This window comes from Granulicella sp. L56 (assembly GCF_009765835.1).
Classification (GTDB): domain Bacteria; phylum Acidobacteriota; class Terriglobia; order Terriglobales; family Acidobacteriaceae; genus Edaphobacter.
The window spans coordinates 461,372-519,042 of sequence record NZ_LMUS01000006.1; the positions used below are offsets into that span (position 1 = coordinate 461,372).

Consider the following 57,671-nt stretch of genomic DNA (forward strand, 5'->3'; position numbering starts at 1 on the left):
TGGCTCCAGCTCATGCCGCCATCATCATCGCCAAGTCTGAGCGCATCGCAGGCAACTTCAAGGCGGGCATCGCCTACCAGCGAGGCAGCTTCGCGCAGCCTAATTTGTAATTGTTCGTTGCACATATCGGAGAACCTGCATCTCACTCTTCAGCGAGCGAACCTTCGCCGCCACGGAGATACGAAATGCTTATTCTTCTCATTATTCTGATTCTGGTGTTCGGTTTTGGAGGCTATCGCCTGGGTCCGGGACTCGGTTACTACGGCGGTGGCGGCCTCAGTCTCATCCTCCTCATCGTCCTCATTCTGCTTTTGCTCAGGGTTATTTAGCCCTTCTGGCCCATTTCTTCAACTGCTTCCGAACTCCGAAGAATGGGCTTGCATCTTCCAGTAGAGAACCGCTCGCTTCCCAATCCGTGTGAGCCAACTCCTGATATCGGCATTCCCTTGAACTCATCACCGTTCAATAAACTTGCTCGAATTAGACAACTGCAGCCTTGTCGAGCCATCGCATGCAGGGATACACTCCCTCCATGCGACGCACGGCCCTTAGACTTCTTGCACTCTGCTTGCTTCTTCCTCTCGCCGCTCAAGCCCAGGACTGGGCGAAGGCGCGCCTCGATAAATCTCCACGCCACCATGAATATATCTCGCTCAAGCATGGTGACCACACGGTGCAGGCCTTTGTTGTCTACCCTGAGGTCAGCCACAAGGCTCCTGTAGTCATCCTTATCCACGAGATATTCGGCCTGACAAACTGGGCCAAGGAGATGGCCGATGAGATTGCAGCCGAGGGCTACATCGTTATCGCGCCCGACCTGCTTTCGGGACATGGACCGCATGGCGGCGGCTTCAGCGAGTTCGCAAGCCAGGACGATGCCGTCAAAGCGGTCTCCAGCCTGAACCCTGATGATGTCAACGCAGACCTCGACGCCGCAGCGGACTATGCGAAGAAGATTCCCTCGGCCAATGGCAAGCTGGCCGTGACAGGCTTCTGCTGGGGCGGCGGAAAGTCCTTTGCCTTCGCCACGCATCGCCATGATTTGTCGGCAGCGTTTGTTTTCTACGGCGCGCCACCATCCGATTTCACCACGATCACCGCGCCTGTCTATGGCTTCTATGCCGGCAACGATGCTCGCATCAGCTCCACGGTTCCAGCTACCACCGAAGCGATGAAGACAGCTAACAAAAAGTACGAGCCGGTGATCTACGATGGCGCGGGCCATGGATTTATGCGGGCAGGCGAAGCTCCTGATCCGACTCCAGCGAATAAAAAGGCCCGGGAAGATGGGTTCGATCGCTTGATCAAGCTGCTCGGTACGATGTGACGCAGCAGCTTGGCGGCTGCGATAATGACGTGTGGCCGCCTCTCTTCAAGACCAACTCGATCGCATCACGCAAAACACTCGCAAGCTCGTGCAGGCCGACCGTCTCGCTATTTCTGAACAGGCCACCGCTGAGCTGCTGAATACAGGGATTGAGCGACGCATTCTTCCCGTGGGAAGCGTTGCCCCGAGCTTCTCTCTACAGGACACACGCAGCGGAAAGCCGATACAGTCTGCCGACCTGTTGGCCCTTGGGCCGTTGGTCGTCAAGTTTTTTCGTGGACGGTGGTGTCCTTATTGCGTCACCGAACTGGAGACCTGGCGTGAGCTTTATCCACAGCTCCGCGAACGCGGCGCACTCTTCGTCGCCATCTCGCCACAGACTCCGCGGCAGAATGACTTCATGATTCAGCAGCACGCTCTGCCCTTCCCGCTGCTTGCCGATCCCGGCGCAGAGGTAGCAGAAAAATTTGGTATCGCCTACGCCATCCCTGAGCAGCATCGGCGCTACTACCAGAGCATCCTTATCAATATTCCTTTCAACAATGCAGGTTTGAGTTATCACAACGCTACGGAAGCGAGCTGGCGGCTTCCGTTGCCTGCGCTCTTCGTGATCCGGCAGGATGGAACCATCGCCTTCAGCGAAGCCCATGCCGACTTTCGCGTTCGTCCTGAGCCTGCGGATGTGCTGGCCGCGCTTTAGTCTTCGCTCAAACAATGATGCCCGCCCCGAAGGACGAGCATCACTCTACGATTTAACAGACGAAGCTACTTATTCTTGCGGTATCGCCGGATCAGGCTTGTGGTCGAAGTATCGTGCGCCAGTTTCGGCTCGGTCTCGCTCTCCAATTCGCCGATGATCTTCTGCGCCAGTACCTTGCCCAGTTCGACTCCCCATTGATCGAAGGAGTCGATGTTCCAGATGGCGCCTTGCGTGAAGACAGCGTGCTCGTAGAGTGCTACCAGTTTGCCCAGCACCTCGGGTGTCAGATGGTCGGCGAGGATCGTGTTGGAGGGACGGTTGCCCTCGAAGACGCGGTGCGGCACCAGCCAGTCGGGTGTGCCCTCTGCCTTGACCTGCTCGGCGGTCTTGCCAAAGGCGAGCGCCTCGGCCTGCGCGAAGACGTTGGCCATGAGTATGTCATGGTGCTGGCCCAGCGGGTTCAGCGTCTTGTAGAAGCCGATGAAGTCGCAGGGGATGAGCCGCGTGCCCTGATGGATAAGCTGGTAGAACGAGTGCTGTCCGTTGGTGCCGGGCTCTCCCCAGTAGATCGGGCCGGTCAGGGTGTCGACCTGCTTTCCTTCGAGTGTGACGTGCTTGCCGTTCGACTCCATTGTCAACTGCTGGAGATAGGCCGGGAAACGCTTCAGATATTGCTCGTAAGGAAGAATCGCCACGGTCTGCGCGTCGAAGAAGTCGGTGTACCAGACGGTCAGCAAACCCAGCAGAACGGGAAGATTTTTCTCGAACGGCGTGGTGCGGAAGTGCACGTCCATCTCGTGAAATCCAGCGAGCATGGCGCGAAAGTTGTCCGGCCCGATGGCGAGCATCGTTGACAACCCGATGGCCGAGTCCATCGAGTAGCGCCCTCCGACCCAGTCCCAGAAACCGAACATGTTCGCGGTATCGATGCCAAACTTCGCTACCTCTTTGGCGTTGGTCGAGATAGCTACGAAGTGTTTGGCCACAGCCTTCTCGTCGCCGAGCTTTGCCAGCGCCCAATCGCGCGCGGTGTGGGCGTTGGTCATAGTTTCGAGCGTGGTGAAGGTCTTGGAGGCAACCAGGAACAGCGTCTCTTCCGCGTCGAGGTCTTCGACGGCTTCGGCAAAATCGGTGCCATCGACGTTGGAGACAAAGCGGAAGGTGAGATCGCGCTGGCTGTAGTACTTCAGCGCCTCGTATGCCATGACCGGGCCGAGGTCCGAACCGCCGATGCCGATGTTGACGACATTGCGAATCTTTTTGCCGGTGTGCCCCTTCCACTCGCCACTGCGGACGCGATCGGCGAAGGCAGACATTTTGTCCAGCACGTCGTGCACGGCGGGAACGACATCTTCGCCGTCGAGAACGATGGACTCACCCTTCGGCGCGCGCAGGGCGACATGCAGAACGGCGCGGTTCTCCGTGATGTTAATCTTGTCGCCGCGGAACATCGCCTCGATCTTCTCGCGCAGCCCCGACTCCTCAGCCAGTTGGAGCAACAGCTTCAGGGTCTCGTCGGTGATGCGGTTCTTCGAGTAGTCAAGAAATATGCCACCTGTCTCCGCGGTAAACCGCTCTCCGCGCGCGGGGTCCTCGGCAAACAACTCACGCAGATGCTTGCCGCCAATCTGCTGAAAATGGGTTTGAAGAGCCTTCCATGCCTTCCGTTCGCCGAGAGGTGCGAGTTGTGTTGCCATACGCTTTGCTTCTCCTTTGTTGGTGCTCATCCGTAGTGACTGCCTATAGTTTAGAGCCGAAGGTTGAATGCGTGTTGAAAGGGCGCCCCGGCGGGAGGGAGACAGTTGTATCTTGCAACAATCTCTACGTGCGTTTATCGTATATCTAGTCCGGCTATCGCCCTTGGATTTTTCCCGCGATCGTCCGGCATGGAAGGATTGCAATGAGTCTCGCTCCCAGCCGCCCTGTCCCATCCATCGCATCGCCTGCGACCGCTCCTCTACCTGACACGCCGAAAGCTACACCCGCCGCATCCCTTGACATCTATACCGGTGACCCCAATTTCATGACGTCGCTGGCGCGTGGGCTGATCGTGATCCAGGCATTCACGCAGCAGTCGCCGCAGATGACGATCTCTCAGCTCAGCATTAAGACCGGCCTCTCGCGTGCCGCGGTACGGAGGTGCCTCTATACGCTGACCAAGCTGGGTTTCGCGGGTGCCGAAGATGGATCGCGCTACTCGCTGCGCCCACGGATGCTGACGCTCTCGCACACCTATACGGCCTCCAATACGCTATCGAGCGCAGCGCAGCCTATTCTTGAGCGGATGTCGGCTGCGTTGCGCGAATCTTTCTCGGTGGCAACGCTCGATGGGGAAGACATTGTTTACATTGCGAGGACGAGCGTTAGTCGGGTAATGTCGGTGGACCTGCATATAGGCAGCCGCTTGCCAGCGTATTGCACCAGCATGGGGCGAATACTGCTGGCCTATCTGCCTTCAGAGCAGCTTGAGAGCTACTTGGCCAAGGTGGAGCTGATTCCGTATACGACGCGAACGGTAAACACAATCGAAAAGCTGCGGCTACACCTGCGTAACATTCGGCGGAATGGCTATTCCATTTGCGATCAGGAGTATGAGGTTGGGCTGCGATCGCTGGCGGTGCCAGTGTTCTCTCCTTCGGGGCGAGCAGTGGCGACGATCAACCTGAGCGGGAATGCGCAACGGATGTCGGTTATGGATATGCAGACGCGATACCTGCCTCATCTGCGAAATGCGGCCAGTGAGCTGAGCGTTTTCCTGCGTTGATGTTGCGCGAATCAGTCTTGGATCAGATTGCCGGGGCCATGCAGCGGACAAAAGAGAGTGCCGCCGGCGCGTCGATGACGATATCTCCCGTCCCCTGTGGAAGCACGACCGCCTGACCGGGCTTAAGGCCGGTTGAGCCCTGGGCGCTCTTCACCGTGCCCCAGCCAGACAGACTCACCAGGCAGGCAGGACCCGTGGCTGGGATTTTGATCTCTCCAAAGGGAACATCGAAGCGGTCTACCGTGAAGTACTCCTGTTCAATCAGGCGAACGAAGCCGTCCATCAGGCGCGGCTCGACTTTGCCTGCTCTGCTCTTTGCCTTGATCACGGCGATTCCCTGCTTCAGATGCAGTTCGCGCGAGCGTCCGTAGTCGTAGAGGCGATAGGTGATATCGCTGGTCTGCTGGGTTTCGAGCAAGACGACGCCAGGCCCGATGGCGTGGACGGTTCCGGCATCGACGAAGATCATATCTCCCACTGAAACAGGAACCTGTTGCAACAGGTCTTCCATAGTTCCATTGGCTATGGAAGCAGCTACCTCTGGCGCGCCCGCTCCTGGCTTGAGACCGAGAGAGACGGCGGCGCCGGGAGCGGCTTCAAGGACGTACCAGCACTCGGTCTTGCCGCGGGTCTCCCCTGCGGCCTGGGCCTGGGCGTCGTCGGGATGCACCTGGACGGAGAGCTTGTCGTTGGGGAAGAGAATTTTAACCAGTAGGGGAAACTCGCCGCCAATCTTGCCGGACATCCCCGCGAAGGTCTTTCCGGCAAAAGAGCCGGTCTCGACGATACATGCCGGGCCGGTGAGCCATGCCTCTCCGACGAGTTCGTTCGTACCGGTCGATTCATACCATGGACGGAGGTCGCTCTTGCCCCATACACGCTCACTGAACCATGGCTTCAGACGGAAGGGAGCGGGTGAGTTTGCACTGTGCGAGTTGGGCATTGAGAGGAATTTCTCCTGAGGGTATGTTCTCGGGTCAGTTTACTCGCGTGGGTGCATTCTTTTCTGCGGCCTTCGCTTTGGCGCCTGACAGGGAAACAATAGCGCAAAGGAGGAGCTGGGCAGAAGTTGGATTCATCGTCGTCATCATCCTATTTCGAGCGGCATTACAAAAGTCTTACAAAGTACACCGGTGGAATGCGGGGGCATTACAAAAGTCTTACACCCACATTCTTCCAGGACTGATAGCGTTGAAATCAGCAGTAAAAAGGACAGTTCACATATGAGCCCAACGCTTACTACTCCCGAAGAAACGACGACGACCAAGGCCGCCGCCTCTACCCGCGCTATTCCTGTTGTCGCCGAAGTCCGGCAGAAGGTGAAGCAAGACCTTCGCATGGGCCGCGAGTATCAGCAGGGCCGCATCAACTGGATCACCACCATCGCCATGGGGCTGTTCCATGTGGGCGCTATCGCCGCACTTTTCTTCTTTAGCTGGAAGAACCTTGCAGCGTTCGTCATCATGTACTTCTTCGCCATCAACGTCGGCATCGGCATGGCCTATCATCGTCTGCTGACGCACCGCGGCTACAAGACGCCAAGATGGGTTGAATATTTCCTGACCATGTGCGGAACACTCGCGCTCGAGGGAGGACCGATCTTCTGGGTAGCGACACACCGTGTTCATCATCAATACTCCGACGACGAGGGCGATCCGCACACGCCGCACGACGGCACTTGGTGGGCACACGCTGGCTGGATTCTCTCCGGCCGCGCCATGCACTCCGAAACTGCTCTGCTTGGCCGCTACGTCCCTGACCTTACCCGCGACCCCGTGCATGTCTGGCTGAGCAAATATCATTGGGTTCCGCTGACTCTCTCCGGTCTGCTTCAAGTTGCTATCGGCGCCGCGCTTGCCGGTCCTGACCACCGCGTCGTCGGCGCGGTCGGTATGGTTCTGTGGGGAACTTTCCTCCGCGTCACCGTTGGCCTTCATGCGACGTGGCTGGTGAACTCGGCTACGCACCTGTGGGGCAAGCGGCGCTTCGAGACCAAGGATGACTCGCGCAACAACTGGTGGGTCGCGATTCTTACCGGCGGCGAAGGCTGGCACAACAACCATCACGCCCACCCAGTCAGCGCCCGTCACGGCCTTGCATGGTATGAGTTCGACATCAACTACTACGGCATCTGGCTGCTTTCGAAGATCGGCTTGGCACAGAAGGTACAGATCGCCAAGTTCGATCCGGAGAACCCAAAGCCTGCGGGTGTCTAAAATCCGACAGCACATTTGAAGTGAAGGTGCGGAACTTCGGTTCTGCGCCTTTGCTTTTTAATGCCTGCCGCTATACTTTCAGCAACGCTCATGAATATTTCCCGACGCCGCGGAGCTATCGCCTTCTTCATTACGCTGGGCGTTCTGCTTGTGGGCCTTGCGATTGCGCTGAATATCGGGTGGATCATCCTGAATGACCGTGCTGTCGCGTTCGCTGTGCTCGGCGTTATCCTCTTCAGCCTGCTGATCGCGGGGGTTGTGCTCAACACGGTTTTCCTGGTGCGGGAGATCCGCCGCAACGAGCGCCAGGATTCCTTTCTGAATGCCGTCAGTCACGAACTGAAAACTCCGATTGCTTCGATCCGGCTTTATCTGGAGACACTGCAGCGCCGTCCCGTCGAGGAAGAGCAGCGACAGCAGTTCTACAAGATCATGCTGTCGGACTCGGACCGGCTTCTCGCCACCGTTGAACAAGTGCTGAAGGCTGGGCAGCTAGGCCAGCGGCATCGTCAACAAAATCGCACCCTCATCGACATCGAAGCGCTGCTCATCGAGTGCATCAACGTCACGCTGCAGCGACATCATCTTGCCGCCGACAACATTGTTCTTGAACCGGTACCGGGCGCTGTGCGGCTACAGGTGATCGGCATTCTGGAAGACCTTCGCACCGCGATCATCAACGTGCTTGACAATGCAGTCAAATATTCGCCTGAGGGTGTGCATGTTCGCTGCTCATTGGCCATCACGCGCTATACGTGGGTCATGCTGCGCATCACCGATACGGGGATGGGGCTACCGACGAATGAGTACAAACGCATCTTCAAGAGGTTCTATCGCGTGCCGGGGCGCTCCATGGTCAAGATCAAGGGCACCGGACTAGGGTTGTTCCTTGTGCGCAACATCGCGCGCCAGCACGGTGGGAACGTCACTGCAACGAGCGCCGGTGCGGGTCTTGGCACAACGATCACCTTTACATTGCCGCTCGCAGCCCCTGAGAGCAACCCGGATAAACCATGACAGAACCGACCGCTCCACTGATTGCCGTCATCGAAGACGAAGAGCATCTTGCGCAAGGGCTGCTGTTCAATCTACGGGCCGAAGGCTATGCGACCCACCATGAGGCTGATGGCGATGCCGCGCTGAACTATCTGTTGACCACGCAGGACAAAATTGCAGCCATCGTGCTGGACTGCATGTTGCCGGGCACGGACGGCTTCGCCATCGTTCATGCCCTGCGCGAGGCACAGCGATATACGCCGGTGCTGATGCTGACAGCGCGCACGCGGCCTGAAGACATTCTTGAAGGACTGGGAGCGGGTGCCGACGACTATCTTCCCAAGCCATTCGAGTTGAACATTCTGCTCATGCGGCTGAAGTCTCTTCTGCGCCGCGCTGCCTGGCAGAATACTGCCGCTCCGCCTGAAACGCCGCCTGACGAATATATCTTCGCTCACCGCACGATTCGTTTCGACGCGCTTGAACTGGTCGCCCCCAATCGCACAACGCATCTCACGCTGATGGAGGCCGACCTGTTGCGTTATCTGACCGACCGCGAAGGCCAGATTGTGCCCCGCAAGGACATCCTCGAACAGGTGTGGCGGGTGCACGAGGATACCGACACCCGCGCCATCGACAACTTCATCGTGCGCCTTCGCCGTTACATCGAAGACGATCCAGGAAATCCGCAGCATCTGCTCACCGTGCGCGGCATCGGTTATCGATTCATCGCTAATCCCTAACTTGCCTGAGCATGACTGGAATATAAAGTTTTTTTGCGCTTGACATATTCCCATATAAGAATATTATTCGACTCATGCCACGCGCTGCTACTACTGCCGACGTCTTCAATGCCATCGCCGAGCCTCGACGACGCGAGATCATCGCTGTTCTTATCGACGGCAAAGAACATGCTGTAGGCGAAGTGGTTTCGACGCTTCGGCTGCCGCAACCAGCCGTGTCCAAGCACCTTGGCGTGCTGCGCAAGGTTGGCATCGTGACGGTGAGCAAACGCGGCCAGCTTCGCATGTACCGCCTGAACGCAAAGGAACTGAAGCCCGTGCACGATTGGGTGAAGACGTATGAGCGCTTCTGGACCCACCAGCTCGACAAGGTCAAGCAGCGGGCAGAGCAGAAGATGATGCAACGAATCGCACGCGAAAATCAATTCACCGAAAAAGAGGAGATATAGCTATGCCGATTAAGCCTTCCGAACAAGGGATTCGCACACTCGAGATAGTCAAAACTGAGGAGATTGCGGCCTCGATCGACATCGTCTTCGAGACGCTGCTGGAACAGATAGGCCCCTATAACGAGACGCCGGATGGATCACCGCTGGTCATGCATCTGGAGGCGTGGCCCGGTGGCCGCTGGTTCCGCGATCTCGGCAACAATACCGGCCACTTCTGGGGGACGGTGCAGGCCATCAAGCCGCCTGCGTTGCTTGAAATATGCGGCCCGCTGTTCATGTCCTTCCCTGCGATGTCGAATGTGCAGTATCGGCTGAGTGAGGCGGAGGGCCTTACTCGCGTTCAGTTTGTTCACCGGGCGCTCGGCCAGATTCCCGAGGATCTTCTCGATGGCGTCGCCATCAACAAGGGCTGGGGCAGCATACTGGCAAAAGTTCGCGAGAATGCAGAACGCAAGAGCGACGCGCTGCGTGGAAGCCGCTAATTTATTCAACCTGACAGACAAGGAGAGGAAGAGATGAATACTAGCCCTATCGATTACAGCCACAAAATAGTATCGAATGCGGAATGGCTTGAGGCGCGCAAGGCGTTTCTGGTGAAAGAAAAAGCGTTCACCCATCAACGGGATGAACTTAGCCGTCAACGCCAGGAGTTGCCCTGGGTCAAAGTCGAGAAAAACTATGTCTTCGACGGCCCAAACGGTAAAGAGACGCTTGCCGATCTCTTTGGTGGCCACAGCCAGCTTATCGTCTATCACTTCATGTTCGGCCCGGAGTGGGCAGAGGGCTGTCCAAGTTGTTCGCTGCTGGCCGATAGCATCGACGGCTCGGTCATTCATCTCGGCGATCGCGACGTAACCCTGCTGGCAGTATCCAGAGCGCCTTTGTCCAAGATCGAAGCCTTCAAAAAGCGCATGGGCTGGCACTTCAAGTGGGTGTCTTCCAACGCCACAGATTTCAACTACGACTACAACGTGTCATTTACGAAGGAAAAAGTCGAGAAGGGCGATGTGTATTACAACTTCGCTCGCGGCTTTTTTCCGAGCGAAGAAGGCCCGGGAGTGAGCGTATTTTACAAGGACGCAGCCGGCGATATCTTCCATACCTACTCCGCCTATGCACGCGGCGGCGACATCCTGATCAATACCTATAACTATCTCGATCTCGCGCCCAAAGGCCGGGACGAAGACTCTTTCGCCTTTACGATGTCATGGGTTCGCCACCATGATCGATACGAGAATAGCCCGACTGCCAAACTGTCGTCCGCAGGCTGTGGATGCGTTGCGGAGGAGGCTTTCTCGTGAGCGCTCCTCGTTGCTGTGGTGTCGCCGCGACCGATGCAGGTCGCGAGACACCCGCAGCAAAATACGCGGGCAACCACGTCAGGTCGTCCCTCTTCGTTCGGCGGTGCCGAAGCACCGTCGAATGGATAATTCCGGCCGCCATTCTTGCCCTGCTGCCGAAATGCCCGCTCTGTCTGGCGGCTTATCTGGTACTTGCAACCGGCGTGGGCCTTTCGATGTCGGCCGCGATTTATCTGCGAACCACGATCGTGACCCTGTGCGTCGCATCGCTTCTGTATATGACTGCCCGCTCCATACAACGCGCTCGTCAACTAAAACTGGCCACTGGAAAATAATTCTTGCTGCAATGCTGATTTCGGATGGGCAGCCTCTATTTTTGATAGATCATGGGACATGCCATCCGAGCCAGCAAACCTGAGACGAAGCTGGACACGACTGGACGGAGTGGACTTACTTCGCGGCCTTGCAATCTTCTTCGTGCTGATGAACCACGTCAACATGCGATTGCTTGGAGTAAAGGTACCGTACACCAAGGGGCTTCCCCATCAACTCGTCTTTTCGCTGGTGTGGAACGGTCAATTCGGCGTTCAGATATTTTTTGTGGTCTCCGGCTTTCTCATTACCGCGACGACGCTCCGCCGATGGGGATCGCTGTCGGCGATCAGCGTGCCGGACTTCTACCGCCTGCGCTTCGCTCGCATTGCGCCGCTGCTGTTCTTGCTGCTGGCTGTATTGAGTGGCCTACACCTCGCGCATCTCAAAGACTTTGTCGTCCCGGCAAAGACTGGAGGGCTGGGCCGAGCACTGTTTGCGGCGCTTACCTTCCACATCAATCTACTGGAAGCTCGACGCGGATATCTTCCGGGCGGTTGGGATATCCTCTGGTCGCTCTCCGTTGAGGAGATGTTCTATCTGTTCTTCCCGCTGGTATGTCGATTCTTTAGCCGCGGCAAGCTGCTCGTCACGCTGCTGCTGGCATTTGTCGTCCTCGGCCCTTTTGGTAGAACGGTTCTTGCCCACGGCAACGGCGTGTGGAAGGAGTACTCCTATCTCGGAGGCATGGACGCGATCGCCCTTGGCTGCCTTACGGCGCTGGTGGTTTCGCGAATACGCTTCTCCCGACTACAGCTATGGATGCTAGGCGGCTCAGGCGCAATATTACTTATCTTCAGCCTCTGCTTTTCCATCCGAGCCTATATCTGGGGTCTCGGCCGAAACGGGCTCAACATGACGATTCTCGCTCTGGGCACCTGTATGCTGGTCGCGTTGGCGGCACAGACACAGTGGAAGAGCCCGCGCGTGCTTAGTCCACTCCTTAAGCTGGGTCAACGCAGCTATGAGGTTTATCTGACTCATATGTTCGTGGTCTTAGCCCTGTTTGGCCTGTTTGTCGAGGCAGGCAAGCCTATGCGCGGGGTGCCGGCGCTGTTCATTGCCGTCATTGTGATTGTGGGACTACTAGGGGAGGCTATCGCGCGCTTCTTTTCCGACCCAATGAATCGCCTCCTCCGCAGACGTTTTGGCGATGGCTCCGACAAGCTCGGATCCGTCCTTGAGGCCGATAGCCGCGCTCAACACCAGAAAGGCGTTGCCGTGTAGCAGCGAGTTCCGCGTTTTGCCAATCTTCTCCTCACATACATACCAGCGCACGCGATAAACTCAATCTAGGCAACTATCTGTCCATGCGCATCTTCACCCGCTACATTCTCCGCGAGGTCACCTCTTACGCTCTGCTGGGCGGGACGCTCTTCACCTTTGTGCTCTTCATGCGCGACCTCGGCAAGATCCTTGAGCTGGTGGTCCGCGAGTCGGCCTCTTTCGGCCAGGTCTTTCTCGTCTTTGCCTATACCCTTCCGAGCGCCATCACCTACACCATTCCGATGGCGGTGCTGGTCGGCATCCTCCTTGGCCTCAGCCGCCTTGCCTCCGACAGCGAGATTACGGCGATGCGCGCCAGCGGCATGGGAGCAATGACCTTTGTGCGCATCGTCTCCATCGTGGCCGTCGTCGCTCTGGGACTGGGACTATTAAACTCCCTCTACCTTGGGCCTCGAGCATCTGCCGGACTGCTGCAACTCGGTGACACGCTGAAGTCTTCGCAGGCCTCCTTCGAGGTGCAGCCACGAGTCTTCTACGAGGATTTCCACAACTATGTTCTCTACATCCAGAATGTGAAACCCGCTGCCGGGGCCGCGCTTTGGGATCATGTGTTTCTTGCCGATCTCACACAGCCCGCCACACCGCACATCACGACAGCCGAACGCGCTATTGTCGTAGGCGGAACTCCCGGGACCGCTGACGCGCAGACGATCCGTCTGCACATGATCGATGGCGGCCAGCATGAGACCACGGCTGGAAATCCAAACCAGTACAACATCATCACCTTTGCCTCTACGGATATTCCTATCGAAACAGAGGCGCCGCCCGACCCCCATCTGGGTCGCGTCGATACGCCGATCCTTGCGCTTCCCCTACGTGAGCTTTGGCATCGCAGCAGCCAGGTCGGAGTGCCGGAAACCTTGGCGCGCAGCTATCGCATCGAGTTCCACAAGCGGTTTTCTTATCCCTTCGCGTGTCTGGTATTGATGCTGGTCGGCGTGCCTCTTGGCCTCTCTTCCAAGCGCGGCGGAAAATCGACCGGCTTCGTGCTCACAATTCTTCTGGTCTTTATCTATTACTTCCTTTCATCGGTGGGCGTGGCTTTTGCCAAGAATGGTAAGCTCTCGCCCTTTCTTGGAGTGTGGGGAGCAAATTTCATCTTCACTGGTGCCGGTATCATCCTGCTCTACCAGATGTCCCGGGGAAGCCTTGCGCTCGGTATCTTCTCAAGCGCCGGGGGTTCGATCAACAAGCTCTATAAGCGACTGGTCTCACGGGGCGCAAGCGAGAGTATCGGCAGCAATCTCACTCCCGATATCGCAACCGTGCTGCGCCGGTTTCGCGGTACCTTCCGCATTCAGTTTCCGCTGCTGCTCGACGACTACGTCATGCGCGAGTACGCTGCCAACTTCGCGCTGATCCTCTCCAGCTTTTCTGCGCTTTCCATCATCTTCACCTTCTTTGAGCTGCTCGGCGACATCTTCCGCAATCGCACACCGCTGTTTACCGTGGGCGAGTATCTCCTGAATCTCATTCCCTTCATCCTCTATAACGTCACACCGCTCTGTGCGCTCGTAGCAGTGCTGGTCACCTTCGGAGCGCTGAGCCGAAGCTCCGAGATCACAGCGATGAAGGCCACTGGCATCAGCTTGTACCGCATCATTACCCCGGTGCTCATCGTGACGTTGATGATCTCCGCGGGACTCTTCGCCTTTGACGAACTCTATCTGCCTGCCGCCAACCGCCGCCAGGAGGCGCTGCTCTCGGTCATCAAGGACAAGCCCGCGCAGACGTTCCTGCGGCCAGACCGCAAATGGATCTCCGGGCAGACGACGGACTCTGGCCAACCCTCGCGCATCTTCTACTATCAGTTCTTCGACGCGGACAAGAACGTCTTTGCAAACCTAAGCGTCTTCGAATTCGAACCGCATACCTTCGCGTTGCAGCGGCGCATCTTCGCCTCCAGCGCGCGATGGGACTCTCGCGTGAACCGCTGGGTTTTCGATGACGGCTGGCAGCGCACCTTTGCCGGAGAAACCGTCGCAACCTACCAACCCTTTACCGTGTCCACCTTCCCCGAGATCCGCGAACAGCCTGGCTACTTCAAGAAAGAAAATATTCCCTCGCAGGAGATGTCCTACGGTGAACTCTCACGCTACATCTCCGATCTGAAGCAGAGCGGCTTCGATACGACGCGGCTCAGCGTACAACTGAACCGCAAAGTTGCCTACCCGCTGATTACATTGGTGATGGCGATTCTTGCCATTCCCTTCTCGCTCTCCATGGGCAAGAAAGGTAGTCTCACGGGCATTGCCACGGCGATTGGGCTGGCCATCGCCTATTGGGTGGTGGCCGGTGTGTTTGAAGCAATGGGTAATGTCAGCACGCTGCCGCCCCTGCTGGCGGCGTGGTCGCCGGACCTCCTCTTTGGCATCGCGGGCACTTATCTCCTGCTCCGCAGCTCTACTTAACCGGGCCGTCACGACAAATAGCCCAATCTGCGATAGGATTAGCCACATCAGCCCAGCAGAACGAACTTTGCTCAATTTAAAAAGGACGAAGCGCCATACCCGTGCGACGCCATGTCTCAAACTCTGTCCGTAGCCATCATCACGCTCAATGAAGAGGCCAACCTCGGCCGAACCCTCGCCAGTGTTCAGTTTACCGACGAAGTCATCGTTCTGGACTCCGGCTCAACCGACCGAACTCTTGAGATTGCCCGATCGTTTAAGAATACGAAGGTCTTCTCCGAAGAGTGGAAGGGATTCGCCTCGCAGAAGAATTCTGCGATCGAGAAGTGCGCAGGAACCTGGGTGCTCTCGCTCGACGCCGACGAAGAGCTCTCTTCTGAGCTGCAGACCGAGATCCGCATTCTGCTGATCGGGGAGCCTCGCGCCGACGCCTACATGCTTCGCCGACGCAATCTATTCCTTAATCGCTGGATGCACCATGGCGGCTACTACCCCGACGCCAAGCTTCGCCTCTTTCGCCACCATGCCGCGAACTTTGCGCCAGGCACGCGATTCACGGAACGTCCGGTCCACGAAACCATCGCCTTCGACGGTGAGCTCGACACGCTCCACCACGATCTCATTCATCATGCCTATCCCACCATTGAGAGCTACATCGAACACATGGATCGGTATAGCACTCTGGGTGCAGAGATTGTGATTGAGAAGGGAAAGACGAGCCGCTCCTGGCTCGCGTTCTACTGGAACATCGTTGCCGTGCCCGGCTTCACTTTTGTCTGGAACTATTTTTTTCGCGGCGGCATCCTCGATGGCCGCGAAGGCCTGCTACTGCATCTCTATCACTCCACCTATACCAGTTGGAAATACTCCAAGGCCTGGCAGACGACACGCAGGGGCTGACATTCTTCAGGCAATGCCGCGTATACTTACGCCTCGATGGGGCGTCCCGCGCCAATTCGTGTTCTGGTAGCCAAACCTGGTCTCGATGGCCATGACCGTGGCGCTAAAATCATCGCCCGCGCCCTTCGAGATGCCGGCATGGAGGTGATCTACACCGGTCTGCGGCAGACACCGGAGATGATCGTCACCGCTGCTATTCAGGAAGACGTGGATTGCATTGGCCTCTCCATCCTCTCGGGCTCGCACAACACTATTGTTCCGCGAATCACTGCGCTACTGCGCGAACAAGGGGCTGAAGATATCCTCGTCGTCCTCGGCGGCACTATCCCCGATCAGGATGCAGATGGCCTGCGAAAAAGCGGCGTCTCGGCCATCTTCGGACCGGGAACGCCGCTTGAAACTACTGTTGAATTCATCCGCAAAAATGTAAAGCCACGCGGGCTGCTTACCAGGGCAGGCTCTCACCCATATGGAAGTAGCCGCCCGTAGGCCCGTCTTCCGGCAAGGTTGCCAACTGTACGGAAGTCTTAACGCCATCCTCAATCTCGAGCATCGCGCCTTCGCCGCCCATCTCTGTCTTCACCCAGCCCGGATGCGCTGAATTCACCTTGATCTTCGTATTCGCAAGCTCGTGGGCGAGATGAATGGTGAAGGCGTTCAAAGCGGCCTTGGAGGCGTCGTAAGCAAACGTCTTGGCATCGTAGACATAGGAACCCTTGGTGGCGTGAAGCGTCAGCGAGCCGAGAATGCTCGACAGGTTCACAATGCGTCCGGCGTCGCTCTTTCGCAAAAGCGGCAGCAGAGCTTGCGTCAGACCGATAACCGCAAAGAAATTCGTATCGAAGGTCTTGCGCAAAACCTCGTCGGAGGTCGTACTGGTCTCGTTAGGGCCGCGATTGTCCAGAAAAATTCCGGCGTTGTTCACCAGAATGTCGAGCCTGCCGAAATCCTTCTCAATCGCCTTGGCCGCCGCAGGATAGTCCGCCGGATTATTGACATCCAGCTTGATGGGGCGAGCGTCGATGCCTTCTTTTTTGAGCGTAGCCGCTGTAGCTTCGCTCTTCGCCAGATCGCGCGCCGCCACCAGAACCGTAATGCCCTGCTGACCCAGCTTTCGCCCTGTCTCCAGCCCAAGACCTCTGTTCGCGCCGGTAATCAGCGCAATCCGTTTCGCTTCAACACTCATCGAGATGCCCTCACTGTGTTCCCTGATTGGGATTCACCTATGAGATGAGATGCGCCGCAAAACGTTCCGCATATTTCTGTGGAAGAGAACGTTTTTTCATGCCGGCACCCACCACCACATGCACCGTCTCCCCTTCGCAGAGCAAAACGCCATCGGTTGCACGCACAATCTTGTATTCAAACCTGATGACCGCACCCCGGGCCGCAGCCAACTGCGTCTTCACGATCAACTCGTCGTCATAGCGTGCTGGCAGCCTATACCTCAGCCGCGCGTCCACAACTGCGATCCCGCAACCTTCCTCGCGCTCCATCGACTTGTAATCGAGCCCCAACTGGCGGATGAACTCCACCCGCCCCACCTCAAACCAGACCAGGTAGTTAGCGTGATAGACCACGCCCATCTGATCGGTCTCTGCGTAGCGCACACGCACGCGGGTCTCGCCTATGGATGGCTGTTCCGTCACAACTTTAGTCATCTTTACAGTCTACCGAAGCGACGCAATTATTTTCCCCAAACCGGCTTACGCTTCTCTAGAAATGCCCCAACCCCTTCACGGAAATCATGGGTCGCTCTGGCTTTGGCATTCTCTGTCAACGCGCACTCAATCGCTGTATCCAGCCACGCCTTATTCTGCGCGGCAAGCAATCGTTTGGTTGCGGCCATCGATTCCGGACTATTAGTAGTTAAACATCGCGCAAGCTCCAGGGCGCGCGCGCGAAGCTCTTCCGGATGCACCACCACCTCGTTTACCAACCCGAGCCGATGCGCCTCCTCCGCCGAAAACAACCTGCCAGTCAACAGGAGGTCTCGCGCTCGCTTGTCGCCGATCTGGAGCGTTAGAAAAGCCGATACCAACGCCGGAACAAAGCCGATCTTTACCTCGGTATACCCGAACTTTGCACCGTGTACGGCAAGGGTAAAATCGCAGATTGTCGCCAAACCCGCGCCACCCGCAATCGCCGCACCATGGACTGCCGCAATCGTCGGCTTCGGCAGCTCATACATCGTACGAAAGAGCCGAGACACGCGCTCCGCATCCTGCGTATATTCTTCGGCAGACTTGTCATGTATATCCTGCAATGAACTCAGATCCAGCCCTGCGCAAAATGCTGGGCCAGCCCCCGCAAACACAATCGCACGACAACTGCCCGTCGCGGCTTCTTCTATCGCCGCTTGCAACTCCTCCAACATCTGTGGAGTCATCGCATTGCGCCGCTCTGGGCGGTTGAGCGTAATCGTCCGAATTCCCTTTTCTTCCGCAACCAAAATCGTTTTGTAGCTCATTGGCCCCTCACTGAACTCTCGCACCAAATTTACGCGAAATCTCCGCACTCGCGGCAAGCAAACCATCCAGAGGACGCATCGGCGGCAACTCCGCGCCCAAAGCCTTCAACTCCTCTAACACCATCTCGGTCGGAAGGTTCCCCACCAACGCATCCTGCGCAAGCGGACACCCGCCCAACCCTCCAATCGCCGCATCGAACCGCCTGCATCCAGCACTATACGCCGCCCGTACCAACTCTCGCCCACCTTCATATCGAGCATGCAGATGGACGCCAACCTCCACTTCATCGTGAACAGCCATCACGTCGGCGACAACATCCGCCACCTGCTTCGGCGTCGCCAGACCAACTGTATCCGCCAACGAGATTTGCCTCACCCCACTATCAATCAGCAGATCGCAGGCGGCAACCACTTCATCAATGTCCCACGGCTCTCCGTAAGGATTGCCGAAGGCCATCGAGATATACGCCACCACATCCAGTCCCGCCTTATACGCCAGCGTTCCCACCTGTTCCAGCGCTTCGAGCGACTCCTCGGGCGTCTGGTTCTGGTTGCGCTGCAAAAATCCTGGGGAGATCGAATACGGAAATCCCAGCGTCTGCACGCTCCCCGACTTGATCGCCCGCTCCGCCCCTTTGGCATTGACGACGATGCCGATAATCTCCACATCATCGGGCGGGTCAAGATACTCCAACACCTTTTCGGAATCCGCCATCTGTGGCACCACCGCTGCCGAAACAAAGCTCACCGCATCGATATGCTTGAAGCCCGTCGCAATCAACACCCGCAAATAGTCTGCCTTCACCTCTGGCGCCATATGCACCGGCAACCCCTGCCATGCATCCCGCGGACATTCGATAATTTTCACCAAATTGCTCATAGCCAAGTCTTTCACGTCTGCAAAACTCCCGGATTGAACCTGGCCACCTCAGCATTCAAGCTAGCCGCCTCCAGAGCCGTCATCAAAATTTTTCTAGTCTGAGCCGGATCAATAATCGCATCAATCCAAAGTCGAGCCGCACCATATCTTGGATCGGCCTGCGCATCATAGGTCGCCTTAATCTCGTCGTACAGAGCCTTCCTGTCAGCATCCGTCAGCACCTTGCCGCCGCGCTCCATCTGCTTCACCCGCACTTCGACCAGAGTATTGGCAGCCGAAGCCCCGCTCATCACCGCATACCGCGCTGTGGGCCACGCAAACAGGAATCGCGGATCGTAAGCCTTGCCGCACATCGCATAGTGCCCTGCCCCAAAGCTGCCGCCGACGATCACCGTGATCTTCGGCACCACGCTTGTGCTCACCGCCGAGACCATCTTCGCCCCGGCACGAATGATGCCGCTCCATTCCGCATCCTTGCCCACCATGAAGCCGTTTACGTCATGCAGGAAGATCAGCGGGACGAGGCTCTGATTGCAATCCATGATGAACCGCGCCGCCTTCTGCGCACTCTCTGTATAGATCACCCCACCAAACTCAGTCCGCTTGCTGCCGTCGAGCGCCGTCTGCTGCTGGTGCACCTTCTGGTTAGCGACGATCCCCACCGCTCGTCCGCCAATGCGCGCATATCCGCATAGCACTGTTCGACCAAAATCAGCCTTGTACTCATCAAACTCGCTACGATCGACGATCCGCGCAATGACCTCGCGCATGTCATAAACATTCGTCGCCGCCTTGGCAGGATCGGGATCGATCAGCCCATACAAATCCTCCGCCGCATACTTCGGCGCGTCTTTCGCAGCGTCATATTCCACGACACTGAATGGAGCCTTCGCGGGCGAGCCAAGCTTACCCACCAGAGAGCGCAACCGAGCAATGCAAAGATGATCGTTCGGCTCCTTGAAGTCCACCGTCCCAGAAATTTCCGAGTGCATCGAAGCGCCACCCAGCTCCTCCGCGCCGGTCTTCTGTCCGATGGCTGCCTGCACCAACGACGGCCCCGCCAGAAAGAGCCCCGAGCCCTCCGTCATCAGCACCGTATCCGTCATCACCGGAAGGTACGCTCCACCGGCCACGCACATCCCCATAATCGCCGTAATCTGCGGCACCCCCAGCGAACTCATCACTGCATTGTTGCGGAAGACCCGGCCAAAGTCGTCGGTATCGGGAAAGACATCTTCCTGCAAGGGGAGGAAAACGCCAGCAGAGTCCACGAGGTACAGCGTGGGGATGCGATTCTCCAGCGCAATCGTCTGAGCGCGCAGCACCTTCTTCGCCGTCATGGGGAAGAACGCACCAGCCTTCACCGTTGCGTCATTGGCGACGATCATGCACAGCCGTCCGCTCACCCGGCCCAGCCCGGTCACCACCCCTGCCGCCGGAGCGCCGCCGTACTCCTCATACATTCCATGCGCCGCCCACAGCCCCAGCTCCAGCAGCTCCGTGCCTTCGTCGAGCAACAGCTTCAGCCGCTCGCGCACCGTCAGCCGCCCCTTGGCATGTTGCGCCTCGGTGGCTTTGGCTCCGCCACCAAGCCGAATCACACCCTCTTCTGTTCGCAGCGCTCCCAACAACGCAAGCAATGCCGTTCGGTTCGCCGCAAACCGAGGGGCCTTCAAATCCAGCTTTGTGGCTAACGCATTTTCAAACTTCAATTCATCCGCCATCACACCATCCACGAAAAACCAGTCAGCATAGCACGATACAGTGTAGGACGATCGATACACTTCTTTGACGAGAACTAAGCCCTCTCAAGCGGTACGATTAAGCTGCCATGACGATGACACCACAACCCGACGACGCTCTCCTCGTCATCGACGTCCAAAACGACTTCATGCCTGGCGGAGCCCTGGCTGTCAACGAAGGCGATCAGATAGTTCCCCTTATCAATGCCCTCGCGCAAAAATTCGACCACGTCATTCTCACTCAGGACTGGCATCCCAGCGCACACATCTCCTTCGCCGCCACGCACAATAAGCAGCCCTTTGAGGCGATTCAAGCCCCCTACGGTCCGCAGACCCTCTGGCCCGAACACAGCCTGCAGAACACCTCCGGCGCAGCCTTCCACCCGAGCCTCGACATTCCCCACGCCGAACTGATCCTGCGCAAAGGCTTTCGCCGCCACATCGACAGCTACTCCGCCTTCCTCGAAAATGACCACTTCACCTCAACCGGTCTTGCCGGGTATCTCCGCGAACGTGGCCTCCAGCGACTCTTCCTCTGCGGCCTTGCCTACGACTTCTGCGTCCGCTTCTCCGCCATCGACGGCACTGTGCTCGGCTTCGAGTGCGTCGTCATCGAGGATGCCACCCGCTCCGTCAAGCTGCCCAACTCCGTCGCCGAGACCAACGCAGCCCTCAGCGCCGCAGGCGTCCAGCGCATCCAGTCGCATCAGATCCTCGCATGAGGAAGCGACCGCAAATCCCGGAATTCCCCTGGATTGAGACCCAGGCGCGCGTCACCGCCTGCAAGTACGAATTCGGAGCAGGGCAAGCCCTCGCCTTCGGTATCCCCACCAGCAAACACTTCCTCATCACCTTCAGCTACTACGCCCACGGTAAGACCTTCACCGGCGAGTTCCGCTCACCCACCTACCTCGAGCAGGGCAAAACCTTCAACATCACCTACAACCCGCTCGCTCCGCAGCAGAACAGCAAGTCCGCAGCCGTTCCCACCACGAAGACCCCGCTCTTTGCTATCGGGATCGCAGGCTCCGTCATCATCTCGCTTATCTGGTTCGCCATGATGCGCGGCTGTCACTAATCGCTCACACCTTCAGAGACAACTCCTGCCAAACCCAACTCTCCAGCGCGGGCCTGCATCGCCCGCAGGCAATTATCCACATGCTCATCCAGCGGAATGCCCAGTAACTCCGCACCGGCTGTCATGTCCTCCCGTTTTACGGCCCGGGCAAATGCCTTGTCCTTCATCTTCTTCTTCACCCCTGCGACCTCAACATCGAGGATCGACTTCGAAGGCTTCACCAGCGCACAGGCTGTCAAAAACCCGGACAGCTCATCGCAGGCAAACAACGCCTTATCCAGATGCGTCTCCGGCTTTACACCCGAGTAGTCCGCATGGGCAAGAATGGCATGCAATACAATCTCCGGCCAGCCCTTCTCGCGCAAATACGCCACTCCGACAAACGGATGCTCCTCAACCGTAGGATGCCGCTCGTAGTCCATATCGTGGAGCAGGCCAGCGCAGGCGTAAAGTTCGGCGAAGTCTCTGGCCTCAACATCCGCAAGCCCAAGCCGGGCAGCCTCTTTCTCTCCATAAGCCTCAGTACAAACCGATACCGCCAACCCATGTTTCCGCAACGATTCGCTCACCGTCCACTGCTGCAAAAGCAGCAACGCCTGCTCTCGCGTAAAACCTTTACTCATCTCACACCTCGCCTTACAAGTTACTGCCTTGATTCCTTTGCGGTTTTTTTAGGCATTTCGCTAATAATCAACGGGTTTCCCCTTGACTGTTCAGTAACCCGGTGTCATTCTAGGCACATCGCACGCCCTGTTATCGGACGTGTGCTGCGGTCCTTGCTCTGGGTCCGCCCGCTACATACAACTATGGCAACCATGATGGCGCCTGTCGAGCAACGTGAGGTATTGCGTTGTGATCATTGCAGCCTGGTGCAGTTTCGCCCGTCGAACGCACTTTGCCGCCGCTGCCACAAGAGTCTCGAGGTTGAGGTGCCCGAACCTGTTCTGGCTCTCAAAATTGTCCCTCCACAACCAGCGCAAGAAGGTGGACTGCAAGTTGCCACAGCCGTTCGTGACCTGCGCCATGTGCGCAATCTGTCGCAACGTCAACTGGCAGCACGCATGAACGTGCCGCGCACCTATATCTCCAAGATCGAGAACGGCAAGGCCATGCCTACGCTGTCCTCGCTCGACCGCCTGGCAAAGGCACTCCAGGTGGATATCTCCACCCTGCTGCGCGACGCTACTAACCGCCATCGCGACGAGACCGCGGTTCTGATGACCGACCCCTTCCTCGCCGAAATTGCAGAGTACACCTCGCAGCTCGACGCCTTGCAGCGGTCGATTTTCCTCAATCACGTCCGCGAGCTCGCCGCCGGACGACGACGCAGCGCGTAAGCCATAGCAGACCTCAGCGGCACATCACACCCTGTCGAAAGGCGTGATGTGCCGCCTCTCCTTCGCCTCACAGACCTCTTCCACAGGCGGCATTCATTGCACACGCTATCTCAGTGTGCTAGCGTCAGTCTTTGCGAGGTTGTTTTGCCGGTACAAGCCACCAATCGAGTCCCCAGCCGCCTTCATGAGCTCTCCGCGGAAGAGCAGACCGTTTATCGGCAGCTCGATCCCACCAAAATCCCCCAGCATGTCGCCATCATTATGGACGGCAATGGCCGCTGGGCGGGCAAACGTGCGCTCAAACGCTTCCTCGGCCACCAGCAGGGCGCAGAGTCCGTGCAGTACGTCGTCGAGACCGCATCGCGCATCGATCTTCCCTTCCTTACCCTCTACGCCTTCTCGCTCGAAAATAACCTGCGCCGCCCCAAGGCCGAGGTCAGCTTCCTGATGAAGCTGCTCAAGAGCTACCTTATCGGCAACGTCAAGCGGATGAACGACAACAACGTCCGCATGGCCTACATCGGCCGCACCCACGATCTCCCGCAAGAGGTGCAGGAGACCATGCAATGGGCCGCCGAGTCCACTGCTAAGAACACCGGCACCGTCCTCACGCTGGCCCTCAACTATGGGGCGCGCTCCGAAATCGTGGACGCCTTCCGCAAAATTCTCACCAATCTCACCACCGAAGCCCATACCCGCGGCTGCTCGGTGGAGGATTTGTTGGGTGCAGGCGCGCTCGATTCGCTCGACGAGCCTAGCATCAGCCGCGCCCTCTACACGGCGCACATGCCCGACCCCGACCTCATCATCCGCACCAGCGGCGAGCAGCGCATCTCCAACTTCCTGCTCTGGCAGATCGCCTACTCCGAGATCTTCGTGACCGACCGTCTCTGGCCCGACTTTCGCGGCATCCATCTCCTCGAAGCCATCGCCAACTACCAGGGGCGCGACCGCCGCTATGGTGGCCTCAACGACACCAACTCCGACGAGAAGATCGACACCCTCGAGTCCGTCTCCGAACTGGAGACAGAAATCGCTACTGAGCTCAATCCCCACGAACTGACACGCCACTAGGGCGGCTAGCCCCAGCAAGAAGCGCCACCTCCACCGGAATCGCACCTCCCCACATGCCTCTTCAGCCGCAGCAATGTATTCTTGCGACTGGACCATGAAACGAATTCTTACCGCTATCGTCTTCGCCGCCGTCGTCTTCGCGCTCATCTTCTTCGGTCAGCTATGGATGATCACCCTCTTCGCGGCCATCATCGCCGAGCTCGCCGCTTACGAATATCTCAAGCTCGCCGCCGTCGGTGCCGAAACTCACGGAGCCCAACTCCGCATCCCCCTCTGGTGGATGACCCTCGGCACAGCACTTGCCTTCGTCGTCACCCTGCCTAACTTCCCCGTCGAGGCACAGCTCCCCGTCCTCAGCGCGTTGACGTTGGCCCTCTTCGCGTGGAACGGCTTCCGCTCCCCTCTTATTCAGGTGCTTCCCGATACGGCGCAGGGACTCTTCGGCCTCATCTACATCGCCTATCCGCTCACCCTCATTCCCCTTATCTGGAAGAAGGAGGATGGAATCGCGCTGGTCATCTTCCTGATGGTCTGCGTCTGGGCTGGGGATATCGCGGCACTCTATGTCGGACGGGCCTTTGGCAAGCACAAGCTCGCCCCGCGCCTCAGTCCCGGCAAAACCTGGGAAGGCTCCGCAGCCAGCATCGTTGGCAGCGTCATCGCAGCCTTCGTCGTCATCTACATCGGCGATGTGCTCACCTCGCGCGGCAACCTGATACTCCACACCTCCGAGCCGATGTGGCAGTCGCTCCTGCTCGCCGCTGTCCTCAACATCGCAGCCCAGCTTGGAGACCTGTTGGAGTCCGCCATCAAGCGCGGAGCCGGGGTCAAAGACTCAGGCACCATGCTCCCCGGCCACGGAGGCATGCTCGACCGCATCGATGCCCTTCTGCTGGCAGCTCCCGTCCTCTGGTTCGTCCTCATCCTCAAAGACGCCTTTGGCATGGGCAGGTTTTAAAGATTTTCTAACCTCCTCAAACAACAAGCGATAGACTGAACGCATCCAATTGCAACGAGTCGGCCACTCACGCGACGATAAGGAGAACGAATGAAAATCAGAAATCTTGTATTGGGAGCTGTGGCAGCAGCGACACTGGTGTTCGTCCCCGGAAGCCTCATTGCGCAGGGACCACCACCGCCGGGATATCGCAACGGACCGCAGGGCTGGGAAAATGCTCCGTCGGGATATCAGCAGGATGTACAGCGCCGCGGTTTCCGCGACGGCATCGAGGGGGCACGCAAAGACTTCGGAAACCATCGCCGCCCCGATGTAAACAATCGCGATGAGTACAAGCGTCCCAGTGTTTCTGGCCGGGATCGCCGCGCCTATCGGGATGCGTTTCGCCGGGGCTATCAAGTGGGAGTTCAACATATCTACGGCGGCGGACGTCGTTGATCGAAGCAGAGAAAAGGAAAAGCCCCGGCCAAAAACCGGGGCTTTTTCCTGAACTCCACCTTTTCCTGAACTCACAAGGTCAAATGAATGGGAGATCTATGTATAAGCTCCATTGTCTGAGAAAATAAGCTTCGTGAAAAAATTAGCAATCCTCGGTTCTACCGGCTCCATCGGTCACAGCACGCTCTCCATCTGCGAGTCCTTTCCCGACCGCTACCAAGTCATCTCATTGGCCGCAGGCCAAAACGTTGAAGCAGCCTTGGCTCAGTGCGTCCGCTGGCGACCGAAGGTCATCTCCATCGCCACAGAGGAGCTGGCAGCCGAGCTTCAAAGCCGCCTCAAGGCCGCGGGTATCAACGGCATCGAAGTCGTCCACGGCACTCCAGGAACCATCCACGTCGCTACGCTCCCCGAAGTAGACTTCGTCGTCTCCGCCATCGTCGGCGTAGCGGGACTCGAAGCCACCTACGCCGCCGTCTGCGCGGGCAAGACCATCGGCCTCGCCAACAAGGAGTGCCTCGTAGCCGCGGGCGAGCTCATTATCGCCGCAGCGAAGGAGCACAACGTAGCCCTGCTCCCCATCGACTCCGAGCACAACGCCGTCCACCAGGCCATGCGCGGAGGCACGCCCGCCGAGGTCAAGCAGATCTGGCTCACTGCCTCAGGCGGTCCATTCCGCAACACCCCGCTCGCCGACTTCGAGCACATCACGCCCGCACAGGCGCTCAAGCATCCCACCTGGGTCATGGGCCAGCGCATCACCATCGACTCGGCCACCATGATGAACAAGGGCTTCGAGGTCATCGAGGCCTGCCGCCTCTTCAACCTGCCCCCGGCGCAGGTCCGCACCACCATCCACCCCCAGTCCACCGTGCACTCCCTGGTTGAGTTCGTCGACGGCAGCATTCTCGCCCAGATCTCGGTCACCGATATGCGCCTACCTATCCTCTACGCTTTGGCCTACCCCGAGCGCGTCGCCGTCTCCGAAAAAGACAACCTCACCTTTGACCTGGCTACGCTGAGTCAGCTCGATTTCTCGCAGCCCGACCTCACCCGTTTCCCCTGCCTTCGCCTCGCCTACGAAGCCGCCGAAGCGGGTGGCAAAGCGCCCATCGCCCTCAACGCCGCCGACGAGATCGCCGTCGCCGCCTTCCTCAATCCCGACCCCGCCAAGGCCATCCCTTTTATGGGTATTCCGCGTACAATTGAAGATGTGCTGATCGAAACCTCCGGCCCGCGTCCGACCACCATCCAGCAAGTGCTGGAGGCAGACCTTGCCGCGAGAGAGTGTGCACGCGAAGTGATCGCCCGGCAGTTCACCGGCACTTCTCGAAATCGGTAACCCACAACTTTCCCTATCAGCAACGAGGTCTCCACTCTTCCATGTCGACAGTCATTCAGCTTGCCATCGTCCTTGGCATCATGGTTCTGGTGCACGAACTCGGGCACTTTATCGTCGCCAAGCTCTGCCGCGTGCGCGTCGAAGTCTTCTCCATCGGCTTCGGCACCCGCCTCTTCGGCTTCAAGCGTGGCGACACCGACTACCGCCTCAGCCTTCTCCCCCTTGGCGGCTACGTCAAGATGTCGGGTGAGATGCCCGGCGAGACCAAGAGCGACGATCCCGGCGAACTGGAGAACCATCCCCGCTGGCAGCGCGTCCTCATCGCCCTTGCTGGCCCCTTTTTCAACTTCCTGCTCGCCATCGCCTTGATGACCGGCGTCTACATGGTTCACAACGAGGTGCAGGCTTACCTCAACGGACCGGCCCACGTCGATTACGTCTCCCTCAATACCCCTGCCGCGCGCACCGGCATTCAGAGCGGCGACACCGTCGTCCACTACGACACTGTCGAAAACCCGACATGGGACCAGTTAGCCATCCGCTCCCTGTTGAACCTCAACCAGAACATCGCCTTCTCCTACGTCCACAACGGCCAGCGAACCAATACCAAATTCTTCGTTGAAGCTAAAGGTGGCGCGGAGAATTTCGCTCTCGACGATCTGGGTTTGACCCCTCTCATGCAGGACGCGCCGATTCAGGTCAGCAGCCTCGACGGCGAGGAGAAGCTTCCGGCCGTACGCGCCGGAATGAAGCCCGGAGACCAGTTAGAATCCATCGACGGAATCCATCTTCACTCCGTCTATTCCCTGCACGCCTACCTGCAGGACAACGGCGGCAAGCCGGTCTCTCTCGTGATCGGCCGTAACGGAGCCACTCTTCCTATCAACCTCACTCCAGTCCTCGGAGATGCAGGAGACGGTACAAAGTATTACCAACTCGGCTTCCTCCCCGTTCCGCCTCCAGTCAAGGTTGAGCGCCTTCCCTTCGGACAAGCTGTAGTCGCCTCTTGGAAGTTCAACAAGAAAGGCTCCATGCTGATCGTCGAAGTCCTCAAGCGCATGTTCACGCGCCAGGTCTCGGTGCGCAGCCTGAGCGGTCCCATTGGCATCGGCCAGCAGATCCACGAGGCCGTCGGCATGCCCGGCTGGATGCCTATTATTGGCCTGATGGCCTACATTTCGCTTAATCTAGGCATCTTCAACCTGCTGCCCATCCCCATCCTTGACGGCGGCATGATCCTCTTCCTCATCATCGAGAGCATCATTCGCCGCGACGTCAATCAGCAGTTCAAAGAGCGTGTCTACCAGGTGGCCTTCGTCTGCATCATCCTCTTCGCAGCCTTCGTCATCTTCAACGACATCACCAAGCTTTCCCTCTTCACCAAAGTCAAACCGTAAGTTGTCTTTGCCACTGAAATTACTTTGTCACCCTCTTGTCTTTGCTTTTGGGATTAGCGTGGGGCTTTAGCTGTGGTGTCTCAACAGGTTGTTGACATCGAGTCCTGAACGGCTGATTGGTGGTGCCTGGTTGAGGCTAGCATGCGGCCTGTGCCAGTTGTACTGGTGGGTCCATGGTTTGAGTGAGGCTGCGCGCTCGGCGGAGTTCTCGTATCTGCGAGCGTAGGCCCATTCCCGGATGACTGTTTGGATGAAGCGCTCGGCCTTTCCGTTGGTGCGCGGCGTGTAGATGCGAGTTCGCTTGTGAGTGATGCCGAGATCGCGGCATGCGTTGGCGAAGTGGTGCGCGTAGAAGCAGGACCCGTTGTCGGTGAGCACGCGCCGGGTGGTGATGCCGAAGCGCTGGAACCAGGTTGTGGCTTCGTTGAGGAAGGCGGCTGACGAGTTGGCTGTCTCGTCCGGATAGAGCGCCGTGTAGGCGATGCGCGAGTGGTCGTCGATGGCGACGTAGAGGAACTCCCAGCCTGCGCCGCGGGTCTCGTCGCGCGGATCTCCGGTGATGCGATGGCCAGCCTTGACGATGCGGGCGAACTTCTTGATGTCGAGGTGCAGCAGGTCGCCCGGAGCGTCATGCTCATAGCGCACCACGGGCACGTATGGCTCCAGATGCCGCGCCTTGTTGAGCCTGAGCCGTTGAAGGATGCGGCTGACCGTAGCCCGGCTCAGCCCGGTGGCCTGCGCGATCCGCACGCCTGTCCAGCGTTCCCGGCGAAGGCTCTCCACACGAACGATCTGCTCGGAACAGACTGGATGGCGTACCCGGTGGGGACGCGAGCTGCGGTCGGCAAGAGCAGCCATGCCGCCCTCGCGATACCGCCGGACCCACTTGGCCGCCGTCTGGCGGCTGATCTTGTGCTCGGCTGACGCCTCGCACAAGCCCAGCCGCCCCTCCACCACAGCACGACACATCGGCTCTCGACCATGCACCCTCAAACGGGCATGATGGTGATAGTCCATCTGACCTCCGAAAAAACTTATTGCTCGCACAATCAGCTTCTTCGTTCTCGGTCAGATGGACAACAACCTATTGAAACTTCACATTTAGCCCCATGGTTTGCCGCAATGGGTCGTAGGGCTAAAGCCCTACGCTAATCCCAAACGACGGATCTTTCAGTTATCTTTACGCTGAAGCCTGCAACTCAGCCACAATCTCTCCAACAGCCTTCCGCGCCTCGTCCTCACTGTCAGGAGGGAAACTGATCGCCCCCACCCGAGCATGGCCGCCCCCGCCATAACGCTCGCAGATCGCCGCAAGATTTGCCAACTCATCGGACGTCTTCTTCGTCCACGGATTCGTTCCCACAGAGACCTTCGTCCTGAAACTGGACTTGCTCAATCCCACGTTGTACGTCCCCTCGGGAAGTAAATAGTAGGGAATAAATTTGTTGTATCCCTCCGTAGGCTGATCGGTAATGTCGAACGTGATCACGCCCTTGTCCACCGTCGCCCGCGAACGAATCAGTTCAATCGCAGCCCGGTGGCGCTCCATCAACGGTCCCAACAGCACCTGCACAAACTCCTGATCGAGCACCGCCTGTAACGGCATCTCTGTCAGCAGCGGAATCAGTCGCTGCACCAGATTGTCGTCAGTAGAACTCTCAATCACCATGGTCAATTTCATCGCCGGAGCAGCCATCTCCACGGCAGCCTGCGCGCTCTCGTACTTTGCACCATCGACGATGTTTGCCCACTTGATCAGCTCCCCCAGAGGCGCTGTGTCAAACCCGAAATTGAGCTGCGCGATATCGGCGATCAGGCTTGTGCACGAAATATAGTTCGGGTCATAAAACTTCCGCATCCGCTCAGAGCCGTCGGTCTGTCCCCGCTCAAAATCCTTCTGGTCATCCGGCGTAAGAAACGCGCTCAGGTGATGATCGAACCACCACGTCACCTTGGGCGAAGCTGAATATTTAAAATCGACAATCGCATTCTCGCCATCGACAAACTCGCCCTCATCGAACAGCGCTCCCGCCCGATGCACCAGCCCTCGATAGTCATATTGGTCGCCGCCGCCGATGCACTCTTTATGAAATCGCGTAAACACCGACGCCGAGCAGGCCCCATCGAAACATTTATCGTGATAAAAAATCCGGCAATTCAAGCAGCATCTCCTATGAACCTCTAAGTCTAACTCGCTACAGCCGCGCCACCTGATATCTGCTCTCTTCCAGATCAAATTCCCGCTCCATCGTTCGCAGAACATCGTCGCTGATGCGCCCCTCGTCGCGCAGCCGAATGATCGCTCGCCGTTCCGCCTGCACCGCCCCTTCGCCAGCCTCAATTACCTGCCGGTACGTCTGCGAGCCATGTCCATGAGCGTCTTCCCCATGCCCCGACTCGACCTCCGCCAGCCGGTGCTGGTACCGGTCCAGCAGATCATCGAAGGCGTGAAAGTACGCATCCCCACAGTTCTTCCTTCCCTCCTCCAGATACGCAATCGCCTCTTGCAGCGCGATCTTGCGCGCCTCTCGCTCCTCCACGCTCATTCCCGTGGCCCCTGCCAACCCAAGCACACGAATCAGCGACGGCAACGTCAACCCCTGTACGACCAGCGTCACCAGAATCACGCAAAAGGCCAGAAACACAATCAGGTTTCTCGGCCCAAATGTCCTTCCGTCGCCCAGCACCTCCGGTACCGAGATCGCCGCCGCCAACGCCACCACGCCCCGCATCCCAGTCCACCCAATCACAAAAACATCACGCGCACCCGGCGGCTTTTCCCCATGGCCCGACCATCGCCGCAGCAGATAAGCCATCTTCACCGCAGGAAAGACCCAGACCACCCGCAGCACAATCAGAATCACGCTGAAGATTGCGCCATACTCCAGCAGTGTCACCATGCCATACGCGCCGCGAATGCCCGCCAGCACATAAGGCAGTTGCAACCCAATCAGCACGAACACCAGACCATTCAGAATGAAGGTCAAAGCGTCCCATACCCCCATCACCTGAATGCGCACACCCGGCGAAAAGAAGGTCGCACTCTTACGGCTCAGATAAAGTCCGCACGCCACCACCGCCAGCACGCCAGAAGCGCGTATATGCTCGCCTGCCAGATAGGCGGCATAGGGCACAACAACGCTCACCACAATCTCTACCGGCCCGTCGTCGATGAACTTCTCCAGCCATCCCACAACTACGCCGATCAGCAAACCGACCCCAACACCACCGACGATCAGATACAGCAGCCGGAGAATTCCGCCACCCACCGACGGCGTCTCGCCCCGCATAATGATGCTCAACCCAAGTTCGAGCGCCAGCAGGCCCGTCGCATCGTTCAGCAGGCTCTCTCCCTCCAGAATGTCGACAATGCGCCGCGGCAGCCCAATCGACCGCGCAATGGAAGTCGCCGCAATCGCATCGGTCGTCGCTACCACTGCGCCCAGCAGAAATCCAGCCTTCCAGTCCAGTGCGGTAATAAAGTGCTCGGAAACTACAGCGACGCCCCACACCGTGAAGCCCACCAGCCCCACCGCCAGCAGCGAGATCAGCACAAGGTTATGGCGAAACTCCCGCCACGACGTACCCCACGCCGCCGAGTAAAGCAGCGGCGGCAGAAAGATCAGGAACACAAGGCTGGGATCCAGCGGTACCCGTGGCATGTGCGGAACAAAACTAATGACCAGCCCCGCCAACACCAGCACAATCGGATAAGGCACCTTCAACCGGTGCGCTATCACCGCAAACACCGCCACCATAATCAGCAGCAGCAGAATCACCGTCTCTAGCGCATGAAGACCCGTTCCTGAAGGCATCCAATCGACCTCCTTTCCTCAAAGCTGCGAAGTGCCCAACTTGCCTGTGTCCAATACCTCCGAGCATATCAGCGCGTCGGCCCGTCTCGACACCCCATCAAGCGCAGCATTTAGACTTTGAATCAGCACATGAACTCCTACGATCCAGTCCCAACCGATCCTGCTCTGCTCGCCCGCCGCTTCCCCAACGAGAATCCCACGCCAAAAAGCGACCGTGCCACACGCCTTCGCCGCATTCTTCTCCTCATCATTGCCATCGCCGTCCCCCTGGTCATCCTCCTCGCCGCCGCTGCCTTCCTCGGCGGACGCTACTGGACCCGCCATGCCCTGCGCGATTCCCTGCCACAGATAGACGGCACCCTTTCCATCGCTGGCCTCTCCGCCCCCGTCACCGTCCAGCGCGACACCCGCGGCGTCCCCCACATCCACGCCGCCACGCTCAGTGATCTTGTCGTCGCGCAAGGCTTCGTCACCGCGCAGGACCGGCTCTGGCAGATGGATATCCTCCGCCGCCACGCTGCCGGAGAGCTGGCCGAAATCCTCGGGCCGAGCCTCGTTCCCCACGATCGCGCCCAGCGCATCCTGCAGGTTCGCGCCTCTGCTGACCGCGCCGTCGCGAGCCTCCCACCCGACCAGCTCCACTGGCTGCAGCTCTACGCCCAGGGCGTCAATGCCTCCATCGCAGCGCAAAGCGCGCACCTCCCCATCGAGTTTCGTATCCTCCGCTACCAGCCCGAACCGTGGACGCCGCGCGACTCCATCCTTGTCGGCCTCGCCATGTTTCAGGACCTCACCAACACCTTCCCGCAGAAGCTCAACCGCGAAGCCCTCTCCGCGAAACTACCGCCTGAACTCCTCGCCGACCTCTATCCTGTAGGCTCCTGGCGCGACCACCCACCCACTCAACCCGCCATTGACCTCACCAACCCACCCGCCGACTTCGACGATATCCCCCTCGACGAGTCCCAAAGCAAACTAACCCACCCCGCCACAAAACCAGATGAAACCACAAAACCGGGTGCGGGTGCCCCATATCTGGCAGCCTCATCGCCAGATGTGGGTTCGTCTAAACTCACGACTTCAACCGGAGACCTCTTAGCCCTCCAGAAAATCCTCTCCACCAATCCCTGCGAAGGCTGCATCGCCGGTTCCAATAACTGGGCCGTCTCGGGAACCCGCACCGCCTCCGGCAAGCCACTCCTCTCAAATGACATGCATCTCAACCACAGCGTCCCCGGCGTCTGGTACGAGGCTGACCTCCAGTCCACGGGCGACAACTTTCACGCTGCCGGAGTCACCCTTCCCGGCTATCCCTTCGTCATCGTCGGCCACAACGACCACATCGCCTGGGGCTTTACCAACCTCGGCGCCGACGTGCAGGACATCTACATCGAGCACCTTCGCGGCAGCGGCTCCACAGCCGAATACGAGTCCCCCGGAAACATCTGGCACCCCGTCCTTCATCAACGCGAAGTCATCCATGTTCTCCACCACAGCGACGTCATCCTCGATGTAGCCGCCACACAACACGGCACTACCGCTACTCCCCTCATCTCCTCCATCTTCCCCAAAGAAAACCGTGCCCTTTCGCTCCGCTGGACCATCTACGATCCCGCCAACATCACCACTTCGTTCCTCAATATCGACTCCGCCGTTGACTGGCCTTCCTTCACCGCAGCCTTCTCCACCTTCGGAGGTCCGGCTCAAAACGTCGTCTTCGCCGACGACCACGGCAACATCGGCTACCATGCCGTAGGAAAGATCCCCATCCGTGGCAGCATCACGCAGCCAACCGCGCTTAGCCCCGTACCCACCGACGCGCTCGACGCAACCCACGACTGGGAAGGCTACATTCCCTTCGACCAGCTTCCCCAATCCTTCGACCCTCCCGGCGGCGTCCTCGCCACCGCCAACGCTCGCGTCACGCCTGACGGCTATCCCTTTCCCATTACCCTCAACTGGGGTGCACCTTATCGCAACGAGCGCATCTGGAAGGTACTCAGCTCCCGCGACCACCTCACCCCAGCGGACATGCTCGCCCTCCAGACCGATGTCTACTCCGACCTCGATCACGTCATCGCCCAGCGCCTCGCCTACGCCATTGACCACTCGACGACAAAAGACAGACGCATCCGCCAGGCCGCCGACATCCTGCGCAAGTGGAACGGCAACGTAGATATCAACGCCTCTGCACCGGCCATCGTCGACGCCACTCGCGACGCGCTCTGGCCGCTGCTCCTCAATCCTCACCTCGGCCCGCACCCAGGCGACATCGCCCAGCTCTACACCTGGAACGAAAAGCCCTACGCCGAAGAGCAGCTCATCATGCACACCCCAGCTCGCTGGCTTCCTGCCCACTACGCCAACTGGGACGAGTTTTTTACCGCAGCCGTAGCCCAGGGCCTCTTTGAGGCCCACTCACCCTTCGACCTCAGTAAATGGCAGTACGGCAAGTCGCATCCCGTATACATAGAGCATCCTCTCTTCGCGCAATCACCGCTGCTGCGGCGCCTCATCGGAGTCCCCACCGGAACCGGCGCACAGCCGCAGAGCGGCGACACCACCACGGTCAAACAGGTAGGCCGCAGCTTCGGCCCCTCTGAGCGCTTCACCGCCGACCTCTCCAACCTCGATAACTCCACCCTCAACATCGTCCTTGGTGAATCCGGCAATCCCGCCAGCCCCTGGTTCATGGACCAATGGCCCGCCTGGTACAAGGGCACAACCTTCACGCTGCCCTTCAGCAAAACCTCCATAGACAACGCAGCAACGCATACACTCACTCTTACCCCGCAATGACATTCCCGTCACGAAATCGGGACTCCCAACAAGACGGGGGTCCCCTCTTCGCGACCGCCCCATCGCCACTACGGTGGATTCATCTCCACCATCTAATCCTCCCGCTTGCTGCCTTCCTCGCCGTTCTTCCACTCATCCTGAAAGGCTGCTCGTGCGGCCACGATTTCAACTTCCACCTCCTCAACTGGATGGAAGCCGCCCGCCAGTTCACCCACGGCAACCTGCATCCCCACTGGGCCTTCAGCCCCGCCTACAACGCAGGCGAGCCTCGCTTTGTCTTCTATCCACCCCTCTCGTGGACCCTCGGTGCCATCCTCGGCTTCCTCATGCCGTGGTCGTGGACGCCGATTGTCTACACATGGCTGGCCCTTACCGCCGCCGGTCTTGCTCTCTATCGCCTCGCCCGCGAATTCTCCACCGCCAATGCCGCTCTCATCGCCGCAGCTTTCTACCTCGTCAATCCCTACACCCTCTTCACCGCGTACGAGCGCACCGCTTACGCCGAGCTTCTCGCCGCAGCCTGGATACCTCTCCTGCTCCTTGGCATCCTCCGCAAAAGAGTCACGATCCCCGGCATCGCTATTCCGGTAGCTCTCCTCTGGCTCACCAACGACCCCGTCGCCGTCATGGGCTGCTATACCCTCGCCCTGCTCACTTTCATCCGCATCTTTACGACGAACTCGATTCCAAACACTCAATCTGACCAACACCAACCAACCAGCCGACTCCAACTCGCCGCTACCTCTGTGGTCGGAGCCATCCTCGGACTCGGCCTAGCATCCTTCTATCTCGTACCGGCTGTCTACGAGCGCCGCTATGTTCAAATTGCTGCAATCTTCGCCGCCGGAACTCATATCGAGAACCACTTTCTCTTCCATCACACCGCGAATCCAGCCCACAATGCCATCATTAACACTGCTTCGTTCATCGCGATCGCCCTGCTTCTGCTCACCGCCGCCGCCATTGCAACGGCAGCCCACCATTCTTCACCGCCAAAAGAGCGAGAAGCACGTCCTCCAACCAATCTCCTCATCCTGCTCGCTACCCTCACCATCGTCATTGCGTTCCTGCTCGCATCGATCTCCAACCCCATCTGGCAACACCTTCCGGAACTGCGCTTCCTTCAGTTCCCCTGGCGTCTCCTCACTATCCTTGCCGCCGTCCTCAGCCTCGCTCTAGCTCTCGCACTTGCATCCCTGAAGATCAGAACCATCCCCGCCGTAGCTTTATCCCTTGCACTGGCCGCACTTCTTGCCTTCCCCGGTTTCCATCTCTTTCGCCAGCAATGTTCCCCAGAGAGAAGCGTGGTCGGCACCATCGCACGCTTCCGCGCCAACACCGGAACAGCGGCCAACAACGAATACACTCCCATCGCAGCCAGCAACCAATCACTGAGCCACACCAACCCACCCTTCTGGCTCCTTCCAAACCAGCCCGCCGACGCCAACACAAGCGCCCCCGCCAACTCCACTCCAGGCTCTGCCCCCACAAGCCTTACCCTGAACTCCCCCCAGCCGCAGATTCTCGTTCTCAACCTCCGCGATTACCCCGCATGGCGCCTCACCCTCAACCAGACCATCCTCACCATCCACCTCCAACGCAGCGACGGCCTCATCGCCATTCCGATCCCCGCAGGCTTCAACCACATCGCGATCACTTACAGCCGCAACCTCGACCAAACCCTCGGCGACATCCTCACCCTCCTCTCTCTCGCCCTTCTTTTATTGATCCTCCGCCCCAAGCCCTACCCCGCTGCCTAAGCCTCAGTACCCACTCGTGATTTATCATCAAGCCTCAATGAACTTCACGGTACAATCCCTGCTTCACTCCGGCGTTGAGCTCACCGATGCCGCCCTCGAACGCCTGCTGCCCTCGCCCGACACCCTGCCCCACTCCATCCACCGCGCCATGCGGCACAGCACCTTTGCTGGGGGCAAGCGCCTCCGCCCCATCCTCTGCATGGAAGCCGCACGCATGGTCAGCGGCGAGACCGAGATCCCCGAGGGCGCAGCCAATCTCGGCGCGGCACTCGAGATGCTGCACACCTACTCCCTCATTCACGACGATCTCCCCGCGCTCGACAACGACGACCTCCGCCGCGGCCAACCCACCTGCCATGTCGTCTTCGGCGAAGCCATCGCCATCCTCGCCGGCGACGCCCTCCAGACCCTCGCCTTCCAGACCCTCGCCTCTCTATCGTCGCCACCCTCCACGACCGTCGCCATCCTCAGCGAAGTCTCCCTCGCCATCGGCACCGGAGTAGGCGCAAACAGTCCACTTCCCCCCGGCATGATCGGCGGTCAGGTTGTCGATATCGAATCTGAGGGCAAGCCTCCCACCGCCGAGCTGGTCGAATCCATCCACCGCGCCAAAACCGGCGCACTCATCACCGTCAGCATCGTAGCCGGAGGCCTCTACGGCTCCCAGACCAAGCCCTCCAGCGATACCATCACCCGCCTCCGCACCTTCGGCGAAAGGGCTGGCCTCGCCTTCCAGATCGTCGACGACGTCCTCGATATGACCCAGAACTCCGCCCAACTCGGCAAGACCGCAGGCAAGGACACCGCCAGCATCAAGGCCACCTGGCCCGCCGTCTACGGCATCGAGCGCTCGCTCCACGACGCCAAAGAGCTCATCGCCGATGCCTTCGCCGCCCTCGCTCCCTTCGGCCCCACCGCGAACCCGCTCAAGGCCCTCGCCAACTACCTCGTAGAGCGCAAACATTAATACCGCCGCAAATCCGGGTGCCCCATGTCCCGACTCTGGGACGTGGGCATCGCGCACAGCGCGACCGCCTTTATTATCATCGACACAGATGCTCACTGAAGCCGAAATTCTCACCGCACTGCGCGACTGCTACGACCCCGAACTCCCCTGCAACATCGTCGATCTCGGCCTCGTACGCGCCATCGCCCTCGCTCCCGATACCGAAGCCCCCGGCGCAGGCATCCCCGGTGTCCCGCAAAAACATCGCCTCCAGATCGATCTCATCCTCACCCATCCCAGCGAAGACGCCGAGGCCCAGCTTCGCGCTCAGATCGCCAACCGCCTCGCCGGTCTCGAGACGGTCAGCCAGACCACCATCACTATTCAGGCAGAACCCGCATGGAGTCCAGCCAATATCACTTCAGCCGGACGCAGAATCCTCGGCCTCGACGGCAATCCCAGCTTGATCCAAATCCGCTAGACCATGAGCAAAAAGCCTATTCCCATCCGCCCGCGCGACCTGCTCAAAGCAACCTCCATCCCCATCCATCCCTTCGACCAGATTCACGGCGTAGAGACCAGCGGCCTCGTCCCCGCCGCCAACCTCGTCACCGGCCACCCCAACGACGAGCACGTCACCGCCTACTACGGCGTAGCACCCAGCATCCTTCGCATCCTCATTGATCTCTGGCGCGAGACCCCGCCGCCTGAGCCCATCCACAGCTACACCTTTATCGACATCGGGGCAGGCAAAGGCCGGGCGATGCTGGTGGCCAGCGAGCTTCCCTTCCGCCAGGTCATCGGCATCGAGCTAAATCCACAGATGGTCACTACGGCACGCCAGAACATCGAGCACTGGCAACAATCCCACACTGACGACTCCACTGCCCAACGGTTGGCCCCCATTCAACTCCTTGAACAGGACGCTCTCACCTTCGACTTCCCTTCCACTCCGGCGCTGGTCTTCCTCTTCCATCCCTTTGAGGCACCCGTCCTGAAGCAGCTTCTCCGCCGCATCGAAACCCAGTTCGCCAAGCGCTCCGGCACGCTCGACATCCTCTACGTCAACGCCGAGTGCCGCACCGTCCTGGACAAACATCCAGCCTTTACCCGGCTCTTCAACGGCCCGGTCGCCATGTCCCCCGAAGACCACGCAGCAGACCTCGCAGCCATCGCCCAGCAGGAAGAATATGGATCGACCGGCGACGAAGAGTGCGCCATCTACCGCTATATCGGTCGCGCCATCAAACCAGAGATTTAGCGCCCCTGCTCCACGTCTCGCACCTATCCCAACTACGCCTACAAAACACGTCATCTCGACCGAAGCGCAGCGTAGTGGAGAGACCCCTGTATTTCTCCTCTACTCCCGCCAGCGAACGATCAAGCCGCGTTCATCGCCCTCGCCATGTTCCATGGCGATCTCCCCATCCGCCAGCTTCACCACACTCTCGAACCGCTCGCCCCACTCCACCAGCACCAGAGCATTCGGTTCGGCGACCATCTCTTCGAGCCCCAGCACCGCAATCTGCTCCTCCGTCTCCAGCCGATAAAGGTCCAGATGAAAGAGGTGGACCTTGGGCCCGTCATATTCATGCACCAGCGTAAACGTCGGACTGGTTACGTCCTCCTCGTACGCCGCACCCAGCGCGCGCGCAATTCCCTTCACCAGAGTCGTCTTACCCGCCCCAACCTCACCACTCAAGATCACCAGCTTGGGAGGCCGCAGCATCTCCGCCAGCGTCTCTCCCAGTGCCAGCGTCCCCTCCACCGACCGCGTCCTGAAGCGCTTCTCCCGCAACTTCTCTTTCGTATTCATCGATTAAGTCCCATGCCCTCTAAATTTCTGTGCGTTCAACCCGCAAATCCACGCTAATCCGTCTGCATCCTTCACGCGATAGCGAAATGCATCCGACAAATGTTTCACCGTATCGGTAGCCAGCACAGTATGCTCATCCATCGCATGAGCCGCAAAATCCCCCGCTAAGCCATGCATGTAAACCGCAGCCTCCACTGCCCGAGCCACATCGTTAGGAAACTGTGCCAGCATCGCCGCCACAATCCCTGTCAAAATATCTCCGCTGCCGCCCTTCGCCATCGACGGATTCCCCGTCGTGTTCACCGCCACGCTGCCATCAGGATGAGCCACCAGCGTCCGCCATCCCTTCAGCACCAGCGTCAACTCATGGTCGGTTGCAAAACGCCGCGCCAAGCCTACACGGTCCGCTTCGACTTCCTTGACCGTCATCCCTGCCAGCCGCGCCATCTCCCCCGGATGCGGCGTCAACACCATCGTCCGTCCTGTGCCCTTCAACAAATCCGTCTTACCCACAAACGCATTCAAACCATCGGCATCGATCACAACCGGCACCTCGGTCTTCGCCACAAGCTCGCGCGCAAACTCCGAAGCATCTCCGTCTGTCCCCAGCCCCGGCCCCACTGCAAGGACAGTAATCCCCTTCATCAGCCTCTGCAGCCGGTCGCCTTCAAGATTTCGCAGCAACCCCTGCGCTTCGACCAGCGCGGAGATCATCAACTCAGGGGCAACCCCTGCCACCATCCCGACGATGCTTTCAATCACTCCCGCAGTAACTAGACCGGCTCCGGCACGTAAAGCCGCAAGCGAGGCCATCGCCGGAGCGCCAGCCTTCCCCCACGCACCGCCCACCAACAGTACATGCCCAAACTTTCCCTTGTTCGAGTTCATTCCCCGAGGCTTTTCCGCCACGGCCTTCGCGCTTCCCGTCCAGGTCAACCGCGTCTCCGACTTTACTGCGGCATCCGGCGATCCAATACCTGCCACGACCACCGACCCAAACGTAGACGCGGTCAGATGGCCGAAGACGTGAGCCAGCTTAGGAGCTGTAAAGGTCACCAGAGCATCCGCGCGAAACGCCCCCTCGACCGTCTGCGACATCGAATCGGCATCCCATCCCGAAGGCAGATCCACAGCCACCACTGGCACGTTCGACTCTTTCAGCAAATCCCGTGCGGTCAGAGCAAGTCCTCGCAGCGGCGGCTTGAAGCCGGTCCCCACAACCGCATCAATCACTAATTCACTTTCGTCCAATGCTTTAGCCAGCGTTACTTCATCTTCAACTTTCAGAATAGAAGTCTCGCCACCTTCCGCCTGTAACCGTCCCCATGCGGCGGCAGCCTCGCCTTTCAGCTCACTCCCGCTTCCCAGCAGCACGATCTGCACCGTCTTCCCCGCTCCTGCAAGCACCCGCGCCGCCACAAGCCCGTCGCCGCCATTGTTGCCCTTACCGCAGAGCACTGTCACTCGCGAAGCCGCCGGATACTGGCGCAGGCAAAAAGCAGCCACCGCACTGCCAGCCGCTTCCATCAGGTCACCGAGCGGAGTTCCAAACTCCTGCACGGTACGACGATCCGCCGCGCCCATCTCTGCCGCTGTCAGAATCTTCATCTATCCGTTCTACGCTGTTCGCCCACCCGGCGCCACTGCGCTAATTTCCGCCCAGGCTCCCTGTCTCAACCGTCGGCGACTTCGGCGAAAAGTAGCTATTGTCCCAAAGTGCCCGGTAGAACTGGCCGGTCAACTCCGCCGCCTTCGGCCCAAAGGTAGGCCGTCCGCCTTCCAGAAAAAAGACCGTGACGATCCGTCCGTTCGGCGTATTCGCATACGAGGCAAACCATCCAAATCGCGTTCCGTCGTTCGAGCAGGTGCCCGTCTTTCCCATCACAGGAAACTCGCTGAAACTAGCCCGCAGCGATCTTGCCGTGCCATACGAACTGCCAACCGCACCCTCCATTCCCGGAATGATCTCAGGAATAATCGGTGCAATGTTCAACGTCCGCTTCACCCGCGGGGTAAAGTCCGCTACCTCCTGCGGCGTCTCAGGATGTTGCAGATAATAAAGCGTTCCGCCGTTCGCAATCGCCGAAACAATCGCTCCCAACTGCAACGGCGTCATCGAGATGCTCTCACCGAACGAGCACATCCGGCCAACGCCACCCAGCTTCTCCGGCAGCGGCTCATCCGGATAGACCCCTAACTGTTCTCCCTGAATGTGATAACCGGCCAACTCTCCCAAGCCAAACTGGTTGGCATAGTGCTTCACCCGCTCAAAGCCAAGCGTCCGCCCTAATACCTCGAAGTAGGGGTTGATCGACTTCGCCAGCGCATACGTCAGATTGATCTTGTATCCGTGTCCCAGGTTCACGGGGGTGTCCCTGGTGATGATGCCTTCTTCGAGCGCAGCCAGCGCCACCGACAGCTTGATGGTCGAGCACGGCTCCGCTCCCCGCGACAGCGCCAGCTTCTGATTCACCATGGCCAGAATCCGGCCGTTGTCAGGATTGATCGCAACCGCCGTGCCGTTCATGTTGCCCAGCGCTTCAATCGCTGCTGCGCGCACAATCGGATCCTCGCCCGCGGTCACATCCCCTAGCGTCAGGTTGTCCGCATACGAGCTTGCCGTGAAGCGCTCCGAATACCTATACCGGTGCCGTGTCCGTCGAACCGCCAATACGGCCCGCCCATTGCGTCTGCGTCCATGCACCGCAACTTTGGTTGACGTTACATGTCGGCGGCCATGCGTCGTCTTCGCCACCGCACGGCTGTGCCTCGCACGCGAAGCCCTCGTCGAGGTATGAGTCGTTCCTGCGCTATGACGTTTTGCGAGTCGGGTCGTCGGGTCGGCATTAGCCCCAACGCATAGACCAAGGCATAAAAGAATGGCGCAAACTGACTTTAAGTATCTCGACATAAAGGACCCGGTTTCTTCAAATGCAATCAAGCTGCCATTCCTGCTAGCTATACCTTAAAACAATCTCACCCATATCGACATCACCAGATAGCGTCAGTTGCCACGTCGCAGAAATGCGGGAATATCCAGCTCATCCGATTCCGCCGCCGCCCCCGCAGCGTCATTGAAAGAGGTTCCGCGAACCGCAGCCTCACCCGGTTCTGCCATCACAACTCGAACATTCTCTTGTTGTTGGACGCGCGCGGGCGCGGAAAAGTGACTTGTCTCCCTCGCCCGGGTTGAAGTCCCGTCCGAATCTGCCTCTTCGCCAGATCCCGATCCCTGAAAGAAATCATCGTCAAAGACCGACGCCGGCACTGGAATCAACTCCGGAGACGCCTCGGCCCTGGCCGCTGGCCGCTGCACTTCCGTAAATGACTCCGGTGAAGAATCCTCCGGCTTGAACGTGGGCGTAGCCTCAAACTCAGCTTCGCTGGCAAAACGAGCAGCCCGCGATGTCGACACTCTGGGCTGAATCGGCACATCATACCGCATCGTCGGCAGCGTCGCCTCGGCCAGCATCCGCTCGCGCCGCTGCGGCATCTCCTGCTGCCGGAAACCCGTGGCGATGACCGTAATCTTTACCTCGTCGCCCATGGTCTCGTCCTGCACCGCGCCAAAGATGATGTTGGCGTCCTCGTGAGCCGCGCTCTGGATGATTCCCGAAGCCTCGTTCACCTCGCTGAGCTTCAAGCTGCTCGACCCGGTAATATTGATCAAAATTCCCCGCGCTCCATCGATCGCACCCGCCTCCAGCAGGGGCGAAGCCATCGCGGCCATCGCAGCCTCCGCGGCCCGGTTCTGGCCCGTGCGCTGCGCCGTTCCCATCACCGCATAGCCCATCCCTGCCATCGTCGTCTTCACGTCGGCAAAGTCGCGGTTGATGACGCCCGGAATCGTAATGATGTCCGAAATTCCCTGAACACCCTGCCGCAGAACATCGTCGGCAATGCGGAAGCTCTCAAAGAACCCGGCATCCTTGGCCACTGCCAGCAGCTTCTCATTCGGAATCACGATCAGCGTATCGACCGATTCCAGTAGCTCCTGCATCCCGCGCTCGGCCTGCTGCATGCGCCGCTTGCCTTCAAACGCGAAGGGCCGCGTCACCACGGCAACCGTCAACGCGCCCATCTCGCTGGCCAAAGAAGCGATCACCGGAGCCGCGCCTGTCCCCGTCCCGCCGCCGAGACCGGCCGTCACGAACACCATGTCCGCGCCTTCGAGCGCCTCGATGATCTTGTCCGAATCTTCGAGAGCCGCCCGGCGGCCCACATCCGGGTTCGATCCCGCACCCAGCCCGCTCGTAAGCTTCACGCCCAACTGAATCTTTACCGCGGCATTCGACGATTGCAGCGCCTGCACATCGGTATTCGCCGCAATAAACTCAACGCCTTCAACGTTGGCCGCAATCATGCGGTTCACGGCGTTATTGCCGCCGCCGCCCACGCCGATCACCTTGATCTTCGCCCCACGGGGAATCTCATCGTGATAGTGAATGCGAATGTCGTCGTCGGGCAGATTTGGCATGGCAGCAGTTGCTCCTGGAAGGATCAAAGTTACCTGCTAATTCTCCCATCAACAGCCCAACCACGCATCCTTGATTTTCCACCGCACGTACCACCAATGGTTCAGTGATGAGGTTTATCCACCGCTGCCTGCAAATAACTGCAGACGCATTCAACCACAGGCGACAACATTTCCATCGTCTATTCAGATTCTCAATGTCAATTTACAGGCACGCCAACGGGATCGGCGGCCAGCCAAAGCGGCTCAACGTTCTTAGGATCCAACTTCTCATCTGGCTTCTTCTCCAGAAAGCTGAGAAGCCTCTCGGCAATCGCCGCAGGTTCGTTCATAGGCAGAAAGTGCCCCGAGTCCGTCATCACCATCTCCGAGTCAGGAATCAATCCAGATGCACGCGTCGCAAAGCTTGCAGGCACAGCAGGATCGTGCGCGCCATGAAAGATCAACGTTGGCATCAGAAGCTCCGGCAACAATGCCGGAATCGCCGCGAGCACTTCTTCGGGTCTCCCCCATCGCAACAGCGACATTAATCGCCACGATCCCAGCGGCCCACGGAACGGTGCACGAAAATCCGCCAGGACAGCGCGCCCCGCCTGACTGCCATCGAGCGTCCTTCGCATTATCAGCTTCCAGAAGATCAGGCTCACCAAGGGCGCCAGCAACTCCCCCAACACAGGTTTCCGCAACAATTCGAAGAGAAAAAACGGCTCCAGCTCCGGGAAGATCGAAGGAGTCAACAGTGCCAAACGGCCCGTGTGCGCGGGATGCTGGTGCGCATAATGCACCGCAATCGCGCACCCTGCGTCGTGACCGACTACGTGCCACTTCTCTACCTTGTTTTCAACGCGAAGAGCTTCGAGCGCCACCACAATTGCATTCAACTCCCCGAATCCTTGACGCGTCTTCGGCGTTCTTCCCAGTCCGGGCAGATCCACTGCCATACACGTATAGGTTCCTGACATCCTCTCGATCACCCCATCCCACAGATGGCAGCTCGTAGGAATGCCATGAAGAAACAAGACAGCATCTCCGCTCCCTTGAGAGAGCAGGTACATTCCATCTGCCTTGTTCCGAGCTTTCAACATCGGCATCATGCCTGCACCTCGCAGGCTTCTGCTTCTTCTTTACAGATCCCGTGCAGCGCAGACGCCGCTGCTCGCCAAAGATTCAACAGGCAATTGAACAGCAGCGTTCCGAACACACCCTCGGGACGAATCCGCGCATAGACCGTATTCATGCTCCAGGCTGGCACGGTGTACACGTCGCCTGCCAATAAAGCACCGATGCGCTCTCGGACCGGCCAATCATAGACCACCTTCTCGATGCCGCAGTTAAAGAACTTTGCCAATGCTTCCACTCTCTTGCTGTACATTGCTGTAGCCAGCCACGGAAGCCTCTCGCGATCGCGGTACCGGATTAAAAGGCTCGACGCTTCGGACGCATGTCGCAACGCTGCCGTCACACCGTTCGAGGTCATCGGATCGACCATCGCGGCAGACTCGCCGACAATCAGCCAGTTAGGACCAGCCACGTTGTCATACACACGGCAGCGAAAAGAAGTGGTAAATGGCGACCCCGTACCGGTCTCTTGCAGTAACGCATCGAAGCGAGGAAATTGTTCCAGCTCTCCTTTGTAGATCTCCTCGACCGTGCGTCCCTGCTGGCGCTTCGTCTTCATCACGTCACCGGTTGTCACATACCCCACACTGATGGTCTCCGGGTTGATCGGGACCTCCCATATCCATTCCATGTAGCTGGACCTCGCCCGCTGCGCATACAGCGTCGTTCCCTCTCCCGGCTCCCGCACCTTGAAGTAGTTCCACACCGCCACTTTCTTTGGCCCATATTCATGCAGGGGCAATTTAAATGCCCGCGCAAGCACGCTCGCCGCCGAGCCCGAGGCGTCGATATATCGCGAACAGACGATCTTGTGCCCCTCCGCAGTATTCACGGCAACCACCCTGCGGCCTTCGATCTCCACATTGGCCACCTTGTCATACAGGTGCCTTACCCCATGGGACATCGCAATCTCGCGGAGCGCTTCGTTCAAGCGTGGCCGGTCCACATGCAGCGTGCGCAGTTCAAGATTGAATGGAGCACGCCCCAACCACGCGGCAGGGACATAATGGCGCTCGGAGCCGTCACCCAGCTTCAAGATAACGTGCCTCTTGTAAGTGGCAATCCCATCATCGATCAGGCGCTCCATCGGTAAACCGAGCACCTCCAGAAGTGCCGGAGCAGACCAATCCAGTGACTCGCCTACCGGGTGGCTCCCATTTTGATCCGGCCCCACGCATAGAACCTTCCAGCCTGCCCTGGCAAGATGAATCGAAGCAGCCATGCCTGCGATGCCACCTCCGATCACAGTTACATCGGCAATGTTTTCTTCATGTGCCACCCAGATCGCTCTCCCCTCGCCCGAAGACTGGCCTTCACCCCGAAGTTCGGGCGAGTTCCATCTCGGCGAGAATCTTAGCTTTGTAAAGTCAATCGCGCATCCACCCAGGGATTGAGACACATCTCAACCCAAACGAAGATTCTGAGTAGAGCTATGCAGCCTGTCTCAATTTGAACTTTTACCCATCCACCCGAATGCATCTTCAGAGGTCAAACTAGAAACTTCCAGCAAAGATAGCCTTCAACTTCGATCTCAATCCCTGCTCCTCGCTGGCCTTTCGCACTTGTGTCCTGTGCGTATAGAGCAGCATCCCGATCACCGCAGCAAACTCCGGCTTTGCCAGCTCCTCCGGCATCCGTGACAGCGGCACCGGAAAACCGATCCGCGCCGGAACCCGCAACAGGCTCTCCGCATTGTCCAGCAGGCCAATCAGGTTCGCACCGCCGCCAGTCAATACGCACCCTGCTCCCAACGCCTCGAGCACGCCGCCGGTTCGCAGATTGTCCCGCAGCATGGTGAATAGCTCCCGCGCCCGAGGCTCCAGAATCTCAGCCAGAAATCTCTGCCTTACCAACCGTGCCGGCTGCCCACCCGAGTACGCCAGGTTTCCGCCAACCTCGATCTCGTTCAACTGCGGCACCGCCGTCACCACGCAGTGGCCATAGATCTTTTTCAACTCCTCGGCCTCTTCCACGGTCACATGCAGACCGACAGCAAGGTCGTTGGTAAAGTGGTCGCCGCCAATCGGCAGCACCGCCGTGTGCGCAATCGATCCCTCAAAGTAAACCGCCAGCTCCGTTGTGCTCGATCCTATATCGGCGATGCAGACGCCAAGCTCACGCTCATCGGCGCTCAGCACCGACTCTGCCGCGGCGATCCCTTCATACACCGTATCCAGCACCTCAAGCCCGGCCCGGTTCGCGCAGGTAATCACGCTCTGCGCCACGCCGCCCGAGCAGGTTGAAAGATGCAGATTCACCTCAAGCCTATTGCCGACCATTCCCACCGGGTCATGAATTCCCGCCTGGTCGTCCAGAATGAACTCCTGTGGCAGCAGATGTAGTACTTCGCGGTCAGGCGGCAGCGCCACACTGCGCGCCCTGTCGACCGCAGCCCGCACTTCTTCGCGCGTAATCTCGCGCATACGGCTGCCCATGCTGATACCGCCTCGCGAGTTCACCCCGCGAACATGCGTTCCACCAATCCCCACAACAGCCGTTTCGATTACCGCCTTCGCCGTGCGTTCAGCCGTCAGCGCAGCGCGATTGATCGCCTCCGCCGCTGGGCCAAGCTCCGCGATCAAGCCCTTGCGCATCCCACGCGAAGGCTCGATGCCATGACCGCGATATCGCAGCACGCCGTCCAGCAGCTCTGCCACCAGCACGCAGCTCTTGGTGCTGCCTGCATCCACTACCGTAATGAGGTTTTCCTGCTTCTGGTTCACGGATGGACCACCTGAGAAGAATGATAGCGGGAATTCCCCGCCGCATGATGTACAACTCGCGCGTGCGCCTTCGCGGCCGCTCGATGGGCCCTGGCCTTCGCTGCAGCGCGCTTCCACTTCGAAACCGGGGCCCTCTTCGCCACCACATGGGCCTTGGCACGCGGCTTCACTGCCACCTTAGCCACAGGCTTCGCAGCCGCCTGCGCCGGAGCGACCGTACTCTCGTCGCCCGTCGAAGCCGCAGTCGGCACAATCGACACCGAACTACCCCCTGCCGCCGCTCCTTGCTGCATCTCCAGCACCACCTGCCGTTCATATCGCATGTCTACCGACGACAGCGCCGGATACTGCGTCCGCCACTCGGCCAGATGCTCTTCAAACTTCCGGTAGCGGTTCAGAAAATCCGTATCTCCAAAGTGCACCAGCACGTCCTTCCCGCCGTCGGGAATCACCGCCTTCACGTCCTCCGGGTTCGACAGGTCTATCTCGCTTAGCTTCTCCGAGATCTTCTCCCCCGAGCTATCGAGGTCCGACGTGAACTGCTCAAAGATCTTCATCCGTGCCGTCCGCGTAGAGAGAGGATCAGAGACCACAATCCCCGTCACCACCGGAAACGAATAATGCGCATCGCCATGCTGCGGCATATCCAGCAGCACGCCGCTTGCGTCCACCAAGCCAATCTGACTTCCCTGCCGCACAAACGCTACCGGCGTGCGCTCCACAATCGAGACCCGCAGCCGGTTCGGCAGCAACCGCATCACCGTCGCATGTTCCACCCACGGCAACTGCTGCAGCTCCGCCCGCCGCTGCGCCAGCGAAACATAAAAGATGTTCCGCTCCACATCTTCGCCAAAGATATTGATCAGGTCGTCCCGCGTTAGGTGCACATTGCCCTGAATCTCGATCGAAGATGCCGACTGGATAAAGAATCGCGGATCATGCATCACGCTGTCCCTGACCAGCAGCAGAGCCCCGAAGCAAAGCCCTGCCAGCACCACCAGGGCAGCGCCAGCCGCCATCCGGCTCCACTTCGTCTTCGGCAGCCCCCAGCGAAACCGTAGCTGTACCCCACGCTGCCTGCGTCCGGCAGGAGTGTCATCGTCCTCCGGAAAATCATCGGCAAAGTCTTCGCTGAAGTCGCGACGCAGCTTTCTCTTAGGTACCACAGACGTTCGTCTGGGAGCCCTCGTTTCACGGGCATAGTCCTGCTCGGGCGCATCTAGCACCGCCGCACCGCGTTTCGAAGATACATTACTATTTCGCAAACTTGAGCAAGGTCGCGAGAATCGCCACCCCGAATATAACCTGTCACGAACCCATTTCCACCCAACATCTTTCCTATGTACCCTTTGAGGAACATGCAGAACTCATGCGAAACTCACCCTCGCAACCCCTCTAAAATCATCGCTGCCGCCAGCGAAACGCTCCCAGCGCCCAGCGTCAGCACAACATCTCCCTCCCGCGCCTCCCGCACCAGGGCCTCCACCCCAGCCGCAATCGACGCGGCATACTCCACTTTGGCCGAGCCCGCAGCCGCAATCGCCTTCACCAGCGCCCCGGCATCCACCCCGGCAATCGGCTCTTCGCTGGCCGCATAGATGTCCAGCACCTTCACCACATCTGCATCTCCAAACGCCGCGGCAAAATCCGCCATCAGGTCGCGCGTCCGCGTAAACCGGTGCGGCTGAAACAGCACCAGCACCCGCCCATACCCGCACTCCCGCGCCGCCTGCAGCGTGGCCACAATCTCCGTCGGATGATGCCCGTAGTCATCCACCACGGTCACGCCTCGCGCCACACCCTTCACCTGAAACCGGCGATCAACCCCGCGAAAGCTATCCAGCCCCACCGCAATCTGCTCCGGAGCCACGCCCAACTGCACCCCAATCGCCACCGCAGCCGCCGCATTCAGCACATTATGCCTCCCGGGAACATGAAGCCGGAATGGCCCCATCACCAACCCCTTGTAGTTCACCTCAAACCGCGAGTGGCACCCATCTTCCCTCTCAATCATCTCCACCCGGAAGTCCGCATCCTCGCTCGTGCCATAGGTATAGACCTTCCGTTTCACGCGAGGCAGCACCGCCCGCAGCAGCTCATTATCGATACAGGCCGTAGTCGCGCCATAAAACGGCAGCCTGTCCATAAACTCGACAAACACGTTCTCCACATCCGCCATATCCGCATAACAATCCATATGCTCGCGGTCGAGATTCGTCACCACTCCCAGCACCGGCGACAGCTTCAAAAACGAACGATCACTCTCATCCGCCTCCGCCACCAGATAATGCGAGTTCCCCAGCCGCGCATTCGATCCCAGTGAATCCACACGCCCACCCACCACCACCGTAGGATCCAGCCCCCCGCCCGCCAGCACAGCAGCAATCATCGAAGTCGTCGTCGTCTTGCCATGCATCCCAGCCACAGCGATGCCATACTTCAGCCGCATCAGCTCCGCCAGCATCTCCGCCCGCTGAATCACGGGAATCTTCCGCGCCCGCGCCTCAACCACCTCGGGATTATCCTTACTCACCGCCGAACTGGTCACCACCACATCGCTGGCAGCCGCATTCGCCGCCGCATGGCCCTCAAATATCCAAGCACCGAGCCCCACCAGCCGCTCCGTCACGGCACTTCGTCGCAGGTCGCTGCCCGAGACCGCATACCCCATCGTCAGCAGGATCTCCGCGATCCCGCTCATCCCAATCCCGCCGATCCCGATAAAGTGGATCCGCTGCGTAGGCGCAAACAAGAAATGTCCAGAAGGTGCAACCGGCACAAACATATCTTCCACTCTAGCAGCGCTGCATCCTCAAAGCACAGCAAAGCTTTGAGGATACAGCCGAAGCAAAGCACCTGTTCAGCACCACGAAAGCACGTCATCTCGACCGAAGCGTAGCGCAGTGGAGAGACCCCTGTATTTTGTCGTCGCTCCTGCCGCCACCCGCTTTCGGCTCCGAGACATCGCCTATGGAACCTGAATCGTAGCGTCGAGCTTGATGTCAGCAGACGAATCGCCAACCATTAGCTTCACCGGCTCCGACTCAACCACAAACTTCGACTCCTTCTCATTCCAGTAAGCAAGCTGCTGCGCATCCAGCGGAATCTCCACCGTCTTTGTCTCGTTCGGCTGCAGCGAAACTCGCTGGAAGCCCTCAAGCTCTTCACGAGGCCGCGAGACCTTCGACTTCAAATGCTGAACATAAAGCTGCACCACCTCATCCCCCGCCCTCGTGCCCGTATTGGTCACATCCACCGCGACGGTGACATGTCCATCCTTCGCAAGACGCGAAGCACTCGGCTTGAGGTTCGAGAGTTTAAAAGTCGTATAGCTCAGGCCATAACCAAAGGGATAGAGTGGCTCTCCCTTGAAGTACATATAGGTGCGCCCATCGCGAATGTTGTAGTCCATCATCGCAGGCAGTTGATCGACTGACTTCGGCCAGGTCGTCACAAGGTGGCCGCCAGGGTTGTAGTCGCCAAACAGTACCTTCGCGATAGCCGTGCCCTCATCCTGCGAGGCGTGCGCCATATGAAGAATCGCGGGAACATTCTCCTGCGTCCAGTTGATCGCAAACGGAAAGCTCGAAACCAACACCACAATCGTGTGCGGATTCACCTCATATACCTGCTTGACCAACTGCTCCTGCTGGCCAAGCTCGATGCTGTCGCGGTCGCGTCCCTCGCGCCCGTCGGAGGGCGACGTGCAAGGCAGCGTGCCGTTGCCGGTCCAGTCATGCGCCATGTCCGGGCCGCAGGTCGGATCGTTGCCGACAAAGACAATCGCAACCTCAGCCTTGCGCGCCGCGTTCACAACAGCGTTATGAGTCTCGTCAGCAGCGTAGATCACCTTGGTCTGCGGCCCAACAATCTTCTGAATACCCTCCAGCGGCGTCACCTTATAAGGAGGCGTGCCGCCGTACCAGTCCCAATGAACCGAGTCCGCCAGCGGCCCAATCACGGCAATCGACTTGAGCGTCTCCTTGTTGAGCGGAAGCGTAGCCTTGTCGTTCTTAAGCAGAACCACTGACTCCAAAGCAATCTTCTTCGAGACCGACGTATCCGCCTCAGTCGTCCAAGGCTCAGGCGAATCTTTCACGCTTGCATAAGGCACCATCGAAGCCGGATCGAGCAGCCCCAGCTTCAGCGTGATGCGAAGCTTAGGCCGAACCAGCGCGTCAAGATCGGCGACAGTAATCGAGCCATCTTTAAGTGCAACGCGGGTCTCATCCTTATAGGTATCGAGGAACTGGTTGATACCTGCCTTCAAACAAGCAACCACCGCAGCCTGCTGGTCGGGATAGCTCTTGGAGTCCTTGACCAGCGCCTTCACCGCGCCGCCATCGCTCGACAGAATATCGACGCCCCACTGCTTGACCAAAATACTCTTCAGCACCGGATTGACGGCCATGTGCGTTCCATTCCATGCGTTGTACGAGGCCATCACCGCCTTGGCTCCGCCATCGAGAAAGCCCATGCGAAACGGAACAGAGTAGTACTCCCAGAAGAGCCGCTGATCGAAGTCGGATGAAGTCTTGGTGCGGTCCTTCTCATTGCTGTTGGCGAGGAAGTGTTTGAGCAGCGACGCCGCCTGCCAGTAGTGCGGATCATTCCCCTGAAGTCCGTGGATGAAGGCAGTCACCATGGTTCCGTTGAAGAAAGGATCTTCCCCATAGACCTCTTCGCTGCGGCCCCAGCGCGGATCGCGCGCAAGGTCGGACTGCGGCCCCCACAGCATCAGGATGGGGTGGTGATACTTCTCCGTCTGCGAGATGAACCGCGCCTCGTGGCCTTCGACGCCAGCGGCCTCGCGCACGATGGCCGGGTCCCACGTCTCCCCCATGCCGGGAGGCTGTGGAAACTGCGTCGTCGGAATCGCTGGATGCGCGTGGGCTCCATCTTCACGCTCGCGCTGCACCACACCATGAATGCCCTCGGAGCTGCCGAAGCTCGGAATGCCGAGACGTTTCACAGACGTATCCGTACTGAGAAAGTCGATCTTCTCCTCGGTCGTCATCAGCGAAATAATGTTGTCGATGCGCTGTTCGGCGGAGAGCGACGTATCGCGAAACGGATAGGTCGTTGGCTGCTGTGCGAAGGCTGGCGAAAGCGTAAGGGCGAAGACGCTGAGCGAAATGACAATCGATTTGATCTGCATGATGGCCTTGGGTCCGTATCTTCCGCGAACCAAGCGCAGTGCAGGATTTGGCTGCCACCACTGCGCTCATTCCCGAGAGGCACCCATGCTACCACCGACAGCGGCACTAATTCGATTGAATAGCTGCATTTTTTTGAAATTTGATACCCCGACCGCAACGGCCACAAAGCGCACCGTGCCGAACACCTTATACTTCACTCAGGGTTGAAATCAGGCTGTCCTGCATTTACCCGCCAACTTGCCCCCGAGGAATTCATGGCCGTATTGATTGAAGCGATCAACATCAAGCGCAAGACTATGTTCGAGCTTGACAATGCCCCCTACGCCTGTCTGGATTCAGACATCACCACCCCCACCGCACGCGGTGGCCAGACCCTGGTGCGCCTCAAGATGCGCAACCTGCTCACCAGCGCCGTCTTTGAAAAGACCTTCAAGGCCAATGACAAGTTCAAGGAGCCCGACCTGCAACTGGTCCCCGCCTCCTATCTCTACAGCGACGGCCAAGGCTCTCACTTCCTCGATCAGGAGAGTTACGAGACCCTCACCCTCGACGAAGGCATGGTCGGCAACGCGCTCGACTTCCTCATCGAAGGCACAGAACTCCAACTGCACAAGTACAACGGCAATCCCATCGGCCTGCAACTGCCGATGTTTGTCGAACTGAACGTCACCTATGCCGAACCGGCAGCGCGAGGCGACTCATCGAGCGGCAGCGGAACCAAGATGGCCAAGCTCGAAACCGGCCTCGAACTCCGCGTTCCTCCCTTTATCAAAGAAGGCGAAAAGGTGCGAGTGACAACAGAAACTGGAGAGTTTTCAGGCCGCGCCGACAAAAGCTAGCCACTCCTCCTCGCCCAATCCAAACTGCATGAGCTAAAAATCGACCACGGTAAGATCGAGCGGAAACTCTGACTTCTTGCTGGAAGGATGGGCAGACAAATCTTTGCTCCACTCTCCATCAATCCCGCTGGCGTTGAACTGCGCGGCTGGCAACTGCCCGGCTACGGCGAAGTGATCGATCACATAGGGCAAGCCTGATGAACCGAGCACCGAAGCGCCATCCATGAGGTGAAAGTGCAGGTGAGGCGCCGAAGTATTGCCGGTGTTGCCCAGCAGAGCAAGCACCTGCCCGCGCTTCACATGATCGCCCATGGATACGAGCAGTGAATCTTTCTGCAAATGGGCGTAAAAGGCATATTTGCCATGCCCCAGGTCCAGCACAATATGGTTGCCATCGACGTTTTTGATGGTGATGGACTTTGGATCAGGCAGGATCCCGGGAATCTGGTTGTCCAGATTGGCGAGGGTATCGACAACGGTGCCGTCAGCCACGGCAATAACCTTGACGCCATAACCCGCATAATCCTTCACGCTCTTGCCGTCGCCGTGGAAGACTTTGGCATCGGGATAGAGCAGCATCCAGTCGATGGCGAAGCGCTGCGCGAAGTAAATCTGGCCGTTGACGGAAAGCGCTGAGCCGCGGTGAATGCCCGTGGGTTCGCAGCAACCGTTGAAAGCAACCCAGCCCTTGCCTTCAAGCGGCGGCCCAAGCACGGTCACGTCCGTGCCTACGCTGATCGGAGCCATGGTGTCCGTATACGGCACCGTCTCGCCCTTTGGCGAACCCGGAGGTCCAGCAGCCATCAGATGAAAACGGTGCAGCAGCGTCGCCGGAGGATGGCTGTCCTTGTCCATGGTGAAGTCAACCAGGAAGAGACGGCTCCCGCTGGATTCTATCGGCGATACCGCTTCTTCTCCCCGCCCCGTGGCGCGCAGGCGAGCGTGGAGAGCGTCGCCCTCGAAGCTGGCAACGACCTTTGCCGACGCATCCCCGCTCACCACATCGATCTTCTCGATCGTCGCCGGAGCGCTCCCTGTATTCGTAATAACCAGCTCGTAGACAAGATGCAGCTTATTGTCTGTCCCCAGAACCGCAAACGTCGCCGGCCGCAACGCCGATGCAATCACAGGGGTAAAGGCGTCCTCGGAAAGAGCCGGCAACGCCATCATGACAAGGAGCAAAGGAAGAACGGAGGCAAAAAGAAGCCGTCTGGCACGCATAAGCCACCCTTTCGTAATACAGGTTTTCTGATGACAGGAAAGAATAACGCGGCCCCATTAGAACAGGGCCGTCCTCAGATTGCACCTGATTTTTAAATCCGACACATACAGAGCGCGACGCTTCCTCAGCGCGGCACAACACCTCCGCTGCCTCATCGGAACCACTCCACGCCAGACCATTGCTAAACTAGCATCAGCATGGCATTTTCTCTCTTCGGCAAACGCGACAAACCTGAGCAGCAACCCGACCAGCCCACCGCCACACCGGAGGCTGTCTCCCCCCTTGAACCCGCAGAGCAGAAACGCGGCCTCTTCGACCGCATGAAGCAGGCGGTCACTCGCACCCGCGAGTCGTTCACCGAGTCCATCAGCTCCGTCATCGCTCTCACCCGCGAGGTCGACGAATCAACGCTTGTCGGCCTCGAACCCATCCTGCTCCGCGCCGACCTCGGTGCACCGACCACCGCCATCGTCATCGAAAATCTGCGCCAGCGCGCCCTCCGCACCGGCATACAGGGCGGCGCCGAGCTCAAACAGCTCCTCAAAGCCGAGTTGAAGCAGATCCTCGACGGCGTCTCCCACCCCGTCCACCATCCCGCCACGCCACCCGAAGTCATCATGATGGTCGGCGTCAACGGCACCGGCAAAACCACCACCTCCGGCAAGCTGGCCGCCCTCTTCAGTTCGCAGGGCCGCAGCGTTCTGCTCTGCGCCGCTGACACCTTCCGCGCCGCCGCCATCGAGCAACTGGAAGTCTGGGCCCAGCGCTCCGACGTTCCCCTCATCAAGACCAAGCAAGGCGGAGACCCCAGCGCCGCGCTCTACGACGCCTGCTCCGCCGCCAAAGCACGCGGCACGCAAGTCCTCATCGTAGACACCGCAGGCCGTCTCCACACCAAGACCGACCTGATGAAGGAGCTCGACAAGATGCGCCGCACCGCTGAAAAGCTGGTCCCCGGCGCACCCCACCAAACCCTCCTCGTCATGGACGCGACCACCGGCCAGAACGGCCTGACGCAAGCCCGTCTCTTCACCGAGGCCGCCCGGGTCACCGGCATCGTCCTCACCAAGCTCGACGGCACCGCCAAGGGCGGCATCGTCCTCGCCATCGCCACCGAACTCAAGCTCCCCGTCCTCTACGCCGGAGTAGGCGAAAAGATGGAAGACATCCTCCCCTTCGACAGCGCCACCTTCATCGACTCCCTGATCGACTAGCAAAGGCCTCTCTTCTGCGCCGTGGCCGTTCGTTGGCCGCGTAGAAGATCATCCGCACAATAAGCCTCTGTGACTGACTTGATCCAGCAGATCGGTGAAAGGTCATTCACCTTACTTCTTGTCTTTACAGGCTCGGATGGAATCCGCATCGGCCGCGCCCAGATCCACGTGCGAGACTACTCCCGCTTCGACAGATAGCTTTCGCACGGCGTGATGCGGTCCTCCCTCGACGATAGAGTACTTCCCAGGCTTGAGCTCTTCTGCTTTGTACGTTCCGTCGCAGGTCGCCACAATGCCGATGACCGCACCGTGGTTTGCAGTCAAAACGATTTGGGCGCCGGGGTCAGCACTGCCGGCGATAGAACCTGTGGATGCAGCGCCCTGTGCATGCAAAACGTTGGGGGCAAACACAACAAGAGCCGCGATAAAACAAGTAGAGATTTTGAACATTGGTTTCCTTTCAGGTGAAGCTGGTTTCGAGCGTACGGCGTCAAAGGACGTCGCAGTAAATGATCAGATTCTCGGAAGACCGCCGTTGTATGTCATATCCTGGCCGAGACACAGAGGGGCCTTAAAGCGAATACGCGCTAACGCAAGAATTTGTTCCGGAATACACCGTCGAACATCTAGGGGAACTCTAAGTATTGCGACAGCGTGCTGCCCGAGCTTTCATTTTCAGCATGGGTTAAGATAAACTTTAACTAACCAGTTAATCAATGCCCTCAAAGAAGCCCATCCCGCCCCCTACTGACCCGACCGACAAGAGTCGAGAGAAGATCCTCCGCGCTGCCCTGCACGAATTCAGCGCCCACGGCCTCGCCGGAGCACGCACCGACGCCATCGCCGAATCGGCAAACGTCAACAAGGCTCTGCTCTACTATTACTTCAAGAACAAGGAATCGCTCTACGCCGCAACCTTTGAAGCAGCCCTCGGCAACGTCATGCAGAACACCCTCGCCGTGCTCCAGACCAGGTGCTCCCCAGGCGAACTCCTTCTGCGCCTCGCCCTCAACCACTTCGACCGCGTGCTCACCCAGCACGAGTTCCAGAGCCTCATGCAGCAGGAGATGGTGCGCTTCCATCATGGCAAAAGCAGCTCCATCCCCTCACTGACAAGCAGAGTCTTCACTCCGCTCCTCAAAAAAATACAAGCCGCTGTCGAAGAGGGGATCGGCTCTGGCGAGCTCTGCAAAATCGACTGGATGCAGGTCATGTATTCGACCTATGGCTCGAACGTCTTCTACTTCATGAGCGCGCCGATGATGCGCCTCTCGCTGTCCTTCGAACCCTTCGATCCCGCAACCATCGAGTTTCGCCGCAAGGCCGCCGTACAGTTTCTCGGCAACGCCCTCTTCGTCGATCGTTCCCACGGCGCAAAGCTCGTCCGTCGCGTCCTCGCCGCCATGCCCATGCCTGTCCTAGACAAACCACTTGCCTGGAGAACAATTTATGAACGCCCGTAACCGAATCCTCATCCTGATGGGCATCCTTCTGGTCATCGGGCTCTTCTGGTACTTTTTTTCGACCGACCGATCGACCGATCTCCAACTCATCGGCACTGTCGACGCCAACGAAGTCGTCGTCAGCTCACGCATCCCCGGCC

General features: G+C 58.9%; 56 protein-coding genes (2 of these 56 running past the window's edge). 33 read left to right on the top strand and 23 right to left on the bottom strand.

Features of this window, described 5'->3' with window-relative positions; genetic code table 11:
• From GSQ81_RS09730 to GSQ81_RS09745, 4 genes are all read left to right on the top strand, one after another.
• Positions 1-110: the 3' end of a group III truncated hemoglobin gene (locus tag GSQ81_RS09730; RefSeq protein WP_158910569.1), read on the top strand. The gene continues 277 nt to the left of window position 1, outside the view; only the last 110 of its 387 coding nucleotides appear in the window; its start codon lies off the left edge, out of view; it ends in the stop codon at positions 108-110.
• A gap of 75 nt (positions 111-185) precedes the next feature.
• The gene (locus tag GSQ81_RS09735; RefSeq protein ID WP_158910570.1) at positions 186-329 is read left to right on the top strand and encodes a DUF3309 family protein; all 144 of its coding nucleotides are present in this window, start codon (positions 186-188) and stop codon (positions 327-329) included.
• A 203-nt stretch (positions 330-532) separates the two neighbouring features.
• On the top strand, positions 533-1,327 hold the full coding sequence (locus tag GSQ81_RS09740; protein ID WP_158910571.1) for a dienelactone hydrolase family protein: 795 nt from the start codon (positions 533-535) through the stop codon (positions 1,325-1,327).
• Between the two features lie 31 nt (positions 1,328-1,358).
• Positions 1,359-2,027 carry a peroxiredoxin-like family protein gene (locus GSQ81_RS09745; protein WP_158910572.1) on the top strand — a complete coding sequence of 223 codons (669 nt, stop codon included), beginning with the start codon at positions 1,359-1,361 and terminating at the stop codon, positions 2,025-2,027.
• A 65-nt stretch (positions 2,028-2,092) separates the two neighbouring features.
• Here GSQ81_RS09745 and pgi read toward each other — a convergent pair whose 3' ends face one another.
• Positions 2,093-3,724 carry a glucose-6-phosphate isomerase gene (gene pgi, locus GSQ81_RS09750; RefSeq protein ID WP_158910573.1) on the bottom strand — a complete coding sequence of 544 codons (1,632 nt, stop codon included), beginning with the start codon at positions 3,722-3,724 and terminating at the stop codon, positions 2,093-2,095.
• Positions 3,725-3,927: 203 nt separating this feature from the next.
• Here pgi and GSQ81_RS09755 point away from each other — a divergent pair, with 203 nt between their 5' ends.
• Positions 3,928-4,791, top strand: coding sequence for an IclR family transcriptional regulator C-terminal domain-containing protein (locus GSQ81_RS09755; RefSeq protein ID WP_158910574.1), 864 nt, complete (start codon positions 3,928-3,930; stop codon positions 4,789-4,791).
• Between the two features lie 22 nt (positions 4,792-4,813).
• On the opposite strand, the gene GSQ81_RS09760 is transcribed toward GSQ81_RS09755, so the two are convergent.
• The gene (locus tag GSQ81_RS09760) at positions 4,814-5,734 is read right to left on the bottom strand and encodes a type I phosphomannose isomerase catalytic subunit (RefSeq protein ID WP_158910575.1); all 921 of its coding nucleotides are present in this window, start codon (positions 5,732-5,734) and stop codon (positions 4,814-4,816) included.
• 280 nt (positions 5,735-6,014) lie between these two features.
• Between GSQ81_RS09760 and GSQ81_RS09765 the strand changes: the two genes are divergently transcribed.
• The 11 genes from GSQ81_RS09765 (at position 6,015) to GSQ81_RS09815 (ending at position 15,955) form a co-directional block, all read left to right on the top strand.
• On the top strand, positions 6,015-7,007 hold the full coding sequence (locus GSQ81_RS09765; protein WP_158910576.1) for a fatty acid desaturase: 993 nt from the start codon (positions 6,015-6,017) through the stop codon (positions 7,005-7,007).
• Positions 7,008-7,097: 90 nt separating this feature from the next.
• Positions 7,098-8,024, top strand: coding sequence for a sensor histidine kinase KdpD (locus GSQ81_RS09770; RefSeq protein WP_158910577.1), 927 nt, complete (start codon positions 7,098-7,100; stop codon positions 8,022-8,024).
• Complete coding sequence (locus GSQ81_RS09775) at positions 8,021-8,746, top strand: response regulator transcription factor (RefSeq protein ID WP_158910578.1); 726 nt, start codon at positions 8,021-8,023, stop codon at positions 8,744-8,746. The genes GSQ81_RS09770 and GSQ81_RS09775 overlap by 4 nt, the downstream gene beginning before the upstream one ends.
• Before the next feature lie 74 nt (positions 8,747-8,820).
• Positions 8,821-9,195: a helix-turn-helix transcriptional regulator gene (locus GSQ81_RS09780; RefSeq protein WP_158910579.1), complete on the top strand. Its 375-nt coding sequence runs from the start codon at positions 8,821-8,823 to the stop codon at positions 9,193-9,195.
• A gap of 2 nt (positions 9,196-9,197) precedes the next feature.
• Positions 9,198-9,677: an SRPBCC domain-containing protein gene (locus GSQ81_RS09785; RefSeq protein WP_158910580.1), complete on the top strand. Its 480-nt coding sequence runs from the start codon at positions 9,198-9,200 to the stop codon at positions 9,675-9,677.
• Between the two features lie 33 nt (positions 9,678-9,710).
• Positions 9,711-10,496 carry a thioredoxin family protein gene (locus tag GSQ81_RS09790; RefSeq protein ID WP_158910581.1) on the top strand — a complete coding sequence of 262 codons (786 nt, stop codon included), beginning with the start codon at positions 9,711-9,713 and terminating at the stop codon, positions 10,494-10,496.
• The gene (locus tag GSQ81_RS09795; RefSeq protein WP_158910582.1) at positions 10,493-10,831 is read left to right on the top strand and encodes a hypothetical protein; all 339 of its coding nucleotides are present in this window, start codon (positions 10,493-10,495) and stop codon (positions 10,829-10,831) included. The genes GSQ81_RS09790 and GSQ81_RS09795 overlap by 4 nt, the downstream gene beginning before the upstream one ends.
• A gap of 58 nt (positions 10,832-10,889) precedes the next feature.
• Positions 10,890-12,095 carry an acyltransferase gene (locus GSQ81_RS09800; protein WP_158910583.1) on the top strand — a complete coding sequence of 402 codons (1,206 nt, stop codon included), beginning with the start codon at positions 10,890-10,892 and terminating at the stop codon, positions 12,093-12,095.
• Between the two features lie 83 nt (positions 12,096-12,178).
• Positions 12,179-14,566 (top strand): LptF/LptG family permease, encoded by a 2,388-nt coding sequence (locus GSQ81_RS09805; RefSeq protein WP_158910584.1) that lies wholly within the window; start codon positions 12,179-12,181, stop codon positions 14,564-14,566.
• Between the two features lie 111 nt (positions 14,567-14,677).
• Positions 14,678-15,466 (top strand): glycosyltransferase family 2 protein, encoded by a 789-nt coding sequence (locus tag GSQ81_RS09810; RefSeq protein ID WP_158910585.1) that lies wholly within the window; start codon positions 14,678-14,680, stop codon positions 15,464-15,466.
• Between the two features lie 36 nt (positions 15,467-15,502).
• Complete coding sequence (locus tag GSQ81_RS09815; RefSeq protein ID WP_158910586.1) at positions 15,503-15,955, top strand: cobalamin B12-binding domain-containing protein; 453 nt, start codon at positions 15,503-15,505, stop codon at positions 15,953-15,955.
• Here GSQ81_RS09815 and GSQ81_RS09820 read toward each other — a convergent pair.
• From GSQ81_RS09820 to GSQ81_RS09840, 5 genes are read right to left on the bottom strand one after another with little or no spacing between them, the layout of a single operon-like run.
• Positions 15,912-16,652 (bottom strand): SDR family oxidoreductase, encoded by a 741-nt coding sequence (locus tag GSQ81_RS09820; protein WP_158910587.1) that lies wholly within the window; start codon positions 16,650-16,652, stop codon positions 15,912-15,914. The genes GSQ81_RS09815 and GSQ81_RS09820 overlap by 44 nt on opposite strands.
• Positions 16,653-16,689: 37 nt before the next feature.
• The gene (locus GSQ81_RS09825; protein ID WP_158910588.1) at positions 16,690-17,127 is read right to left on the bottom strand and encodes a thioesterase family protein; all 438 of its coding nucleotides are present in this window, start codon (positions 17,125-17,127) and stop codon (positions 16,690-16,692) included.
• Between the two features lie 26 nt (positions 17,128-17,153).
• On the bottom strand, positions 17,154-17,936 hold the full coding sequence (locus tag GSQ81_RS09830; RefSeq protein WP_158910589.1) for an enoyl-CoA hydratase/isomerase family protein: 783 nt from the start codon (positions 17,934-17,936) through the stop codon (positions 17,154-17,156).
• A gap of 7 nt (positions 17,937-17,943) precedes the next feature.
• On the bottom strand, positions 17,944-18,804 hold the full coding sequence (locus GSQ81_RS09835) for a hydroxymethylglutaryl-CoA lyase (RefSeq protein ID WP_318523689.1): 861 nt from the start codon (positions 18,802-18,804) through the stop codon (positions 17,944-17,946).
• Positions 18,805-18,827: 23 nt separating this feature from the next.
• Positions 18,828-20,540, bottom strand: coding sequence for an acyl-CoA carboxylase subunit beta (locus GSQ81_RS09840; RefSeq protein WP_158910591.1), 1,713 nt, complete (start codon positions 20,538-20,540; stop codon positions 18,828-18,830).
• A gap of 107 nt (positions 20,541-20,647) precedes the next feature.
• Between GSQ81_RS09840 and pncA the strand changes: the two genes are divergently transcribed.
• Both pncA and GSQ81_RS09850 read left to right on the top strand, forming a co-directional pair.
• The gene (pncA, locus tag GSQ81_RS09845; RefSeq protein WP_174237961.1) at positions 20,648-21,280 is read left to right on the top strand and encodes a bifunctional nicotinamidase/pyrazinamidase; all 633 of its coding nucleotides are present in this window, start codon (positions 20,648-20,650) and stop codon (positions 21,278-21,280) included.
• On the top strand, positions 21,277-21,636 hold the full coding sequence (locus GSQ81_RS09850) for a hypothetical protein (protein ID WP_158910592.1): 360 nt from the start codon (positions 21,277-21,279) through the stop codon (positions 21,634-21,636). Before pncA ends, GSQ81_RS09850 begins: the two co-directional genes overlap by 4 nt.
• Here the strand turns inward: GSQ81_RS09850 and GSQ81_RS09855 are convergent.
• On the bottom strand, positions 21,633-22,259 hold the full coding sequence (locus GSQ81_RS09855) for an HD domain-containing protein (protein WP_158910593.1): 627 nt from the start codon (positions 22,257-22,259) through the stop codon (positions 21,633-21,635). The genes GSQ81_RS09850 and GSQ81_RS09855 overlap by 4 nt on opposite strands.
• A 306-nt stretch (positions 22,260-22,565) precedes the next feature.
• On the opposite strand from GSQ81_RS09855, the gene GSQ81_RS09860 reads away from it, so the two are divergent.
• From GSQ81_RS09860 to rseP, 6 genes are all read left to right on the top strand, one after another.
• Positions 22,566-22,973 carry a helix-turn-helix domain-containing protein gene (locus GSQ81_RS09860; RefSeq protein WP_254060106.1) on the top strand — a complete coding sequence of 136 codons (408 nt, stop codon included), beginning with the start codon at positions 22,566-22,568 and terminating at the stop codon, positions 22,971-22,973.
• A gap of 144 nt (positions 22,974-23,117) precedes the next feature.
• Entirely contained in the window at positions 23,118-24,047 is a 930-nt protein-coding gene (locus tag GSQ81_RS09865; protein ID WP_158910595.1) for an isoprenyl transferase, read from the top strand.
• A 94-nt stretch (positions 24,048-24,141) separates the two neighbouring features.
• Positions 24,142-25,005, top strand: a complete 864-nt coding sequence (locus GSQ81_RS09870) for a phosphatidate cytidylyltransferase (protein ID WP_158910596.1) — start codon at positions 24,142-24,144, stop codon at positions 25,003-25,005.
• A 90-nt stretch (positions 25,006-25,095) separates the two neighbouring features.
• Positions 25,096-25,443 (top strand): hypothetical protein, encoded by a 348-nt coding sequence (locus GSQ81_RS09875; protein WP_158910597.1) that lies wholly within the window; start codon positions 25,096-25,098, stop codon positions 25,441-25,443.
• A gap of 133 nt (positions 25,444-25,576) precedes the next feature.
• Entirely contained in the window at positions 25,577-26,785 is a 1,209-nt protein-coding gene (locus GSQ81_RS09880) for a 1-deoxy-D-xylulose-5-phosphate reductoisomerase (protein WP_158910598.1), read from the top strand.
• A gap of 41 nt (positions 26,786-26,826) precedes the next feature.
• Positions 26,827-28,182, top strand: a complete 1,356-nt coding sequence (rseP, locus tag GSQ81_RS09885; protein WP_158910599.1) for an RIP metalloprotease RseP — start codon at positions 26,827-26,829, stop codon at positions 28,180-28,182.
• 66 nt (positions 28,183-28,248) lie between these two features.
• Here the strand turns inward: rseP and GSQ81_RS09890 are convergent, their stop codons facing one another.
• The 3 genes from GSQ81_RS09890 to GSQ81_RS09900 form a co-directional block, all read right to left on the bottom strand.
• Positions 28,249-29,199 (bottom strand): IS481 family transposase, encoded by a 951-nt coding sequence (locus GSQ81_RS09890; protein ID WP_158910600.1) that lies wholly within the window; start codon positions 29,197-29,199, stop codon positions 28,249-28,251.
• A gap of 163 nt (positions 29,200-29,362) precedes the next feature.
• A complete protein-coding gene (locus GSQ81_RS09895; protein WP_158910601.1) occupies positions 29,363-30,343 on the bottom strand; it encodes a DHH family phosphoesterase in 981 nt (326 codons plus the stop codon).
• Between the two features lie 34 nt (positions 30,344-30,377).
• Positions 30,378-31,997, bottom strand: coding sequence for a Na+/H+ antiporter (locus GSQ81_RS09900; protein WP_158910602.1), 1,620 nt, complete (start codon positions 31,995-31,997; stop codon positions 30,378-30,380).
• Positions 31,998-32,126: 129 nt separating this feature from the next.
• On the opposite strand from GSQ81_RS09900, the gene GSQ81_RS09905 reads away from it, so the two are divergent.
• From GSQ81_RS09905 to GSQ81_RS09925, 5 genes are all read left to right on the top strand, one after another.
• Entirely contained in the window at positions 32,127-34,796 is a 2,670-nt protein-coding gene (locus GSQ81_RS09905; RefSeq protein WP_158910603.1) for a penicillin acylase family protein, read from the top strand.
• 188 nt (positions 34,797-34,984) lie between these two features.
• Entirely contained in the window at positions 34,985-36,556 is a 1,572-nt protein-coding gene (locus tag GSQ81_RS09910; RefSeq protein ID WP_158910604.1) for a hypothetical protein, read from the top strand.
• Between the two features lie 37 nt (positions 36,557-36,593).
• Positions 36,594-37,523, top strand: coding sequence for a polyprenyl synthetase family protein (locus GSQ81_RS09915; protein ID WP_158910605.1), 930 nt, complete (start codon positions 36,594-36,596; stop codon positions 37,521-37,523).
• An 88-nt stretch (positions 37,524-37,611) separates the two neighbouring features.
• Complete coding sequence (locus tag GSQ81_RS09920) at positions 37,612-37,983, top strand: metal-sulfur cluster assembly factor (RefSeq protein WP_158910606.1); 372 nt, start codon at positions 37,612-37,614, stop codon at positions 37,981-37,983.
• A gap of 3 nt (positions 37,984-37,986) precedes the next feature.
• Positions 37,987-38,763 carry a class I SAM-dependent methyltransferase gene (locus GSQ81_RS09925; protein WP_158910607.1) on the top strand — a complete coding sequence of 259 codons (777 nt, stop codon included), beginning with the start codon at positions 37,987-37,989 and terminating at the stop codon, positions 38,761-38,763.
• A gap of 99 nt (positions 38,764-38,862) precedes the next feature.
• Here the strand turns inward: GSQ81_RS09925 and tsaE are convergent, their stop codons facing one another.
• From tsaE to GSQ81_RS09975, 10 genes are all read right to left on the bottom strand, one after another.
• Positions 38,863-39,318 carry a tRNA (adenosine(37)-N6)-threonylcarbamoyltransferase complex ATPase subunit type 1 TsaE gene (gene tsaE / locus GSQ81_RS09930; RefSeq protein ID WP_158910608.1) on the bottom strand — a complete coding sequence of 152 codons (456 nt, stop codon included), beginning with the start codon at positions 39,316-39,318 and terminating at the stop codon, positions 38,863-38,865.
• Between the two features lie 3 nt (positions 39,319-39,321).
• On the bottom strand, positions 39,322-40,926 hold the full coding sequence (locus GSQ81_RS09935) for an NAD(P)H-hydrate dehydratase (RefSeq protein ID WP_158910609.1): 1,605 nt from the start codon (positions 40,924-40,926) through the stop codon (positions 39,322-39,324).
• A gap of 40 nt (positions 40,927-40,966) precedes the next feature.
• Entirely contained in the window at positions 40,967-42,073 is a 1,107-nt protein-coding gene (locus GSQ81_RS09940) for a penicillin-binding transpeptidase domain-containing protein (RefSeq protein WP_371715258.1), read from the bottom strand.
• A gap of 249 nt (positions 42,074-42,322) precedes the next feature.
• Positions 42,323-43,795, bottom strand: a complete 1,473-nt coding sequence (ftsZ, locus tag GSQ81_RS09945; RefSeq protein WP_158910611.1) for a cell division protein FtsZ — start codon at positions 43,793-43,795, stop codon at positions 42,323-42,325.
• A 197-nt stretch (positions 43,796-43,992) separates the two neighbouring features.
• Positions 43,993-44,877 (bottom strand): alpha/beta fold hydrolase, encoded by an 885-nt coding sequence (locus GSQ81_RS09950; RefSeq protein WP_158910612.1) that lies wholly within the window; start codon positions 44,875-44,877, stop codon positions 43,993-43,995.
• Between the two features lie 5 nt (positions 44,878-44,882).
• Positions 44,883-46,190 (bottom strand): NAD(P)/FAD-dependent oxidoreductase, encoded by a 1,308-nt coding sequence (locus GSQ81_RS09955; protein WP_158910613.1) that lies wholly within the window; start codon positions 46,188-46,190, stop codon positions 44,883-44,885.
• Positions 46,191-46,404: 214 nt separating this feature from the next.
• Complete coding sequence (gene ftsA, locus GSQ81_RS09960) at positions 46,405-47,634, bottom strand: cell division protein FtsA (protein ID WP_158910614.1); 1,230 nt, start codon at positions 47,632-47,634, stop codon at positions 46,405-46,407.
• Positions 47,631-48,800 (bottom strand): cell division protein FtsQ/DivIB, encoded by a 1,170-nt coding sequence (locus GSQ81_RS09965; RefSeq protein ID WP_158910615.1) that lies wholly within the window; start codon positions 48,798-48,800, stop codon positions 47,631-47,633. The genes ftsA and GSQ81_RS09965 overlap by 4 nt, the downstream gene beginning before the upstream one ends.
• A gap of 212 nt (positions 48,801-49,012) precedes the next feature.
• Positions 49,013-50,419 (bottom strand): UDP-N-acetylmuramate--L-alanine ligase, encoded by a 1,407-nt coding sequence (gene murC, locus GSQ81_RS09970; RefSeq protein WP_158912157.1) that lies wholly within the window; start codon positions 50,417-50,419, stop codon positions 49,013-49,015.
• 183 nt (positions 50,420-50,602) lie between these two features.
• The gene (locus GSQ81_RS09975; protein ID WP_158910616.1) at positions 50,603-52,792 is read right to left on the bottom strand and encodes a glycoside hydrolase family 3 C-terminal domain-containing protein; all 2,190 of its coding nucleotides are present in this window, start codon (positions 52,790-52,792) and stop codon (positions 50,603-50,605) included.
• Positions 52,793-53,047: 255 nt separating this feature from the next.
• Between GSQ81_RS09975 and GSQ81_RS09980 the strand changes: the two genes are divergently transcribed.
• On the top strand, positions 53,048-53,632 hold the full coding sequence (locus GSQ81_RS09980; protein ID WP_158910617.1) for an elongation factor P: 585 nt from the start codon (positions 53,048-53,050) through the stop codon (positions 53,630-53,632).
• Positions 53,633-53,665: 33 nt separating this feature from the next.
• Here the strand turns inward: GSQ81_RS09980 and GSQ81_RS09985 are convergent, their stop codons facing one another.
• Positions 53,666-54,793, bottom strand: coding sequence for a M23 family metallopeptidase (locus GSQ81_RS09985; RefSeq protein WP_216846414.1), 1,128 nt, complete (start codon positions 54,791-54,793; stop codon positions 53,666-53,668).
• A 258-nt stretch (positions 54,794-55,051) separates the two neighbouring features.
• Here GSQ81_RS09985 and ftsY point away from each other — a divergent pair, with 258 nt between their 5' ends.
• Positions 55,052-56,068 carry a signal recognition particle-docking protein FtsY gene (gene ftsY, locus GSQ81_RS09990; protein WP_158910619.1) on the top strand — a complete coding sequence of 339 codons (1,017 nt, stop codon included), beginning with the start codon at positions 55,052-55,054 and terminating at the stop codon, positions 56,066-56,068.
• Positions 56,069-56,179: 111 nt separating this feature from the next.
• Here the strand turns inward: ftsY and GSQ81_RS09995 are convergent, their stop codons facing one another.
• Complete coding sequence (locus tag GSQ81_RS09995) at positions 56,180-56,518, bottom strand: hypothetical protein (protein ID WP_158910620.1); 339 nt, start codon at positions 56,516-56,518, stop codon at positions 56,180-56,182.
• Positions 56,519-56,784: 266 nt separating this feature from the next.
• Here GSQ81_RS09995 and GSQ81_RS10000 point away from each other — a divergent pair, with 266 nt between their 5' ends.
• Positions 56,785-57,531 carry a TetR/AcrR family transcriptional regulator gene (locus GSQ81_RS10000; protein WP_158910621.1) on the top strand — a complete coding sequence of 249 codons (747 nt, stop codon included), beginning with the start codon at positions 56,785-56,787 and terminating at the stop codon, positions 57,529-57,531.
• On the top strand, positions 57,518-57,671 hold the 5' end (the start) of the coding sequence (locus tag GSQ81_RS10005; RefSeq protein ID WP_158910622.1) for an HlyD family secretion protein. Its footprint extends 911 nt past the window's final position; only the first 154 of its 1,065 coding nucleotides appear in the window; it begins with the start codon at positions 57,518-57,520; its stop codon lies off the right edge, out of view. The genes GSQ81_RS10000 and GSQ81_RS10005 overlap by 14 nt, the downstream gene beginning before the upstream one ends.

Coding starts and splice junctions, on each gene's coding strand:
- GSQ81_RS09735 (WP_158910570.1), top strand. CDS start 186: ATGCTTATTCTTCTCATTATTCTGATTCTGGTGTTCGGTTTTGGAGGC.
- GSQ81_RS09740 (WP_158910571.1), top strand. CDS start 533: ATGCGACGCACGGCCCTTAGACTTCTTGCACTCTGCTTGCTTCTTCCT.
- pgi (WP_158910573.1), bottom strand. CDS start 3,724: ATGGCAACACAACTCGCACCTCTCGGCGAACGGAAGGCATGGAAGGCT.
- GSQ81_RS09755 (WP_158910574.1), top strand. CDS start 3,928: ATGAGTCTCGCTCCCAGCCGCCCTGTCCCATCCATCGCATCGCCTGCG.
- GSQ81_RS09760 (WP_158910575.1), bottom strand. CDS start 5,734: ATGCCCAACTCGCACAGTGCAAACTCACCCGCTCCCTTCCGTCTGAAG.
- GSQ81_RS09765 (WP_158910576.1), top strand. CDS start 6,015: ATGAGCCCAACGCTTACTACTCCCGAAGAAACGACGACGACCAAGGCC.
- GSQ81_RS09770 (WP_158910577.1), top strand. CDS start 7,098: ATGAATATTTCCCGACGCCGCGGAGCTATCGCCTTCTTCATTACGCTG.
- GSQ81_RS09775 (WP_158910578.1), top strand. CDS start 8,021: ATGACAGAACCGACCGCTCCACTGATTGCCGTCATCGAAGACGAAGAG.
- GSQ81_RS09780 (WP_158910579.1), top strand. CDS start 8,821: ATGCCACGCGCTGCTACTACTGCCGACGTCTTCAATGCCATCGCCGAG.
- GSQ81_RS09785 (WP_158910580.1), top strand. CDS start 9,198: ATGCCGATTAAGCCTTCCGAACAAGGGATTCGCACACTCGAGATAGTC.
- GSQ81_RS09790 (WP_158910581.1), top strand. CDS start 9,711: ATGAATACTAGCCCTATCGATTACAGCCACAAAATAGTATCGAATGCG.
- GSQ81_RS09800 (WP_158910583.1), top strand. CDS start 10,890: ATGCCATCCGAGCCAGCAAACCTGAGACGAAGCTGGACACGACTGGAC.
- GSQ81_RS09805 (WP_158910584.1), top strand. CDS start 12,179: ATGCGCATCTTCACCCGCTACATTCTCCGCGAGGTCACCTCTTACGCT.
- GSQ81_RS09810 (WP_158910585.1), top strand. CDS start 14,678: ATGTCTCAAACTCTGTCCGTAGCCATCATCACGCTCAATGAAGAGGCC.
- GSQ81_RS09815 (WP_158910586.1), top strand. CDS start 15,503: ATGGGGCGTCCCGCGCCAATTCGTGTTCTGGTAGCCAAACCTGGTCTC.
- GSQ81_RS09820 (WP_158910587.1), bottom strand. CDS start 16,652: ATGAGTGTTGAAGCGAAACGGATTGCGCTGATTACCGGCGCGAACAGA.
- GSQ81_RS09825 (WP_158910588.1), bottom strand. CDS start 17,127: ATGACTAAAGTTGTGACGGAACAGCCATCCATAGGCGAGACCCGCGTG.
- GSQ81_RS09830 (WP_158910589.1), bottom strand. CDS start 17,936: ATGAGCTACAAAACGATTTTGGTTGCGGAAGAAAAGGGAATTCGGACG.
- GSQ81_RS09840 (WP_158910591.1), bottom strand. CDS start 20,540: ATGGCGGATGAATTGAAGTTTGAAAATGCGTTAGCCACAAAGCTGGAT.
- pncA (WP_174237961.1), top strand. CDS start 20,648: ATGACGATGACACCACAACCCGACGACGCTCTCCTCGTCATCGACGTC.
- GSQ81_RS09850 (WP_158910592.1), top strand. CDS start 21,277: ATGAGGAAGCGACCGCAAATCCCGGAATTCCCCTGGATTGAGACCCAG.
- GSQ81_RS09855 (WP_158910593.1), bottom strand. CDS start 22,259: ATGAGTAAAGGTTTTACGCGAGAGCAGGCGTTGCTGCTTTTGCAGCAG.
- GSQ81_RS09870 (WP_158910596.1), top strand. CDS start 24,142: ATGAAACGAATTCTTACCGCTATCGTCTTCGCCGCCGTCGTCTTCGCG.
- GSQ81_RS09875 (WP_158910597.1), top strand. CDS start 25,096: ATGAAAATCAGAAATCTTGTATTGGGAGCTGTGGCAGCAGCGACACTG.
- rseP (WP_158910599.1), top strand. CDS start 26,827: ATGTCGACAGTCATTCAGCTTGCCATCGTCCTTGGCATCATGGTTCTG.
- GSQ81_RS09890 (WP_158910600.1), bottom strand. CDS start 29,199: ATGGACTATCACCATCATGCCCGTTTGAGGGTGCATGGTCGAGAGCCG.
- GSQ81_RS09900 (WP_158910602.1), bottom strand. CDS start 31,997: ATGCCTTCAGGAACGGGTCTTCATGCGCTAGAGACGGTGATTCTGCTG.
- GSQ81_RS09905 (WP_158910603.1), top strand. CDS start 32,127: ATGAACTCCTACGATCCAGTCCCAACCGATCCTGCTCTGCTCGCCCGC.
- GSQ81_RS09910 (WP_158910604.1), top strand. CDS start 34,985: ATGGAAGCCGCCCGCCAGTTCACCCACGGCAACCTGCATCCCCACTGG.
- GSQ81_RS09915 (WP_158910605.1), top strand. CDS start 36,594: ATGAACTTCACGGTACAATCCCTGCTTCACTCCGGCGTTGAGCTCACC.
- GSQ81_RS09920 (WP_158910606.1), top strand. CDS start 37,612: ATGCTCACTGAAGCCGAAATTCTCACCGCACTGCGCGACTGCTACGAC.
- GSQ81_RS09925 (WP_158910607.1), top strand. CDS start 37,987: ATGAGCAAAAAGCCTATTCCCATCCGCCCGCGCGACCTGCTCAAAGCA.
- tsaE (WP_158910608.1), bottom strand. CDS start 39,318: ATGAATACGAAAGAGAAGTTGCGGGAGAAGCGCTTCAGGACGCGGTCG.
- GSQ81_RS09935 (WP_158910609.1), bottom strand. CDS start 40,926: ATGAAGATTCTGACAGCGGCAGAGATGGGCGCGGCGGATCGTCGTACC.
- ftsZ (WP_158910611.1), bottom strand. CDS start 43,795: ATGCCAAATCTGCCCGACGACGACATTCGCATTCACTATCACGATGAG.
- GSQ81_RS09950 (WP_158910612.1), bottom strand. CDS start 44,877: ATGTTGAAAGCTCGGAACAAGGCAGATGGAATGTACCTGCTCTCTCAA.
- murC (WP_158912157.1), bottom strand. CDS start 50,419: ATGTTTGTGCCGGTTGCACCTTCTGGACATTTCTTGTTTGCGCCTACG.
- GSQ81_RS09975 (WP_158910616.1), bottom strand. CDS start 52,792: ATGCAGATCAAATCGATTGTCATTTCGCTCAGCGTCTTCGCCCTTACG.
- GSQ81_RS09980 (WP_158910617.1), top strand. CDS start 53,048: ATGGCCGTATTGATTGAAGCGATCAACATCAAGCGCAAGACTATGTTC.
- ftsY (WP_158910619.1), top strand. CDS start 55,052: ATGGCATTTTCTCTCTTCGGCAAACGCGACAAACCTGAGCAGCAACCC.
- GSQ81_RS09995 (WP_158910620.1), bottom strand. CDS start 56,518: ATGTTCAAAATCTCTACTTGTTTTATCGCGGCTCTTGTTGTGTTTGCC.
- GSQ81_RS10000 (WP_158910621.1), top strand. CDS start 56,785: ATGCCCTCAAAGAAGCCCATCCCGCCCCCTACTGACCCGACCGACAAG.